Source organism: Kibdelosporangium persicum, assembly GCF_013280595.1.
Lineage (GTDB): Bacteria > Actinomycetota > Actinomycetes > Mycobacteriales > Pseudonocardiaceae > Kibdelosporangium > Kibdelosporangium persicum.
Genome location: NZ_JAAATY010000053.1, coordinates 1 through 41900, shown reverse-complemented (window position 1 = coordinate 41900; position 41900 = coordinate 1). Strand labels below are relative to the sequence as shown.

General features: G+C 68.4%; 43 protein-coding genes and 1 riboswitch. Of the genes, 23 read left to right on the top strand and 20 right to left on the bottom strand.

The window, feature by feature from the left end:
• Window positions 1-176 precede the first annotated feature (176 nt).
• The gene (locus GC106_RS45165) at window positions 177-1220 is read right to left on the bottom strand and encodes an SIS domain-containing protein (RefSeq protein WP_173142366.1); all 1044 of its coding nucleotides are present in this window, start codon (window positions 1218-1220) and stop codon (window positions 177-179) included.
• Between the two features lie 169 nt (window positions 1221-1389).
• Between GC106_RS45165 and GC106_RS45160 the strand changes: the two genes are divergently transcribed.
• The 4 genes from GC106_RS45160 (at window position 1390) to GC106_RS45145 (ending at window position 4807) form a co-directional block, all read left to right on the top strand.
• Entirely contained in the window at window positions 1390-2154 is a 765-nt protein-coding gene (locus GC106_RS45160; RefSeq protein ID WP_173142365.1) for a GntR family transcriptional regulator, read from the top strand.
• A gap of 142 nt (window positions 2155-2296) precedes the next feature.
• Window positions 2297-3178, top strand: coding sequence for a helix-turn-helix domain-containing protein (locus tag GC106_RS45155; protein ID WP_246368282.1), 882 nt, complete (start codon window positions 2297-2299; stop codon window positions 3176-3178).
• A complete protein-coding gene (locus GC106_RS45150; RefSeq protein ID WP_312873416.1) occupies window positions 3150-3311 on the top strand; it encodes a DUF397 domain-containing protein in 162 nt (53 codons plus the stop codon). Before GC106_RS45155 ends, GC106_RS45150 begins: the two co-directional genes overlap by 29 nt.
• Window positions 3308-4807 (top strand): MFS transporter, encoded by a 1500-nt coding sequence (locus GC106_RS45145; RefSeq protein ID WP_312873415.1) that lies wholly within the window; start codon window positions 3308-3310, stop codon window positions 4805-4807. The genes GC106_RS45150 and GC106_RS45145 overlap by 4 nt, the downstream gene beginning before the upstream one ends.
• Here the strand turns inward: GC106_RS45145 and GC106_RS45140 are convergent.
• Complete coding sequence (locus GC106_RS45140) at window positions 4770-5717, bottom strand: threonine ammonia-lyase (protein WP_173142363.1); 948 nt, start codon at window positions 5715-5717, stop codon at window positions 4770-4772. The genes GC106_RS45145 and GC106_RS45140 overlap by 38 nt on opposite strands.
• Window positions 5718-5828: 111 nt before the next feature.
• On the opposite strand from GC106_RS45140, the gene GC106_RS45135 reads away from it, so the two are divergent.
• Both GC106_RS45135 and GC106_RS45130 read left to right on the top strand, forming a co-directional pair.
• The gene (locus tag GC106_RS45135) at window positions 5829-6467 is read left to right on the top strand and encodes a hypothetical protein (protein WP_173142362.1); all 639 of its coding nucleotides are present in this window, start codon (window positions 5829-5831) and stop codon (window positions 6465-6467) included.
• Between the two features lie 417 nt (window positions 6468-6884).
• Entirely contained in the window at window positions 6885-7820 is a 936-nt protein-coding gene (locus GC106_RS45130; protein ID WP_312873414.1) for a S1 family peptidase, read from the top strand.
• 31 nt (window positions 7821-7851) lie between these two features.
• Here the strand turns inward: GC106_RS45130 and thiE are convergent, their stop codons facing one another.
• Window positions 7852-8505 (bottom strand): thiamine phosphate synthase, encoded by a 654-nt coding sequence (gene thiE, locus GC106_RS45125; protein ID WP_173142360.1) that lies wholly within the window; start codon window positions 8503-8505, stop codon window positions 7852-7854.
• Window positions 8506-8531: 26 nt separating this feature from the next.
• Window positions 8532-8642: riboswitch (TPP riboswitch) on the top strand.
• On the opposite strand from thiE, the gene thiO reads away from it, so the two are divergent.
• From thiO to GC106_RS45105, 4 genes are all read left to right on the top strand, one after another.
• Window positions 8633-9700 carry a glycine oxidase ThiO gene (thiO, locus tag GC106_RS45120; protein WP_173142359.1) on the top strand — a complete coding sequence of 356 codons (1068 nt, stop codon included), beginning with the start codon at window positions 8633-8635 and terminating at the stop codon, window positions 9698-9700. It overlaps the preceding riboswitch by 10 nt.
• Window positions 9697-9897 carry a sulfur carrier protein ThiS gene (gene thiS, locus GC106_RS45115; RefSeq protein ID WP_173142358.1) on the top strand — a complete coding sequence of 67 codons (201 nt, stop codon included), beginning with the start codon at window positions 9697-9699 and terminating at the stop codon, window positions 9895-9897. The genes thiO and thiS overlap by 4 nt, the downstream gene beginning before the upstream one ends.
• 1 nt (window position 9898) lies before the next feature.
• Window positions 9899-10654: a thiazole synthase gene (locus GC106_RS45110; RefSeq protein ID WP_173142357.1), complete on the top strand. Its 756-nt coding sequence runs from the start codon at window positions 9899-9901 to the stop codon at window positions 10652-10654.
• A 54-nt stretch (window positions 10655-10708) separates the two neighbouring features.
• Window positions 10709-11140 carry a MarR family winged helix-turn-helix transcriptional regulator gene (locus GC106_RS45105; RefSeq protein WP_173142356.1) on the top strand — a complete coding sequence of 144 codons (432 nt, stop codon included), beginning with the start codon at window positions 10709-10711 and terminating at the stop codon, window positions 11138-11140.
• A 54-nt stretch (window positions 11141-11194) separates the two neighbouring features.
• Here the strand turns inward: GC106_RS45105 and GC106_RS45100 are convergent, their stop codons facing one another.
• Window positions 11195-11998 (bottom strand): ion transporter, encoded by an 804-nt coding sequence (locus GC106_RS45100; RefSeq protein WP_173142355.1) that lies wholly within the window; start codon window positions 11996-11998, stop codon window positions 11195-11197.
• Window positions 11999-12155: 157 nt separating this feature from the next.
• On the opposite strand from GC106_RS45100, the gene GC106_RS45095 reads away from it, so the two are divergent.
• A complete protein-coding gene (locus tag GC106_RS45095) occupies window positions 12156-13694 on the top strand; it encodes a PstS family phosphate ABC transporter substrate-binding protein (RefSeq protein WP_173142354.1) in 1539 nt (512 codons plus the stop codon).
• A 185-nt stretch (window positions 13695-13879) separates the two neighbouring features.
• Here the strand turns inward: GC106_RS45095 and thiD are convergent, their stop codons facing one another.
• Window positions 13880-14701 carry a bifunctional hydroxymethylpyrimidine kinase/phosphomethylpyrimidine kinase gene (gene thiD, locus GC106_RS45090; RefSeq protein ID WP_173142353.1) on the bottom strand — a complete coding sequence of 274 codons (822 nt, stop codon included), beginning with the start codon at window positions 14699-14701 and terminating at the stop codon, window positions 13880-13882.
• Between the two features lie 3 nt (window positions 14702-14704).
• Window positions 14705-16381, bottom strand: a complete 1677-nt coding sequence (thiC, locus tag GC106_RS45085; RefSeq protein WP_173142352.1) for a phosphomethylpyrimidine synthase ThiC — start codon at window positions 16379-16381, stop codon at window positions 14705-14707.
• Between the two features lie 190 nt (window positions 16382-16571).
• Here thiC and GC106_RS45080 point away from each other — a divergent pair, with 190 nt between their 5' ends.
• On the top strand, window positions 16572-17180 hold the full coding sequence (locus tag GC106_RS45080; protein WP_173142351.1) for a hypothetical protein: 609 nt from the start codon (window positions 16572-16574) through the stop codon (window positions 17178-17180).
• A gap of 55 nt (window positions 17181-17235) precedes the next feature.
• On the opposite strand, the gene GC106_RS45075 is transcribed toward GC106_RS45080, so the two are convergent.
• Window positions 17236-17808: a peptide deformylase gene (locus GC106_RS45075; protein ID WP_173142350.1), complete on the bottom strand. Its 573-nt coding sequence runs from the start codon at window positions 17806-17808 to the stop codon at window positions 17236-17238.
• A 157-nt stretch (window positions 17809-17965) separates the two neighbouring features.
• On the opposite strand from GC106_RS45075, the gene GC106_RS45070 reads away from it, so the two are divergent.
• From GC106_RS45070 to GC106_RS45060, 3 genes are all read left to right on the top strand, one after another.
• Window positions 17966-18262, top strand: a complete 297-nt coding sequence (locus GC106_RS45070; RefSeq protein WP_173142349.1) for a DUF3263 domain-containing protein — start codon at window positions 17966-17968, stop codon at window positions 18260-18262.
• Window positions 18259-18882, top strand: a complete 624-nt coding sequence (locus GC106_RS45065; protein ID WP_173142348.1) for a LytR C-terminal domain-containing protein — start codon at window positions 18259-18261, stop codon at window positions 18880-18882. The genes GC106_RS45070 and GC106_RS45065 overlap by 4 nt, the downstream gene beginning before the upstream one ends.
• Window positions 18883-18967: 85 nt before the next feature.
• Complete coding sequence (locus tag GC106_RS45060) at window positions 18968-19876, top strand: S1C family serine protease (RefSeq protein WP_376777834.1); 909 nt, start codon at window positions 18968-18970, stop codon at window positions 19874-19876.
• Here GC106_RS45060 and GC106_RS45055 read toward each other — a convergent pair.
• The 5 genes from GC106_RS45055 to moeA all read right to left on the bottom strand — a co-directional run bounded on the left by GC106_RS45055 (window position 19873) and on the right by moeA (window position 26296).
• A complete protein-coding gene (locus tag GC106_RS45055) occupies window positions 19873-22116 on the bottom strand; it encodes an AAA family ATPase (RefSeq protein ID WP_173142346.1) in 2244 nt (747 codons plus the stop codon). The two genes, GC106_RS45060 and GC106_RS45055, sit on opposite strands and share 4 nt — an antisense overlap.
• 263 nt (window positions 22117-22379) lie before the next feature.
• Window positions 22380-23135, bottom strand: coding sequence for a class I SAM-dependent methyltransferase (locus tag GC106_RS45050; RefSeq protein WP_173142345.1), 756 nt, complete (start codon window positions 23133-23135; stop codon window positions 22380-22382).
• 31 nt (window positions 23136-23166) lie between these two features.
• Window positions 23167-24186: a CDP-diacylglycerol--serine O-phosphatidyltransferase gene (gene pssA, locus GC106_RS45045; protein WP_173142344.1), complete on the bottom strand. Its 1020-nt coding sequence runs from the start codon at window positions 24184-24186 to the stop codon at window positions 23167-23169.
• Between the two features lie 5 nt (window positions 24187-24191).
• Window positions 24192-24890, bottom strand: a complete 699-nt coding sequence (locus GC106_RS45040; protein WP_173142343.1) for a phosphatidylserine decarboxylase — start codon at window positions 24888-24890, stop codon at window positions 24192-24194.
• Window positions 24891-25075: 185 nt separating this feature from the next.
• Window positions 25076-26296 carry a molybdopterin molybdotransferase MoeA gene (gene moeA, locus GC106_RS45035; RefSeq protein ID WP_312873413.1) on the bottom strand — a complete coding sequence of 407 codons (1221 nt, stop codon included), beginning with the start codon at window positions 26294-26296 and terminating at the stop codon, window positions 25076-25078.
• A gap of 131 nt (window positions 26297-26427) precedes the next feature.
• Here moeA and GC106_RS45030 point away from each other — a divergent pair, with 131 nt between their 5' ends.
• The 3 genes from GC106_RS45030 (at window position 26428) to groL (ending at window position 30186) form a co-directional block, all read left to right on the top strand.
• Window positions 26428-27060: an AIM24 family protein gene (locus GC106_RS45030; RefSeq protein WP_173142341.1), complete on the top strand. Its 633-nt coding sequence runs from the start codon at window positions 26428-26430 to the stop codon at window positions 27058-27060.
• A 54-nt stretch (window positions 27061-27114) separates the two neighbouring features.
• Window positions 27115-28362, top strand: coding sequence for a serine/threonine-protein kinase (locus GC106_RS45025; protein WP_173142340.1), 1248 nt, complete (start codon window positions 27115-27117; stop codon window positions 28360-28362).
• A gap of 198 nt (window positions 28363-28560) precedes the next feature.
• Window positions 28561-30186, top strand: a complete 1626-nt coding sequence (gene groL, locus GC106_RS45020) for a chaperonin GroEL (protein ID WP_173142339.1) — start codon at window positions 28561-28563, stop codon at window positions 30184-30186.
• 159 nt (window positions 30187-30345) lie between these two features.
• On the opposite strand, the gene GC106_RS45015 is transcribed toward groL, so the two are convergent.
• A complete protein-coding gene (locus GC106_RS45015) occupies window positions 30346-30732 on the bottom strand; it encodes a hypothetical protein (protein ID WP_173142338.1) in 387 nt (128 codons plus the stop codon).
• Between the two features lie 4 nt (window positions 30733-30736).
• Complete coding sequence (locus GC106_RS45010; RefSeq protein WP_173142337.1) at window positions 30737-31591, bottom strand: SDR family oxidoreductase; 855 nt, start codon at window positions 31589-31591, stop codon at window positions 30737-30739.
• A 117-nt stretch (window positions 31592-31708) separates the two neighbouring features.
• Here GC106_RS45010 and GC106_RS45005 point away from each other — a divergent pair, with 117 nt between their 5' ends.
• Window positions 31709-32347, top strand: coding sequence for a TetR/AcrR family transcriptional regulator (locus GC106_RS45005; RefSeq protein WP_173142336.1), 639 nt, complete (start codon window positions 31709-31711; stop codon window positions 32345-32347).
• A gap of 132 nt (window positions 32348-32479) precedes the next feature.
• On the opposite strand, the gene GC106_RS45000 is transcribed toward GC106_RS45005, so the two are convergent.
• Window positions 32480-32797, bottom strand: a complete 318-nt coding sequence (locus tag GC106_RS45000) for a hypothetical protein (RefSeq protein WP_173142335.1) — start codon at window positions 32795-32797, stop codon at window positions 32480-32482.
• Between the two features lie 129 nt (window positions 32798-32926).
• Between GC106_RS45000 and GC106_RS44995 the strand changes: the two genes are divergently transcribed.
• Window positions 32927-35131 carry a HelD family protein gene (locus GC106_RS44995; RefSeq protein ID WP_512698691.1) on the top strand — a complete coding sequence of 735 codons (2205 nt, stop codon included), beginning with the start codon at window positions 32927-32929 and terminating at the stop codon, window positions 35129-35131.
• A 42-nt stretch (window positions 35132-35173) separates the two neighbouring features.
• Here GC106_RS44995 and GC106_RS44990 read toward each other — a convergent pair whose 3' ends face one another.
• The 5 genes from GC106_RS44990 to GC106_RS44970 all read right to left on the bottom strand — a co-directional run bounded on the left by GC106_RS44990 (window position 35174) and on the right by GC106_RS44970 (window position 38539).
• Complete coding sequence (locus GC106_RS44990; protein WP_173142334.1) at window positions 35174-35650, bottom strand: carboxypeptidase regulatory-like domain-containing protein; 477 nt, start codon at window positions 35648-35650, stop codon at window positions 35174-35176.
• Complete coding sequence (locus GC106_RS44985) at window positions 35647-36252, bottom strand: RNA polymerase sigma factor (protein WP_173142333.1); 606 nt, start codon at window positions 36250-36252, stop codon at window positions 35647-35649. The genes GC106_RS44990 and GC106_RS44985 overlap by 4 nt, the downstream gene beginning before the upstream one ends.
• A 411-nt stretch (window positions 36253-36663) precedes the next feature.
• The gene (locus GC106_RS44980; RefSeq protein WP_173142332.1) at window positions 36664-36996 is read right to left on the bottom strand and encodes a hypothetical protein; all 333 of its coding nucleotides are present in this window, start codon (window positions 36994-36996) and stop codon (window positions 36664-36666) included.
• Complete coding sequence (locus GC106_RS44975) at window positions 36993-38123, bottom strand: C1 family peptidase (protein ID WP_173142331.1); 1131 nt, start codon at window positions 38121-38123, stop codon at window positions 36993-36995. The genes GC106_RS44980 and GC106_RS44975 overlap by 4 nt, the downstream gene beginning before the upstream one ends.
• A 200-nt stretch (window positions 38124-38323) precedes the next feature.
• The gene (locus GC106_RS44970) at window positions 38324-38539 is read right to left on the bottom strand and encodes a PspC domain-containing protein (RefSeq protein ID WP_173142330.1); all 216 of its coding nucleotides are present in this window, start codon (window positions 38537-38539) and stop codon (window positions 38324-38326) included.
• Between the two features lie 90 nt (window positions 38540-38629).
• Between GC106_RS44970 and GC106_RS44965 the strand changes: the two genes are divergently transcribed.
• From GC106_RS44965 to GC106_RS44955, 3 genes are read left to right on the top strand one after another with little or no spacing between them, the layout of a single operon-like run.
• Window positions 38630-39514 carry an AAA family ATPase gene (locus GC106_RS44965; protein WP_376777833.1) on the top strand — a complete coding sequence of 295 codons (885 nt, stop codon included), beginning with the start codon at window positions 38630-38632 and terminating at the stop codon, window positions 39512-39514.
• Window positions 39515-39517: 3 nt separating this feature from the next.
• Window positions 39518-40609, top strand: coding sequence for a vWA domain-containing protein (locus GC106_RS44960; RefSeq protein ID WP_173142329.1), 1092 nt, complete (start codon window positions 39518-39520; stop codon window positions 40607-40609).
• Window positions 40602-41723: an XdhC family protein gene (locus GC106_RS44955; RefSeq protein ID WP_173142328.1), complete on the top strand. Its 1122-nt coding sequence runs from the start codon at window positions 40602-40604 to the stop codon at window positions 41721-41723. Before GC106_RS44960 ends, GC106_RS44955 begins: the two co-directional genes overlap by 8 nt.
• Window positions 41724-41900 lie beyond the last annotated feature (177 nt).

The following is a 41900-nucleotide window of genomic DNA, read 5'->3' as shown; positions in this document are numbered from 1 at the left end:
CTCGTGCTGTGGGACGACGAGTTGAAGCCGAGCAAGGTCTGGGTCGAGGGAAAGCTGGTCTTCGACGCGGCGACCACCGAGCCGGACACCCCACTCCCGCCCGCCCGGGAAGCCGCAGGTCAACCCTCGTGAGTGTTTATCAGGGTTAGAACCCCGATAAACACTCACGAGAGGGGTCAGCGGGTTCTGGTTACTTTGGAGAGGCCGCGGGGGTTGTCCGGGTCGCCGCCTCGCGCCAGCGCCAGGCCGAGCGCGAGTCGTTGCAGCGGCAGGACTTCCAGGACCGGTGCGACTTCCTCGGCCGTCTCCGGCAGGACGATCCGGGAACTGGCCGGGACGTCCGCGGCGGCGGAACCGACGGCGAGGACGTCGGCACCGCGCTGGCGCACCGTGTCGACGACGTCACGCATCGCTTCGCCGCCCTTGCCCGCACTGGTGACCGCGACGACGCCGGTGTCGGAGTCGATCGCGGCGACTGGGCCATGCAGGAGGTCCGCGCCGCTGTACGCACGCGCCGCGAGATAGCTGGTTTCCGCCAGTTTCAACGCGCCCTCGGCCGCGGTGGCCGAGGAGTAACCGCGCCCGGTCGTCACCATGCGTTCGACGAACCGGTACCGGGCGACCGCCTCCTCGACCGAAGAGTCGATCGTGGACAGCGCCTGGGCTGCCAGTTCGGGCAGTGCGGCGGCTTTCTCGCCCTGTCCACCCTGGACAGAGTCGATCAAGAGGTACAGCGCCAGCAGCGTCGCGGTGTACGTCTTGGTGGCCGCGACCGCCTTTTCTACGCCGGCGTTGACGTCCACGGACAGCTCGGCGGCCGCGGCGAGCTCGGACTCCGGGTTGTTGGTGACGGCAACGGTCAGTGCGCCACGGTCACGGGCGGCGGCGGTCGCCTCGATCAGGTCGGGCGAGCCGCCGCTCTGGCTCACCGTTATGTACAGGACGTCGTGCAGGTCGGGCTTGGCGTTGTACAACGTCGTCGTCGACGCGGAGACCAGGCCCGCGGGCAGTTCGAGCAGGACTTCTGTTAGGTACTTCGCATACAACGCGGCGTGGTCGCTCGAACCACGGGCCGCGAGCAGCGCGAAGCGCGGCCTGCGTTCGGCGATCACGCCACCCACGGAGGCGATCAACGGCCGGCTCCCGGTGACCGCTGCGAACACCTCCGGCTGCTCGGCGATCTCGGCACTCATGTGCCTGCCGGGCGTTTCGTCGGTCATCGTCCCTCCCGTAGTAGGTCTAGACCAATCGTAGTGGCCGGACAGCCCTGTCCGCCACGTGAGACGATGTGATGCCAGTTTGTCACTCCAACGGGCAACTCGGCGGGGTTTGATCGCATCTGAGCCGGTGGCAGGGCATGCTGTGGGGGTACGCCTTGAGGAGGAGGCCATGCTGGAGACATCGTCCGCCGCTACGCCGGACACCGCCGCCGCAGCACGCCTGCAGCGCGAGCCGAAGTACTGGGGTTTGAAGCGGCACCTGCTGGATCTGCTGAGCGCGTTGCCCCCCGGCTCGCCGATCCCGACCGAGCGCTCGTTGGCGGCGGAGTTCGACGTCTCGCGTACCACGGTGCGCCAGGCGTTGGCCGAGCTGACCGTGGAGGGCCGGCTGCTCCGCGTGCAGGGCAAGGGAACTTTCGCCGCGGAGCCCAAAGTGGCGCAGCGACTGCACCTTTCGTCCTACACGGAGGACATGCGCGCGCAAGGACGTGAACCATCTTCACGTCTGCTTGAGGTGTCCGAGCTTCCGGTGGAAGCGGAACTGGCCCGGCTGCTGGGAATCCGGGCGGGCGCGAAGATCCTGCGACTGCACCGGCTGCGGTTCGCCGACGGCGAGCCGATGGCGCTGGAGACGACACACCTGCCGCTCGGGCGGTTCCGCGGCCTGCGCCGTTACATCACCAGTGGCGGCTCCCTGTACCAGGTGTTGCGGGAGCGCTTCGGAGTGGAACTGGGGCACGCGGAGGAGACCATCGAGACCGGGCTGGCCGGTCCGCAGGAGGCCGAACTGCTGGGGGCGGACGTCGGCATGCCGATGTTGTTGCTGTCACGGCACTCCTTCGGCACCGACGGTCGTCCGGTGGAGTGGGTGCGTTCGGTCTACCGCGGCGACCGGTACAAGTTCGTCGCGACCCTGAACCGTCCAAACGGGTGACTCGCCGTTCCGGGCACACCCGGCGTCGGTGATCCACATGCGACGCCGGGCGTGGATTCGGGTTGCGGGGTATGAGAACAAGGCCACGATCGGGTAGTGGCGGCCGGTGATCACCTGGGCGCAAGGTGTGGTTGTGCCCAGGATGAACATCCGGATGAGACGGCTGACGGCGGAGCTGCGCCGGCTGCGCGAAGGTCTGAACCTGACCAGCCGGGAAGTCGCCAAGCAGGTGGGGATCTCGGTCAGCACGGTCTCGCGGATCGAGAACACCGGCCAAGGGCTCAGCCGCGACGCGCTGGTCGAGTTGCTCACGCTGTACAAGGTGCCGAGGGCGAAGCGGCAAGGGCTGCTCCGCCTGATGGAACAGCTGAACGAGCCAGGCCTGCTCGACCGAGGCGACCTGCGGACCAACGAGGACACGGCGAACTGGATCGGGTTGGAGCAGGACGCCGCCCGGATCTGCAACTACGAGAGCCTGTTGATCCCAGGACTGCTCCAGACCTTCCCCTACGCCAAAGCGCTCTTCGACGGTGGCGAATCGCGGCTCTCGGAGCAGGAGAGGACCGGCCGGACCAACGCCCGCATCGCACGCCAGTCCCTGCTTCGCCGCCGGACGCCGCTGGACTTCAGGGTGGTCCTGCATGAGGCCGCGTTGCGCGAAACGGTCGGCGGTCCAGAGGTCATGCACGGCCAGCTTGTGCATCTCCTGGAGGCGGCGTGCCTGCCCGGCGTGGATCTGCGGGTACTGCCGTTCGGGCGAGGCGCGCACGCGGGCCTGACCAGCCCGTTCGTGATCATGGACTATCGCGGGCTACCCAGCTTGGTGCTGCTGGAGAACAAGGTCGCCGATCTCTATTTGGAGGAGAAGGCCGACATCGCCGCATATAGGCTGTACTGGCAGGACATCTGGGGCCTTGCTCACACGCCGGACAAGTCATCGGCGTTGATCAGGGAGGTGGCCCGGACGCTGCACACGGCTGAGAAGGGACACGGCAGTGGCCAGCTGGCGCAAAAGCAGCTTTAGCGGTACCAACTCGAACTGCGTCGAGGTGGCTGTCGCGCCTGACCTTGTCGGTATTCGCGACTCCAAGAACGCCGACGGCCCGTGCGTGACCGTGCCCGCTGAGGCCTGGACGACCTTCCTGAGCTCACTGTGACCATTCGCTGGGGCACGCCGGTCGCCCGTGGCGTCCTGGCCACCACGATCATGGCGTCCGGCATGGCGATGCTCGACGGCACCATCGTCAACGTCGCGCTGCCGAGGATCGGCACCGAGCTCGACGCGTCCGTCGCGGGTCTGCAGTGGATCCTTGACGGGTACCTGCTGTCCCTGGCGTCGCTCATCCTGATCGCGGGGTCGCTGGGGGATCGCTACGGCCGCCGCAAGGTCTTTGTCATCGGCATCGTCTGGTTCGGGCTTGCCTCGCTGCTGTGCGGGATCGCGCCGAACACCGAGCTGCTCGTCGTCGCGCGGATTCTGCAAGGGATCGGTGGCGCGCTGCTCACGCCGGGTTCGCTCGCCATTCTGCAGTCCTCTTTCGACCGTGCGGACCGGGCGCGGGCGATCGGGGCCTGGTCAGGGCTGGGCGGCATCGCCGCCGCGGTCGGTCCGCTTGTCGGCGGCGTGCTCGTGCAGGCTTGGTCGTGGCGGTTGGCGTTCCTGGTCAACCTGCCGATCGCCGTGGTCTGCGTGTGGATGGCGCGCAAGTACGTTCCCGAGTCGCGGGACGAGCAGATGCGGGGGCATCCGGACATCGTGAGTTCGGCGCTGGGGGCGGTCGGGCTCGCGGGCGTCACCACGGCTCTGGTCGAGGCGCCGGTGCGCGGACCTGACCCGCTTGTCCTGATCGCCGGAATTCTGGGCTTCGTCGGGGTCGTGTCCTTCGTCGTGCTCCAGAAGAGGATGCGCGACCCGCTCGTGCCGCCGGAGATGTTCCGCGACAGCACGTTCACGCTCTCGAACGCTTTGACGTTCGTGGTCTACACCGCGCTCGGCGGCGTGATGATGTTGATGGTGCTGCAGCTTCAGGTGTCGCTCGGGTACGGGCCGACGGCCGCGGGCATCGCCGGACTGCCGATCACGATCATCATGCTGCTCACCTCTTCGCTGTCCGGGCGGATCGCGCAACGGATCGGGCCACGGCTCCAGCTCGTGGCCGGGCCGTTCATCATCGCCGCGGGCATGCTGCTGATGATGCGGATCGGGCCGGACGCGTCCTACGTCACCGAGGTCCTGCCTGCGGTGATCGTGTTCGGGATCGGGCTGGCGACCGTGGTGGCGCCGGTCACGGCGACTGTGCTGGCGGCCGCCGAAGACCGGCACGCGGGCGTCGCGTCGGGCGTGAACAACGCGATCGCGCGGACGGGTGGCCTGCTGGCGGTCGCGGTGTTGCCTGCCGTGGCGGGGCTGAACGGAGCGGCGTACACCGATCCGGCGGCTCTCACGAGCGCGTGGCAGACGTCCTTGATGATCTGTGCCGTGCTGGCCGCGGTGGGCGGTCTGCTGGCGCTGGGTGTCCGCAACGACGTCCTCGGCGGCCCGCCGGAGCCGAAGCACGAAGCCCCGGCGCCCGGCGAGTGCCTGCACTGCGGCGTCGAAGGGCCGCCGACCCACGTCAGGCCGTCAGGATCTCCGCAAGCATCCGCGGGTTGACGTTCCCGCCGGACACAAGCGCCACAGTCCGGCCCGGCGTCGCGGCACCCTTCAGATAAGCGGCCACGGCCACGGCACCACTGGGCTCGGCGACGAGGTGCGCCTTGTGCGCCAGCACCCGAACCGCCTCGCGGATCTCGTCCTCGGTCACCGTGATCATGCCGTCGATGACCTTCTGCAAGTGTGCGAACGTCAGGTCCGACGGCTGCGACCGAAGGCCGTCCGCGATCGTGCGGTTGCGGTCCTCGACCGACCAGTTCACGCGGTGTCCCGCGGCCAGGCTTTCGGCCGTGTCGGCCGCCAGTTCCGGCTCGACGCCGTAGATCCGCGCGCCGGGGCACATCGCACGGATCGCCGTGCCGACGCCGGATGCCAGTCCGCCACCGCTGACCGGGAGCAGCACGACCTCGACCTCGGGCAGGTCATGGGCGATCTCCAGCCCAGTCGTGCCCTGTCCGGCGATCACGTCGGGGTGGTCGAACGGCGGGACCAGCACCGCGCCGGTCTGCTCGACCAGGTTGTCGGCGTACTCCTCGCGCTTGCCGACCGGGCACAGCACGACCTCGGCGCCGTACGACCGCGTCTTCTCGACCTTCACCGAAGGGGTGTCCTCCGGCATGACGATGTGCGCGGGCACGCCGAACGCCCGCGCGGCGTACGCGACAGCTTGCGCATGGTTGCCGCTCGAGTACGCAACGACACCGCGTGCGCGGACGGGATCGTCCAAGCGGGCCAAGGTGTTGAAGGCGCCCCGGATCTTGAACGCGCCGACCGGCTGCAGGTTCTCCGGTTTGATCCATAGTGGACGGTCGGGGTCCGCCCAGCTCGCGGGCAGCAGCGGGGTCCGCACGACCGAGTCGCGCACCCGGTCGGCCGCCGCCTTGATGTCGTCGATAGTCACCAGTTCCACACCGGGAATCTTGCCTTGTCCGGGCAGGTGACGATAGTCGTCCACAGTGGACTGACGGGGTGGTGGTGCTCACGTTGGGTCAACCCCCGCCGCGCTGGGTACGTCCCTTCTGTGTCGAGCGACGAGAAGGAGAAGTGGTTTCCCGGGATGAGTGAGGAGCGCAAGGGCGGATTCCACCCGAGTCAGATCGTCGTCGCGGCGCTCGCGGCGGTGACCGCGGCCGTCCTCGGATCGACACTCGGTGTCGCCGGAACGGTACTCGGTGCCGCAATTGGTGCCATTGTGACGACCATCGCAGCCGAGGCGTACGCGAGATCGATCGACCGGGTTCGTAGCCGAGTTGTGAAGAAGGAAGCGGACCCTTCGGACGACAAAACCGACAAGTCGCCACGGCGCGTGCGCTGGCAATTACTCGCTGGTGGCACTCTCGCCGCATTCGTTCTCGGCATGGTTGTGATCACCGGTATCGAATGGGTTCGTGGTGAACCACTTTCCGGTGGCTCGGAGACCACGATTGGTGGCGTTCTGCAGCGGCCGGATCACGAAGAGCAAAAACGACCAATGCCACAAAAGGTGCCGCCGCCCACCACCGTCACGGTCACGGAAACGCCGTCACAGCCGTCGGTCGCCCCCACGACCACACCGCCGCCGGCTTCCGGATCGACTTCGTCGAGCCCTCCGTCGACCACCAGTTCGACTGCTGATCCGGTTCAGTCCGGTCCTTCTAGTGCGCCGCCGAGCAGTCGGTAAAGCGCTCTGTCCAGGACTGATTACAGCGCGTACAGCTTTGGTGTGATTTGGAACACAATTTCGCCCTGTTCGGGCCATTGTGTAACGCGAGCGCGATTCATACGCTCGCTTGCGGAGGGTGACCCGGAAGAGTGACGCCAAGAACACTCGAACAGGTGACGGGGTGAGTCGACCACCCCGTCACCCATTCCTTGAAAGCCCGTGAGCCGGCCCTGCATCCAGCTCACGGGTCCCTGCACCCAAGGAGACGACATGAACCCAAGGAAAACGGCCCGGTTAACCGGTGCCGTCCTCATTGCCGCCGCCATGGCTGTGATGCACAGTCTACCCGCGTCCGCGGCATCTTCGGGTGGCACTTCTGCAACAGATTCGGCGATCGATCGGATCGAGGCCGAAAATCCCGGGCTGCTGGCCGCCATGAAGCGCGATCTCGGACTCGACGCGACAGCGGCGCGTGATCTCATGGCTACTCAGGAAGCCGCGATCGGGACCGAGAATTCGCTGCGTACGGCGCTCGGCGAAAGTTTCGGCGGTGCCTACTTCGACGCCGCGACAAGGAAACTCGTCGTCAGCACGACCGACGCGAGCGAAGTCGCGGCTGTGACGGCCGCCGGTGCGACGGCCAGAGTGGTCGCCACCAGCGCGGCCCAGTTGGACTCCGAGGTGGCACGGCTGAACGCGCGCGAGCGCAGCGCGCCGTCGTCAGTTACCGGTTGGTACGCCGATATTGTGACCAACGAGATAGTCGTGACCGCTCTCCCGGGCACTGCCGAAGCCGCGAAATCCTTCGCAGGTTCCCACGTTCGGGTGATTGAAGCGGAAGCGCCGCAGCTGTTCGTCAAGGGCGGCGACGCCTACTACATCGGCAGCTCCCGCTGCTCCGTCGGACTGACTGTGCAAGGCGGCTACGTCACCGCCGGGCACTGTGAGACGGAGACCGGCAGCGCCCAGCCCAACAACGGCACGTGGGCGGGCTCGTCCTTCCCGGGCAATGACTACGCCTGGGTGCGCACCAACTCCGGTGTCACGCTCGAACCGCGGGTCGGTTCGGTGACCGTCCGGGGTTCGTCCTCGGCCGCGACCGGCGCGCAGGTCTGCAAGGCGGGTTCGACCACCGGTTGGACCTGCGGCACCGTCGGCGCCAAGAACCAGACCGTCCGGTACCAGCAGGGCGCGGTCGGCGGCATGACCGCCACGAACGTGCGGTGCCAGGCGGGTGACTCCGGCGGTGGCTTCATCACGCCCGCCGGTCAGGGCCAGGGCGTCGTGTCCGGTGGCAACACCTCGACCTGCTACTTCCAGCCCCTCGGCGAGATCCTGTCCGTCTACGGCCTGAGGCTGCTCACGGGCTGACGGCCCGCACCGGTGGTTCGTGCCAGCGTCGTCACGAACCACCGGTGAGTTGTTTCTTCAACAGACTGGCGGCGGCGCGAGGGTCTTCCGCCTCGGTGATCGCACGCACGACCACCGCGCGGGACGCGCCCGCCGCCAGCACCTCCGGCATCCTGCCCGCGTCGATACCGCCGATGGCGAACCACGGCCGCGCCGGGTTCTCCTCGGCGGTTCGCCGTACCAGGTCCAGGCCCGGCGCCGGGCGGCCCGGTTTGGTCGGCGTCGGCCAGCACGGACCGGTGCAGAAGTAGTCGACGCCCTGTTCGGTCGCGGCGGCGAGGGCCTGCCCGGCGTCGTGGGTGGAGCGGCCGATGATCATGTCCTCGCCGACGATCCGGCGCGCGTACTTCACCGGCAGGTCGTCCTGGCCGAGGTGCAGCACGTCCGCGCCGACGGCCGCCGCGATGTCCGCCCGGTCGTTGACCGACAACAGGGCGCCGTACTTGGCGCAGACACCGGCGATCTCCTCCAGCGCCTTGATCTCCTGGCGCGCTTCCAGCGTCTTCGCGCGAAGCTGGACGATGTCCACGCCGCCGTCGAGCGCCGCGTCCACGAATCGCGCCAGGTCGTCGCGCACGTCGGTGCACAGGTAGAGCCGTGCTTCGGCCAGCTTGCGCCTGAGGTCTGTCCCACTGAGTCCGGGCATACCTTGATTTCTACGCTATTCTGAGGACCGGTCCGCACGGGAGCCTGGCGAAACCGGGCTGAGAGGGAGCTTGACGAGCTCCGACCGTCGAACCTGATCCGGGTCATGCCGGCGCAGGGAGCGTGTTGTGGTCAAAGGAAAGATCGTAGTCGTCGGGGCGGGCGTGATCGGCCTGTCGGTCGCGTGGCGTGCGACGAATTCCGGATGGCGGACGGTTGTGGTCGACCCGCACCCGTGTTCTGGCGCGTCCTGGGTGGCCGGCGGCATGCTCGCGCCGACGACCGAGGCGTGGCCCGGCGAGGAACCGTTGCTGGAACTGGGTGAGGCGTCGCTGCGGGCGTGGCCGGAGTTCGCGGCCGAGCTCGGCGATGTCGGCCTGCGCACGGAAGGCACGGTGGTCGCGGCGTTCGACTCCGCGGACGCCGACCAGCTGACCATCCTGGCCGAGCACCTTGCTTCCATCGGGCGGAAAGTCGACCGGCTGACCGGTCCGCGACTGCGCGGAATGGAACCGGCGCTGTCCACGTCCGTACGAAGTGGACTGTCCGTGCCGGGCGATCTGGCCGTGGACAACCGGAAGCTGCTGGACGTGCTGCGGTCCAAGGCGGAATTCCTCCATGCGGAAGCCAAGGCGGTCGGTCCGGGCGTCGTCGAGCTTGAAGACTCCACTGTGGACTGTGACGCTGTCGTCATCACCGCGGGCGCGTGGAGCCGTACCCTGCACCCGGCGTTGACCTCGTTGATCCGTCCGGTGAAGGGCGAGATCCTCCGGCTCAAGCCAGGCCGCGGCGCGGTGCCGCTCAGCCGGACCATCCGTGCCCTGGTGGAGTCCCGGCCGGTGTACCTCGTTCCCCGGGACACGGGCGAGGTCGTGCTGGGGGCGACGCAGTACGAAGCCGGGTACGACACGGAAGTCACCGTGCGCGGCGTCCGGGATCTGTTGCTGGACGCGGAACGCGTGGTGCCGGGCATCTCCGAGTACATCCTGGTGGAGAGCGCGGCCGGCGTGCGCGCGTCAAGCCAGGACAACCTGCCGGTGATCGACTGGCTGGAGCCCGGAGTGATGGTGGCGAGCGGGCATCACCGCAACGGCCTGCTGCTCGCGCCGATCACCGCCGAGGCGGTGGTGGCGTTGCTGGACGGTGAACCGGTCCCCGAAGCGGCCAAGGCCGCCAGATTGGAGTCACGAACATGAAGGCGCGCGTCAATGGCGTCGAACGTGAGCTCGCCGAGGGCGCGACGATCGCGGATGTCCTGCGGCTGCTGGAAGTTCCCCCCAACGGCGTCGCCGTCGCGGTGAACGGTGAGGTCGTGCCGCGCGCCAAGCACCCGGAAACGGTGGTCGGCGAAGGCGCGGACGTCGAAGTGCTGACCGCTGTGCAAGGAGGCTGACATGGACGACCCCTTCGTCCTCGCCGGCCGGGAGTACTCGTCCCGGCTGATCATGGGAACCGGTGGCGCGGCCAATCTCGCCGTCCTCGAACGCGCTCTGGTCGCCTCCGGCACCGAGCTGACCACGGTCGCCATGCGCCGGGTCGACTCGGGCGGCGGCACCGGCGTGCTGGAAACGTTGCGGCGGCTCGGGATCGACCCGTTGCCGAACACCGCGGGCTGCCGGACCGCGGCGGAGGCCGTGCTCACGGCCCGGCTGGCGCGCGAAGCGTTGGACACCAACTGGGTCAAGGTCGAAGTGGTGGCCGATGACCGGACGTTACTGCCAGATCCCGTTGAGCTGCTTGACGCCGTGCGGCAACTGGTCGCCGACGGCTTCGTGGCGCTGGCGTACACCAACGACGACCCGGTGCTGGCGTTGCGGCTGGAAGAAGCCGGTGCGGCGGCGGTGATGCCGCTCGGCTCGCCGATCGGGACCGGGCTGGGCATCAGGAATCCGCACAACATCGAGTTGATCGTTGCCAGGGCGTCGGTTCCGGTGGTGCTGGACGCGGGCATCGGCACCGCGTCGGACGCCGCGCTGGCGATGGAACTGGGCTGTGACGCGGTGATGCTCGCCACGGCGGTCACCCGGGCGAGCGATCCGGAAAAGATGGCCGCGGCCATGCGCAGCGGTGTTGTCGCAGGTAGATTGGCGCGTTCCGCGGGCCGTATACCGCAACGCTTCTGGGCGCAGGCATCCAGCCCTCCTCGGTGAACCCGCCGGAAACCGTCATTATTGTCCGATGCACCTTTCACGAGGGAGGGCAGAGTGACGACTTCGGCTGCTGAGGACGTGCCCGCGCGGCTGTATCTCGCGATCGGGCGGTTGTCCCGTTCACTGCGCCGCAGTGGCGCTTCCGGCGGGCTCGGCCACGGTTCCATCTCCGCGCTGTCGACTCTGGTCGGCTGCGGCGAGATGCGGCTCGGCGATCTGGCGAACAAGGAAGGCGTTGCCGCGCCGACCATGTCGCGGATCGTCGCCGCGCTCGTCGAGGCCAAGTACGTGCAGCGCGAACCCGATCCGGTGGACCGCCGGGCGTGGCTGGTGAAGGCCACGCCGGACGGCGAACGGATGGTCTCCGGGCTGCGCTCGACCCGTGTGCAGGAACTGCGCAGGCGGATCGAGCGGCTGCCGGAGGACAAACAGGCCCAGTTGATCACCGCCATCCCGGTGCTGGAAGAACTCCTGGTCGAGGACTAGATCCCGCCCACCGGACAGCCGGCCCCGCCGGACGGGACTTCCAGTTGCAACGATTCACTCGCGCGCGGCACGCAACTCGGCGATCTCCGCGCGCAGTGCCCGGATCTCGGTGAGCAGCAGCTCGTCCGAAGCCTTCTGCTCGGCCGCGTGCTTCTCCTCGGCCTCGACGAGTTCCTCGGTCATCCCGCGGTCCATCCCGTTGACCACCACGGCGATGAACATGTTGAGCACCGCGAAGCTGGACACGATGATGTACGTGACGAAGAAGATCCACGCCAACGGCGCCTTCCGCATCAGTTCGCGCGCGATGTCCGGCCAGCCCTCGCCGGTCATGACCTGGAACAACGTGAACAGCGTCGTGCCCATGTCGGCGAAGTGCTCCGGCTGCAGGTGCTGGAACAGCTTCGTCGCCATCACGCCGGCCACGTAGAGGACCAGGGCAAGCAGTGCGGCGATCGACGCCATCCCCGGCACGGCCGCCAACAGGCCGCCGACCACCCGCCGCATCGACGGCACGACCGAGATCAGCCGCAGCACCCGCAGGATCCGCAGGGACCGCAACACGGAGAACTCGCCCGTGGCCGGCACGATCGCGATACCGATGATGACCAGGTCGAAGATGTTCCACGAATCCCTGAAGAACGCCCAGCCGAACGCGTAGATCCGCAGCAGGATCTCGGTCACGAAGATCGCCAGGGCGGCGCGGTCGGCGAAGTGCAGCACGCCGCCGAACTCGGCCACCATGCCGGGTGAGGTCTCGAAGCCGAGCGTGATCGCGTTGACCACGATCACGCCGATGATGAAGCGCTGGAAGCCCTTGCGCGTCACCAGCGAGCGCACTTGTTCCCGAGTGATCACGGGTCAGCAGGGTAGGGGACTCACGAAACGGACGCCGATCCGGAAAGCCGCGGCGACCAGCCGGTGAACTCCTCCTGAAGAGCGCGGCGCGCGGCCCGGTTCGGCCGTCCGGCGCAACTAGATTGATCTCTCTGGGTTTGCGCTGGGGAGGCGTGGGATGGATCTGGACTTATGGGCCCTGGTGTTGTCGGTGGTCGGTATCGCCGTCCCGCTGTTCGCCTTCCTGTGGGAGTTCTTCTTCGTCGGCCGTAAGCGGCTCGGCTACCGCGTGCAGCTGGACACCACGGCGCGGGACGAGATCGGGTCCGAACACGCCGGGGTGCTGGCCGAGATGAAGCCGGAGGCGGGCAGCAAGCTGGTGCACCCGTCGTTCGTGCTGGTGCGGATCGAGAACGCCGGTTCGACCACCATCGACGAGCAGGACTACCAGGTCATCTCGGACGTCAAGGTGGGTGTCCGGCTGCTGTTCCCCGGCCGTACGGTCGCCGGAATGGTCGTGACCGAGCTCGAGCCGCCCGACCTGCACAGCAACTTCGGTGAACTGAGCGTGCTGGGCAAGGGCACGCTGAACAACGGCCCCGAGCCGACCGGTGTGGTGACTCTGCCGCGAGTGCCGTTGAACCGCGGCGACCACTACAAGGTCCTGGTCGTCCTGGAACGCGCGGCGGGCGGCGAGGACGGCCCGCCGAAGGACCCCAGGATCGAGGCGGGGGTCAAGGGCGGGCGCGTGAAGAAGACCGAGTCCGGCACCGGGTTGTCCCGCCGGACCGCCGCGCTGATGGTCTTCATGGCCCTGATCATCGTGGGTCTCGGCCTGGTCACCGTGGTGAACGAGGACACGCCGTTGGACTGCGCGGGCGGGACGCTGAAGCTGACCGGGTCCACCGCGATCGAAGCGGTCATGCGGGAAGCCGGGGACATGTACGCGGACACGTGCCCCGGCGCGGCGTTCAGCTACGACTTCCAGGGCAGCTCGGCCGGGCTGAGCACCTTGCAGGAAGCCGGTGACCAGGCCAAGGCCTCGCCTGACGTCCTGGCCTTCTCCGACGGGGCCAAAGCCGACCTCCAGCCGCAGCTGTTGCCGCGGCCGGTCGCGTTCCTGCTGTTCACGCTGGTGGTGAACAAGGACGCGGGCGTCGGCGACCTGACGATCGACCAGGTCCGGCGGCTCTACGACGGCCAGATCGCCAACTGGAAGGACATCGGCGGCAACGACGTGCCGGTCACGCTGATCAGCCGCAAGCCCGGATCCGGCACCAGGACCACGTTCCAGCACCAGATCCTGCAGGGCAAACGGGAGGCCGCGACCAACTCCGACAACTGCCGGACCCGCGACAGCGGCGGAGCGCCGGGAATCATCCGCTGCGAACGGGACCGCACCGACGACCTGCTCAACGGCGTCGCCACGGTCAGCGGCGCCCTGGGCTACGCCGAACTCGGCGCCGCGACGGAGCGCACCGACCTGACCGTGGTGCGGATCGACGGCCAGCGGGCGACGCTGGAAGCGGCCACGCACGGCGCGTACCCGTTCTGGGAGACCGAGTTCGCGTACACCTACCAGGAGCCCAAGGCGGACTCACTGGCCGCGAGTTTCCTGCGTTACCTGACCAACCAGGTCGGCAAGGACATCATCCGGTCACACGGCAACCGGCCGTGTGACGAGCTGGACAACCCAGTGCTGTGCCGTCCGGCCTAGGTCGTGTTTCGAATGTCCCGGTCGATGAGAGTCTGCCCCGGCCGGAGGCCGGAATCGGCTCGGTGGGGCGGTTCCTGGCGTCGCCGCGGGATCGCCGCGAATACTGGTTGTCTTTGGGCGGTCCCGCGGTGGCGTCAGGGGCCGCATCCGGCCCGGCTATCGCGATCGGGCATTTGAAACACGGCCTAGACCTCCTCCTGCGACAGCCGCCAGAACGGTGACACGGGGCCGTGTCCCTTGCCGAGCGGGTACGAGTCCCGTACGGACTGGACGATGAACCGTTTGCCGAACGCGACCGCGTCCGTCACCGGCAGCCCTCGGGCCAGGGCGGACGAGATGGCCGAGGCCAGTGTGTCGCCGCTGCCGTGGGTGTTGCCGGTGTCGTAGCGCGGGCCGGGCAGTTCGTGGAAGTCCGAGCCGTTGTAGAGCAGGTCGACGCAGTCGTCGACGCCGCGCATGTGGCCCGCTTTGACCAGCACCCATTCGGGTCCGAAGGCGAACAGCGCCTTGGCCGCCTCGCGCTGGGTGGCCATGTCGGTCACGTCGATCCCGGTCAGCAACCGGACTTCGTCGAGGTTCGGCGTGATCACGGTGGCACGCGGGAACAACTCCGACCGCAGCGCGTCCAGGGCGTTGTCGTGCAGCAACTGGTCGCCGCCCATCGAGGCCGAGACCGGGTCGACGACAAACGGGATGCCGCCGCCCCGGCCGATGCCGACGCGGTCCGCCGTGGCCGCGATGGCCATGATGATGTCCGCGTTGGCGAGCATGCCGGTCTTGGCCGCGTCGATGCCGATGTCGACGGCCACCGCCTCGATCTGGGCGGCGACCACCTCCGGCGGGATCTCGACGATTCCCGTGACACCTATGGAGTTCTGCACGGTCACCGCGGTCACCGCGGTCATCCCGTGCACACCGCAGGCGAAGAGCGTGCGAAGGTCGGCTTGGATGCCCGCACCACCGCCGGAATCGCTTCCGGCGATGGTGAGGACAGCGGGTGGCGTCATGGGTCAGTCGACCGTCTTGGTCTTCGATCCGGCGAGCAGGTCCTCGACCGGCAGGTAGACCTTGTTGCCCTGCTGGGCGAACTCCTGGGACATCTCGGTCATCCCGGCCTCAATGGCGTCCACTGTGGACAGGTTGTGCTCCTCGGCGTACCGGCGGACGTCCTGGGTGATCTTCATCGAGCAGAACTTCGGCCCGCACATCGAGCAGAAGTGCGCGGTCTTCGCGGGTTCCGCGGGCAGGGTCTCGTCGTGGTAGGACCGTGCGGTGTCCGGGTCGAGCGAGAGGTTGAACTGGTCGACCCAGCGGAACTCGAACCGGGCCTTGGACAACGCGTCGTCCCATTCCTGCGCGCCGGGGTGGCCCTTGGCGAGGTCGGCCGAGTGCGCCGCGATCTTGTACGTGATCACGCCGGTCTTCACGTCGTCCCGGTTGGGCAGTCCGAGGTGCTCCTTCGGGGTGACGTAGCAGAGCATCGCGGTCCCGGCCCAGCCGATCTGCGCCGCGCCGATGGCCGACGTGATGTGGTCGTACGCGGGCGCGATGTCGGTCGCGAGCGGCCCGAGGGTGTAGAACGGCGCCTCGCCGCACCACTCCTCCTCGAGCTTGACGTTCTCGATGATCTTGTGCATCGGGACGTGCCCCGGGCCTTCGATCATCACCTGGACGTCCTTGGCGCGCGCGATGTGCGTCAGCTCGCCCAGGGTGCGCAGTTCGGCGAACTGCGCCTCGTCGTTGGCGTCCGCGATCGAGCCGGGCCGCAACCCGTCGCCCAGTGAGAAAGTCACGTCATAGGCGCGCAGGATGTCGCACAGCTCTTCGAAGTTGGTGTACAGGAAGCTTTCCTTGTGGTGCGCCAGGCACCAGGCCGCCATGATCGAGCCGCCGCGCGAGACGATGCCGGTGACGCGCTTGGCGGTCAGCGGGACGTACCGGAGCAACACGCCCGCGTGGACGGTCATGTAGTCCACGCCTTGCTCGCACTGTTCGATCACGGTGTCCCGGTAGACGCTCCAGTCCAGCTTGGCCGGATCGCCGTTGACCTTCTCGAGCGCCTGGTAGATCGGCACGGTGCCGACCGGCACCGGCGAGTTGCGCATGATCCACTCGCGGGTCTCGTGGATCCGCTTGCCGGTGGACAGGTCCATGATGGTGTCCGCGCCCCAGCGGGTGGCCCAGACCATCTTGTCCACCTCGTCCTCGATCGAGGAGGACACCGCCGAGTTGCCGATGTTGGCGTTCACCTTGACGAGGAACCGCTTGCCGATGATCGCGGGCTCGGACTCCGGGTGGTTGCGGTTCACCGGGATGACCGCGCGGCCGATGGCAACCTCCGAACGGACGAATTCCGGGTCCATGTTCTCCCGGGCCGCGACGAACCGCATCTCGTTGGTGACGATCCCGGCCTTGGCGTAGGCCAGCTGGGTCACCGCGCCGTTGATCGGCTCCAGTGCCCAGCTCTCCCGGATCCTGGGAAGTCCATTGTGGACGTCGATGGTCGCTGACGTGTCGGTGTACGGGCCAGAAGTGTCGTAGAGGTCGACATGCTCGCCGTTGCTGAGTTCCACCCTGCGGAACGGCACCTTGATACCGTCGCCGATATCGCGGTATTCCTTGTGCGAGCCGGAGATCGGCCCGGTGGTGATGGTCGGCTGGACAGTGCGGTCTTCGAGCGCCGTCATGAACGCCTTCCTTCCCTACGCCGGCATTACCCGGTCAGGTTCATGCGGTCGGCGGCACCTGGTCCTCAATGGACACCAAGCCGCCCTCTCAGCCCGCCTTAGGCGCGAGCTCCCGCGACGTTTGGTAAATCTTCTCGACCATAGCCAGCATAACCGCGCGTTGCCAAGACAACTGGCGTACCGTTTCGCTGTGACGTCCGCACCGGGCTTGCGTCAGCTGGCCAGACCCGATGGGGTCCAGCCATGCGCTGACTGCGGTGACTTCGCTGGCCGCGGCTATCCGCGGTGTCCCGCGTGCGAGGACTTCGTCGACCGGTTCTGGGCCGCCGACTGGCTCAACGCGCTGGCAGGCACCCCGTCGGACCTGATCTCGGCGGTGCTGACCGACGACGGCGACACCTATCCGTGGACCTGCCTGGACTGGGCGCTGCGGCTGTCGAACTGCGCGGGCTGCGGCCGGGAGGCCACCACCGGGGAGATCGAGTGCGCGTACTGCGCCATCGCCGAGGAGAAGCGGTGGCTGGCGGGCGGCGACATGACCCCGAACGAGCACTTGTTACGTCAGGCCCGGGTGGCTCTGCGGGCGCCGCACCGGCACCGGGCCTCGCAGGTCGCGTACTGGCGCCTGGTGATGCCGTTCCTGCTGACCGGCCACTACTTCACCCCGCGGCAGGCCCAACGGCTGAGGTCGTTCCTGATCGCGGGCCGCTACGACGAGCTGGCCGTCAGCACGTCCTACGAGGAACTGGCCTCGCTGCCCGACCTGCCCTGGCGCCAGAACACCGCCCCAGTCCCCTAGACCCCTCGTGAGTGTTTATCCGTGTTCTAACCCTGATAAACACTCACGAGGGGGTTCAGTCCTGGAAGGGGTCGGGTTCGGTGGCCGGGTCCCACGAAAGGCCGGGCACACCCCAGCCGTTGCGCTTGAGCATCTTCTTCGACTGCCTGGCATAGCGGCCGACGAGCCGGTCGAGGTACAGCAGGCCGTCCAGGTGGTCGGTCTCGTGCTGCAGGCAGCGGGCGAAGAAGCCCGTGCCTTCCACGGAGATCTCCGAACCGTCCACGTCCTGGCCGGTCACGCGGGCCCACGACGCCCGGCCGGTCGGGAACGTCTCGCCGGGCACGGACAGGCAGCCCTCGAAGTCGTGGTCGGGGTCCGGCATGGTCTCCGGGCGCTCGGACGTCTCCAGCACCGGGTTGATCATCAGGCCGCGGTGGCGCACGCCCTCGTCGTCCGGGCAGTCGTACACGAACAGCCGTAGCGGGATGCCGATCTGGTTGGCCGCGAGACCGACGCCGTTGGCCGCCGCCATGGTCTCGAACATGTCTTCGACGAGCTGCTGAAGTTCGGCGTCGAATGTGGCAACTTTGTCGGTGGGGTTGTGTAGAACAGGGTCACCGACGACGCGGATCGGGTGTACGGCCATGGCAGGCACTCTATCCAGCGCCGACGTGTCACCCGGACGCGCCGGGTGACATGGCCGACACTCTGGAGCGAGGGCGTGATGTAATGACACCGCGGAAATCACATGCGTGTGATTCCCAGACGGGCACGGGATTCCTGACCGCGAACCGAGGAGCCGGATGGACGCCGCAGAGGCACTGGTACCCCCGGGCGAGCCGCACGACGGCTTGACCGAACGGGAACGGGTGATCCTCGCCTTCGAGCGCCAGTGGTGGAAGTACGCGGGCGCGAAGGACCAGGCGATCAGGGAGATCTTCGGGATCTCACCCACCCGTTACTACCAGTTGGTCAATGACCTGATCGAGAAGCACGAGGCCCTGATGGCCGATCCGCTGCTGGTGAAGCGCCTTCGCAGGCTTCGCAGCGGTCGCGTCCGGGTTCGTGGAGCACGAAGGCTGGGTGTCGAGAGGACATGAGTACGCCCGAGCAGGCAGGACCGACCCGGCCGGCTCGTCTGGCCGGCATCGGCCTGCTCGCGCTCGCACTGATCGCACTGGTGATCGGACTCATCCAGCTGTTCGGGGGTGATAATTCGGATCCAGGCGCGCAGCCGGCGCCTCCGTCTTCCGAATCGCAACCCCCGCCACCGCCTTTGACGGACACGGCCACAAGCGCGCCACCGGCACCACCGACGACGGAGCCGACGACCGCGACCAGCACTGTGCCGCCCGCTCCGCCGACGAGCGCGCCGACCAGTGCCGCTCCGCCGACGGCCCCGCCTCCGCAGACGCAGCCGCCGAACCGCTCCGAGCCGGTCCGGGTCTACAACAACAGCTTCATCGAAAACCTGGCCGACCGTGCTGCCGCGGACTTCCGCAGTGGCGGTTGGAACGTCGTCGCCACGGGCAACCACCAGGGCCGTGTCTACGTCACCACGGTCTACTACCGGCCGGGCACAGCCGAGGAAGCCCAGGCCAAGGAGCTCGGGCAGCAGTTCAACCTCCGGGTCGAGCCGCGGTTCGAGGGCATCCAGGCCGCCACTCCCGGCATCATCGTGATCGTCACCAAGGAATACGTCGAGAAGAAGTCCAAGTAAGAACGCCCTGCTCAGCAGGTCCGTGGAACACGCGCGCCCTCGTAGCGTTGTTAGAGGTGCAACGGTGTAATCACGGCAATGGGTGGTGGTGGCGGTGGACGAGTACTCCAGGACGGTTATCTCCGTTGCCAAATCGGTGACCCCGCACGTCGCGAGCGTGCGGCTGGACAACGGCAGCGGCTCGGCCGTCGTGTTCGAAAACGGCAGGCTGCTGACGAACGCGCACGTCGTGGGCTCCGCGAAACGCGGCACGGCGACCTTCGCGGACGGCAGCGACACGTCCTTCGAGGTCGTCGGCGCGGACCCGTTGTCGGATCTGGCGGTGCTGAGCGCCCGAGGCGACATTCCGCCACCGGCGCTGCTGGGCAACGCCGACGACCTCGAAGTCGGCCAGCTTGTCGTCGCGGTCGGCAACCCGCTCGGCCTGAACGGCTCGGTCACGGCCGGGGTCGTCAGCGCGCTCGGCCGGGCGTTGCCCGTCCGCCAAGGCAAGGCGGCTCGGGTGATCGAGGACGTCATCCAGACCGACGCGGCGTTGAACCCCGGCAACTCGGGCGGTGCCCTGGCCGACTCCGAGGGCCGCGTGGTCGGGATCAGCACGGCGGTCGCCGGGTTCGGTCTCGGCCTGGCTGTGCCGGTCAACGTCACGACCATGCGGATCGTGCAGACGTTGATCTCCGACGGACGCGTCCGCCGGGCGTTCCTCGGCCTGGTCAGCATGCCCGCGCCGCTGCCTGACGACGTCGCCGAACGCACCGGCCAGAAAGCCGGTCTGCGGGTCGTCGAGGTTGTGGCAGGCAGTCCCGCGCACCGTGCGGGCCTGCACGCCGGCGATCTCGTTCTGACCGTGGGACGCAGGCAGGTCAGCGACGCACAGGGCATCCAGAAGCAGCTCTTCGCCGAGGCGATCGGCGCCGAGTTACCTGTGACCGTGCTGCGCGGCGGAGCCATGGTCGACGTCTTCGCGACGCCGACCGAGCTCAGCGTCCGTTAGCGCGATTTCGCGTAGGCCTCCAGTGAGGCCAGCTGGGCAGGGTCGAGGGACGGGCGGACGCTCTCCCTGGCCTTGTCCAGGTGGGCCGCGGTGACCACGGTGGCTTCGAGGGATTCGCGCATCGCGGTCAGCGCGGCCTCCCGGATCAGCGCCGCGCAGTCCGCCGCCGAGTAGCGGTCCAGCCGTTCCCCCAAGGCGTCGAGGTCCACGTCGTCGGCGAGCGGTGTGTTGCGGGCCGATGAGCGCAGAATCGCCGCGCGGGCCTCGCCGTCGGGCGGCGGGACGTAGATGATCCGCTCCAACCGGCCTGGTCGCAGCAAAGCCGGATCGATCAGTTCGGGCCGGTTCGTCGCGCCGACGACGATCACGTCGCGCAGCGGCTCAACGCCGTCGAGCTCGGTGAGCAGCGCGGCGACAACACGGTCGGCGACGCCCGAATCACTCGACTGGCCGCGCCGAGGCGCCAACGCGTCGACCTCGTCCAGGAAGATCATGGCGGGCGACGCTTCCGCGGCCCGGCGGAACAACTCCCGGACGGCACGCTCGGACTCGCCGACCCACTTGTCCATGAGCTCCGCGCCCTTGACGGACATCACGTTCAACCGGCCGGTCCCGGCCAGAGCGCGGATCAGGAACGTCTTGCCGCAGCCGGGCGGACCGTACAGCAGCACACCGCGCGGAGGCTGAACGCCAAGCCGGGCAAAGGAATCCGGATACTGCAACGGCCACAGCACGGCCTCGGTGAGCGACTGCTTGACCTCCGCCATGTCACCGACGGCCTCCAGGGTCAGTCCGCCGGTCTGCAGATTGTCCGAAGAGGACATCGACGTGGGCCGGACGGTCTCCAACGCTCCCACGAGGTCCTCGGACGAGATCTTCGGTTCCGGCGAGTCCTTCTGCCGCAACGCGGCCCGGACCGACGCCTCACGCCGCAGCGCCACCAGGTCCGCGACCACGAAGCCCGGCGTCCGGTCCGCCACCACCCCGAAGTCCACATCGGACTCCATCGGCACGTCACGCATCAGCACGCGCAGCAGGTCGGTCCGGATCTTGCTGGTGGGCAGGGGGAGCGCGAGTTCCCGGTCGAGCAGTTCCACGGTCCGCAGACGCGGATCGACGGCCTCGGGATGCGCGGTCGTGGCGACGATCGCGAGGCGCGGCGTGTTCACCGCGGCACGCAACGAGTCCAGCACGATGGTGGCGACCGGCGGCGGATTGGTGGCGGGCAGCAGAGCGTCCACATCGGTCAGCAGCAGCACGGCCGGAGTGTTCTTCTCGGCTTCGGCGATCGCCGCCCGGACCTGCCCGGCGGCGGCGTTCGCCGCCAGCACGGCGGTCGAGGGCGCGGCCACCTCGATGATCCTGGCGTCCACCGCGTTGGCCACCGACCGGACCAGCGCGGCCTTGCCGACGCCCTCCGGTCCGCTGACCAAGGCACCGAGCCGGGGTGCCGCGCCGAGTTTCCGCAGCAGCTCCGGCCGCTGGAAGGCCAGCTCCAGCCACTCGGTGAGCTTGCGGGCCGCTTCGGTGGCGCCGACCAGGTCGGCGACCGGCAGCGGCGCCTCCGCCGGTGACGTGTCGATCTCCTCGGACACGATCACCGCGTCCTCGATGACCTGGCTCTGCGCGGTGACCTGGGTGCCACCGGAGGTGATCTGGGCGGGGCCGGCCGTCCGCGGGCCGTCCCGCCAGTTGACCACAGTGGACGGCGCGACCGCGACGGCGCCGTCGGGATCGGACGCGGTGATGGTGATCAGCTCGTTGGTCCAGGTCATCCCGATGGCCTGGGACAGCCGCTGACGCGCCGCGGTCACGTCCGCCTCAGGCGGCGGCGCGAGGTCCTGCGGCAGCAACGAGACCGCGTCGCCGACCGTGAACACCTTGCCCATCAGCGCGAGCCGCAGGGTCTGCGGTGTGACGGCGGTCGTGGCGAGCCGCGATCCCGCGACCGTGATGGACCTGGCGGCCGAGACGGTCACGGGGGAGACCACGACCTCGGAGCCTTCGACGATGCCCAGGTTCGTCAGCGTGATGTCGTCGAGCAGGGCCACGCCCGGCAGGCTGTCGCTCTCCGCGGCCAACGCGACGCTGACCCGCGCGCCGATCAGCCTGACCGCTTCCCAGGGCCGCAGGCCAAGGGCGTCAAGGACTTCCGGATGCAGCCGGACGACACCACGCCGGGTGTCGATGGCTGACGGAGAGAGGCGAGCGGTCAGTGTGATTTGTGGAGACGACGTCACGTGAGCAGCTTACGGGTCGACATCCGCGCTCGGCTTGGTCGCGCCGGTCATTTACGCCACGCAACACGCCCGGCGCCGCCCCGGCTAGAGCGGTGAGCGAGCGCTGTGCGGTGTCGGTTGCGTGGGGTGGGGTGGAAATGACCGGCTTTAGGCGACCAAGCCCGTCCGAGCGGAGCGAGGACGATCAGACACTGTGATTTGCGGAGACGACGTCACGTGAGCAGCTTACGGGGGTTCCCGTTCAACCGTGGTGAGTGCAGTGGTCACGCTTTTCGGGCTTCGAACAGCGTGCGCGAGCTGTGGGCGACGAACGGGCCGTCAGTGGTGATCCGCTCGTGCAGTTCCCGCAGCTGCGGCAGGTACCGCTCCGACGTGAAGCCCGGCACCATCCAGATCACCTTGCGCAGGAAGTACACCACCGCACCGATGTCGAAGAACTCCATCCGTAGCCGCTCGGTCCGGACGTCGACGATCTCCAGCCCGGCCGCCTCGGCCTCGGCACGCTCCCGATCAGGGTGGCGGGAGTTCCGGCTCTCCTCGGACTGCGGGCCGAGGAAGAACTCGATCAGCTCGAACACACTCGCCGGTCCCACGTGCTGCGCGAAGTACGTGCCGCCGGGCCGGAGAACCCGTGCGATCTCGTCGAAGTACGCCCGCACGGGGTGCCTGCTGACCACGAGGTCGAAGGCGCCGTCGGCGAACGGCAGCGGCGGCTCCTGCGGATCGGCGACCACGACCGTGCCCAACGGGTGCAGTAACGCCGTCGCCTTGGCCACGTTGGGCGGCCACGCTTCCGTTGCCACACACAACGGCGGGCGTTTCGCGATCCCGGCGAGGACTTCTCCGCCGCCGGTCTGGATGTCCAGGGCCGCACTGGCCACGGCCATCCGCTCGGCCATCGACCGCTGGTAACCCCACGAGGGCCGGGCTTCGGTGGCCCGGCCCTCGAACCAGGAGAAGTCCCAGCCCTCGGTGGGCTCGGCGTCGGCCTCGGCTACGAGTTCCCCAAACGAACGCATGCCTTTGATGGTGCTCTACGCGCCAACCGAATTACCCGCGGTCACGCGGCGGGCGCGGCGTGCGCCGCAGTCCGATCCGGCGCCAGCTACGCCGCTTGGGCAGCGGGCCGATGACGTGCGGGTGCTGCTCTTGAGGCAGGTACGACTGCCAGTCGGTGTGCAGCTGCTCGCCGTCTTCCACGCGGCGGCCGCCCATCCGGACCCGGCGGGCCATGCCGGCGACACGGCGGCGCAGCGGCGGGCGCAGCCCCAACCGGCGGGCCTGGCTGCGGATCGCCCGGCGCTCGCGCGGCGGGACGTCCCACGCCTCAGGATGGTTGGCGAGCCAGTGTTTCCGGCGCACCGCGTACGGGATGTGGCACAAGTAGACGATCAGGGACACGCCGAGTGCGGCGATCGGATATGTGACGACGGCGGCCGCGAGCATCGTCACGCCGACGAGAACAGGCACCACCATGTTCGGCGGGACGCGGACGGTCTTCACCGAGAGCGTCGGGATCCGGCTGATCAGCAGGGCCGCCACGGCGACCGTCCAGACCATCACGACGATCTGGTTGGTCCACCAGCCCTCGGCCCGGTCGAACTCCAGCCACACGATCATCGGCAGCAGCGCGAGCATCCCGCCCGCGGGCGCGGGCACGCCGACGAAGAACTCCTTGGCGTACGGCGGCTGTTCGGTGTCGTCCAGCAGGGTGTTAAAGCGCGCCAGGCGAAGGATCATGCAGACCGCGAACACCAGTGCGAAGATCCACCCGATCCGGTTGGCGTCCTCGCCGAGTTTCCAGTGGTACAGCACGAGAGCGGGCGCGACACCGAACGCGATGGCGTCCGACAGGGAGTCCAGTTCCGCGCCCATCTTGCTGGTGGCGTCCAGCAACCGGGCGATCCGGCCGTCCAGACTGTCCAGAATGGCCGCGGCGAAGATCGACGCCAGCACGGCGCCGTAGTTGCCGTGCAACGCGAACTGCACGGCTGACAGACCCGCACACATCGCGAGCACGGTGATCGCGTTGGGCAGTAGTCGTACTCCGGGGGCGGTACGCGCCGCCATTCGGCTCAGCCTCCCAGTTCGGCGAGGACGGTCTCGCCACCGATCGTCCGCTGGCCCGGCTCGACCAGCACACGGCTGCCGAGCGGCACGTAGGTGTCCACCCGGGAACCGAACCGGATCAGGCCGTACGTGGCGCCGGCCGTCACCTTGTCGCCCTCGTCGATGTGGCAGACGATCCGTCGCGCCACGAGACCGGCGATCTGCACGACGACCAGGTCGTGGCCGTCCTCGGTGCGCAGCTGCACCGTGTTGCGCTCGTTCTCCTCGCTGGCCTTGTCCAGGTCGGCGGAGAGGAACTTGCCCGGGTGGTAGATCTTGCGCACGACCTCGCCGGACGCGGGCACGCGCTGGACGTGCACGTCGAACACGGAGAGGAACACGCTCACCCGGAGCATCGGGGTGTCGCCGAGGCCGAGCTCACCGGGCGGCAGGACCTCGGAGACCTGCGAGACCGTGCCGTCGGCCGGGGCGACGGCGATGCCGGACCGGACCGGCGTGACGCGCTTGGGCTCGCGGAAGAACCACGCCGTCCAGCCGGTCAGCAGGGCGCCGACGACTCCGAGCGGTCGCCAGACCTTGCGCAGTACGAGCGTGAGCGCGGCGGCGGCCAGCACGAACGGACGGCCTGCCGGGTTCATGGGTGGCACGATGCCGCGCGCCAGCTCGACGAAGTGGGCGACGGGACGTTGCGGGGAAGAAGTCACTGCGGCCTTTTCCTGGATCACGACGGGTGATTTGTGGCCTCAAGTCTGCCCGACCTGGCGGGCCAGGTGCCGATGCATCCCCCGACGATGCACCGGCACCTGTCGGTTCATCCACGTGAATTACCCGGTTTTCCCAGTTTAGGCCGGGTTAAAGGTGGGATCAATGGCTGTTTGTATGCGTCTGGTCACGGTGCGATCACCAACAGTCGCACATCGCCGCCTTCCGGCACCTCGGTCACGTCCTCGGGGATCTCGATCAGGCAGTTGGACTTGGCGAACGCGGCCAGCAGGTGCGATCCCGGTCCGCCGACCGGCACGGCCCGCCCCGAGCCGGCGTCGTAGAAACCCCGCCGGTACTGCCTCTTCCCGGCAGGCGAGGTCATCGCGCTGCTGGCCTTGGCCCGCACGACGGGCCGGTCGACGTCCGGACGCCCCATCGCACGCAACAACGCGGGCCGCACGAACAGCTCGAACGACAGCGCCGCGCTCACCGGGTTGCCCGGCAGCGTGACCACGGGCAAACCCATGTACGTGCCGTATCCCTGCGGCCCGCCGGGCTGCACGGCGACCTTCAGGAACTCCACGCCCTCACCCGCGAGGGCGTCCTTGACCACCTCGTACGCGCCAGCGCTCACACCGCCGGTGGTGATCAGCAGGTCGTGGTCCTTCAGATGCGGCTGGAGCGTCCTGTACAGCGCGTCCACGTCGTCCGGGACCGAACGCAGGACACGCGCGACGCCGCCGATCTCCCGTACGGCCGCGGCGATGTGGACGCTGTTGGACTCGTAGATCTGTCCGGGCGCCAACGGCTGGCCCGGCTCGACCAACTCGGTGCCGGTGGACAGGATCAGCACCCGTGGACGACGCCGTACCGGCAGGTCGGACAACCCGAGCGCGGCCAGGAACCCGAGTTGGGGTGGCCCGAGGACCGTCCCTTTGTCCAGGACCGTCGTGCCCTCACGGACGTCTTCGCCCGTGCGCCGCAGGTGCGCGCCGAGGCTGACGGGCGCGAAGATCCGGACCTTGTCCACACCCGAGTCGGTGAGCTCGACCTGGACGACCGTGTCCGCACCGGGCGGCACCGGCGCGCCGGTCATGATCCGGTGGGCCGTGCCGGGCAGCAGCGGCACCACATCCGTCCGGCCTGCCGGGATGTCTTCGGAGACCGGCAGCTCGACGGGAGCCTCCTCGCTCGCGCCGACCACGTCGACGGACCGCACGGCGTAACCGTCCATGGCGGAGTTGTCGAACGGCGGCAGCGCTATGGGAGCCGTCACATCCTCGGCGAGCACCAGCCCGAGGCAGTCGCCCACCGGAAGTCGCTCGATCGGCAGGTCGGTGACCAGCGCGTCGACGGTCGCACGGTAGGAGTCGACGCTGCGGGCTCTGGTAGCTGTGTTCGGCACGCAAGCATCCTGCCTCGTGTCGTACGCGAACGACATCGTGACATGGAAGACTTGCGGCGCGACGCACGCGATCAACGGTGTGAATCGGTTCGGTGTGATCGACTCGGTGTGAATCGGCTCGGAGGGGAACGGTGCAGGTCCGGATTCGACACACCCCCGCGTACGGCGTGGCCCGGCTTCTGCTGGCGCCAGGCGAGGCGATCCAGGCGGACTACGACGCGATGCTCTCGGCCAGCTACGGCGTGCTGGTCGACGTCCGGCCAAGAGGCGGCGTGCGTGGCAAGAAAGTGCACCCCACGCTGTTCACCGCGCCGCCGGAGGGCGGCTGGGTGGACGTGGCACCCGCGCTGCCCGGCGAGGTCTACACGCTCGAACTGGAGGGCATCACGGGCTGGTGCGTGACCCGCGGCAGCTCACTGGCCGCGTCCAGCACGATCCGGTACGACCAGGCGTGGCCGGGCTTCCGGGCGATGTTCGGCGCCGAGCCGGGCTTCCTGGAACACGTCTCCGGCCAGGGTTCGGTGGTGCTCGCCTCATGCGGCGCGCTGGACGTGGTCAACCTCGAACCGGGCGCGGCGATCACGGTCACCCCGGCGTGTGTGGTCGCTTACACCGAGGGCACCCAGACCCGGCTGCGGGCGGTCAGCCAGTCCCTGCCGCAGTCGATGCGCACCGGCGAGGGGTTGCTGCTGGACTTCGCCGGTCCCGGCCAGGTGCTGACCCAGACGCGCAAGCGCGAGTCCATGATCGCGGCGCTGTCGTAGCCAATTGGCGGATACGTCCCCGTGGTGTCGTAGGCGGACGTTAGGCTGCGCTGCGTGTCGGAGGACCTCACCGGGCGTCGCCTAGGGCATTACCGGATCGACGGTGTGCTCGGCCGTGGCGGGATGAGCGTGATGTACAAGGCCACCGACGTCCGGCTGGGCCGCAAGGTGGCACTCAAGGTCATCGGCGAGCACCTGGGCGAGGACGCCGAGTTCCGGGAGCGCTTCGTCGACGAGGCCAGAAACACCTCCGCGATCGACCACGCGAACGTCGTGCCGCTGTACGACTTCGGTGAGGTCGACGGCCTGCTCTACATCGCCATGCGCCTGGTCGACGGCTCCGACCTGGCCAGCATCATCAAGAACGGCCCGATCTCGCCGGAGCGCACGCTCTCGCTGCTCGGCCAGGTCGCCGAGGCGCTCGACACGCTGCACGACCGCGGCCTGGTGCACCTCGACGTCAAGCCGGCGAACGTCCTGGTGACCAGCCGGGAGACCTCGACCGAGCACGTCTACCTGGCCGACTTCGGGCTGACCCGCCGTGGTGCCACCGGTCACCGCACGCGCAGCGGCGACTTCCTCGGCTCGCCGACGTACGCCGCTCCCGAGCACCTGCGCGGTGAGCCTGTCGACGCGCGGACCGACGCGTACTCGCTGGCCTGCGTGCTGTTCGCTTGCCTGACCGGCCGTCCGCCGTTCCAGGGCAAGGTGCCGGAGGTCATCCAGGGGCACCTCAACCTGGACCCGCCCGCGATCACCGGCCTGGTGGCGTTGCCCAACGCGATCGACGAGGTGATCCGGCGCGGCATGGCCAAGGACCCCAAGGTCCGTTACCTCGACTGCAAGGCGTTGATCGGCGCGGCCCGCCAGGCGCTCCAGCAGGCGCCACGACGCGAGGCGCCCAGGCCGGTCACGACACCGCCGCCACCACCGCCTCAGCCCCAGCCGTTCCGGCCGGCTCAGCCGCAGCAACCGGTGCAACCGCAGCCGCAGGGGCCGGGCGACTTCGTCCGGCTGCGCCCGCCGACCCCGGTCGGGTCCTCCGCGTTCACCCCGGACAAGAGCAGCAGGCGCTGGCTGGTGCCTGTGCTGGCCGGGCTGATCGCGATCGCGGCCATCGTGCTGGTGATCGTGCTCGTGACCAGCAGCGGCGACACCAGCACCCCGCAGCAGAACACCACCGCGCCGTCGATCCCGGTCGGCCAGGCCTCCGGCAGCCAGTCCAAGCCGGCCAGGGGGACCACGCCGACCACCCGGCGGACGCTGCCGTCCAACCTCACCGTGATTCCATCCGGCGGTTGACCTGCGTTTCTTGCACTCTCCCCGGTCGAGTGCTAAACACGTGTTAGCACTCGCTAGAGTTGAGTGCTAGTCGGGATGGTGAGACCGGGTCACCCTCGGTCGTCCGTCGCGGGCGCCACACCTGGCTGAGCACAGTGTTCGTCGTGGGGCATGCCTCACGACCCCCAACGTAAGCAAGCAGGCGGAGGACACACCGCAATGGCCAAACTGATCGCGTTTGACGAGGACGCGCGTCGCGGACTCGAGCGCGGCCTGAACACCCTCGCCGACGCCGTCAAGGTGACGCTCGGTCCGAGGGGCCGTAACGTCGTGCTCGAGAAGAAGTGGGGCGCGCCGACGATCACCAATGATGGCGTCTCCATCGCCAAGGAGATCGAGCTCGAGGACCCGTGGGAGAAGATCGGGGCCGAGCTGGTCAAGGAAGTTGCCAAGAAGACGGACGACGTCGCTGGCGACGGCACCACCACCGCCACCGTGCTGGCCCAGGCGCTCGTTCGCGAGGGCCTGCGCAACGTCGCGGCCGGCGCTGACCCGCTGTCGCTCAAGCGCGGCATCGAGCAGGCCGTCGAGGCCGTGACCGAGCAGCTGCACAAGGTCGCCAAGGAGATCGAGACCAAGGAGCAGATCGCTGCCACCGCGTCCATCTCCGCCGCCGACACCACGATCGGCGAGCTGATCGCCGAGGCGCTGGACAAGGTCGGCAAGGAAGGCGTCATCACCGTCGAGGAGAGCAACACCCTGGGCCTGGAGCTCGAGCTCACCGAGGGTATGCGCTTCGACAAGGGCTTCATCTCCGGTTACTTCGTGACCGACCCCGAGCGTCAGGAAGCGGTCCTGGAGGACCCGTACATCCTGCTGTTCGGCTCCAAGATCTCGTCGGTCAAGGACCTGCTCCCGCTGCTGGAGAAGGTCATGCAGGCCGGCAAGCCGCTGCTGATCATCGCCGAGGACGTCGAGGGCGAGGCCCTGGCCACCCTGGTCGTGAACAAGATCCGCGGCACCTTCAAGTCCGTCGCCGTGAAGGCGCCGGGCTTCGGTGACCGCCGCAAGGCGATGCTGCAGGACATGGCCACCCTGACCGGCGGCCAGGTCATCAGCGAGGACGTGGGCCTCAAGCTGGACAACGCCGACATCTCGCTGCTGGGCAAGGCCCGCAAGGTCGTCGTGACCAAGGACGAGACCACGATCGTCGAGGGTGCCGGCGACGCCGAGCAGATCCAGGGCCGGGTCAACCAGATCCGGGCCGAGATCGAGAAGAGCGACTCGGACTACGACCGCGAGAAGCTGCAGGAGCGCCTGGCCAAGCTGGCCGGCGGTGTCGCGGTGATCAAGGCGGGCGCGGCCACCGAGGTCGAGCTCAAGGAGCGCAAGCACCGCATCGAGGACGCCGTGCGCAACGCCAAGGCCGCCGTCGAGGAGGGCATCGTCGCCGGTGGTGGCGTGGCCCTGCTCCAGGCTGCCGAGGAGGCCTTCGCGGGCCTGAAGCTGTCGGGCGACGAGGCCACCGGTGCCAACATCGTCAAGGTCGCCGTCGAGGCGCCGCTGAAGCAGATCGCCGTCAACGCCGGCCTTGAGGGCGGCGTCGTGGTGGAGAAGGTCAAGGGCCTCAAGCAGGGCGAGGGCCTGGACGCCGCCACCGGCGAGTACCGCAACCTGGTCGACGCGGGCATCATCGACCCGGCCAAGGTCACCCGCTCGGCGCTGCAGAACGCGGCCTCGATCGCGGCTCTGTTCCTGACCACCGAGGCCGTCGTGGCCGACAAGCCGGAGAAGGCCCCCGCGGCCCCGGCCGGTGGCGACCCGACCGGCGGCATGGACTTCTGATCAAGTCCACCACCGCCAGGTAGCTAACAGAACACCGCCTGCGCCCCAGGGAAAAAAACCCTGGGGCGCAGGCGCGTGTCCACCATTGCGGTGCGTGAGTTGATCCATCCGCGGCGCAACGCGAAAAGAAGAACGCTGAAAGCGAGTCGGATGGATAACTCACGCCGATCCGCAATGGTGGACACGCGAACCCACGCTGGAAGCCAGCGGGAACCGTGCGCAACCACGCTGGAAGCCAGCACAGGCCATGCGTGACCACGCTGGAAGCCAGCGGGAACCGTGCGTGACCAGGCTGGAAGTCAGCGGGCCGTGCGTGACCAGGCTGGAAGTCAGCGGGCCGTGCGTGACCAGGCTGGAAGTCAGCGGCCCGTGCGTGACCAGGCTGGAAGTCAGCGGCCCGTGCGTGACCAGGCTGGAAGTCAGCGGCCCGTGCGTGACCAGGCTGGAAGTCAGCGGCCCGTGCGTGACCAGGCTGGAAGTCAGCGGCCCGTGCGTGACCAGGCTGGAAGTCAGCGGCCCGTGCGTGACCCAAGCCGCAGCCGACACCCCATCAGCTCGGGGCGGGAACCGCCTTCTCGGCGGCGCGACTCACCTCTTCCCAGCCTGCCCACGTCTCCATGCGCTGCCTGGAGATGGCGAACGCGACGTCGTAGACCATGCTGCCGAGCAGCAGCCTCAGCGGCGGATCAGCGCTGTCGACCAGCTTCATCACGGCCTCAGCCGCCAGTCGCGGTTCGCTGTCGACCGAGCCGTCCGCCCACTGCTTCGCCAACTCCTCGCGCAACGGGTCGTAGACCGGATTCGGGCTGGTAGCCCGGCTGCTGGTGTAGAGGTCCGTCCAGTACCCGCCCGGCTGGACGATGGTGACCTTGACGCCGAACTGGGCGGCCTCGGCGGCCAGCGCTTCGCTCATGCCCTCCAGGGCGAACTTGCTCGCGCTGTAGAGCCCGGTGCTGGGGAAGCCGCCGAGCGCGCCGATGCTGGAGATCTGCAGGACGTGCCCGCTGCCCTGGGCGCGCAACCGCGGCAGGACGGCCTGGCTGACCCACAGCGCGCCGAAGAAGTTGATGTCGAGCTGGGCCCGGGCCTCGGCTTCGGTGAATTCCTCCACCATCCCGGCGAACAGCGCCCCGGCGTTGTTCACGACGATGTCCAGCCTGCCGAAGTGCTGGACCGCGTGTTCGACCACGTCGAACACCGCCGCGCGATCTGTCACGTCGAGGCTTGACGCCAGCATCCGGTCCGGGTGTCGCGCGACGAGGTCGTCAAGCGGTGCGACGTCGCGTGCCGCGCCGACGACCCGGTCACCGGCCGAGAGCGCGGCCTCGGTGAAGGCGCGGCCGAGACCGCGGCTGGCGCCGGTGATGAACCAGACACGGGACGCGGCGGATTCAGGGGCGGTCATGGCGTTCCTTCCGTTTGCGAGACGAACCGTCTCGTCTCGTCACGACGGAACAGTACACGGCCGATCGTGAAAGTCAAGACGGACCGTCTCGTCTCGCGATTTGCTAGGGTCGGGGACGTGTCCCAGAAGGCCGCTCCTGATGCCAGCCGTCGCAGCGAGACGGCACGGCGAGCCATCCTCACCGCCGCGCTCGATCTGGTCGGCAAGGTCGGGTACGCGAAGCTCACGATCGAGGGCATCGCGACGGCCGCCGGCGTCGGCAAACAGACGATCTACCGTTGGTGGCCGTCGAAGGGTGCGCTGCTGTTCGACGCCTTCCTCACACTCACGACAGGCGGGCAGGAAGAGCAGGCCGCGGCCCTGCCTGACACTGGCGACCTCGCCGCCGACATGAAGCTGATTCTGCGTGCCACGGTCAACGAATTGAACGACCCGCGCTACGACCTGCCGATGCGCGCCTTGCACACCGAGATCGTGCTCGATCCCGCGCTGGCGGCGGACTACGCGAAACGGCTGGACGAACCGTTGCGGGAGTTGAAGAAGAACCGCCTGCGCTCCGCGCAACGCGCCGGCCAGGTGGCCGAGGACGTCGATCTCGACGTGGCCGTCGACATGCTTTTCGGACCGATCCTCAACAGGTGGCTGCAGCGCAGCGGTCCGCTCACACCCGACTATGCCGACCAGGTCGTGGACACGGCGCTGCGCGGCCTGCGACCGCGTGAGGCTAGGTCGTGTTTCGAATGTCCCGGTCGATGAGAGTCGGGATCGGGGCGGTTCCTGGCGTCGCCGCGGGATCGCCGCGAATACTGGTTGTCTTTGGGCGGTCCCGCGGTGGCGTCAGGGGCCGCATCCGGCCCGGCTATCGCGATCGGGCATTTGAAACACGGCCTAGACCGCGACGACCACCATCAGGATTCCGGTGGCGATCGCGCCGAGGATGAGCGTGCCGCAGCCGAGTGCCAGGATCTTGCCCATTCCCTTGACCCGCACCGAGATCACGGCCGCCCCGACGGCCGTCGCGATCGGCACCAAAGCGCACAGAATGAGCGCCCAGGTGCTCGGCCGCGCGGTGGCACCCAGCACCGCGGCCAGGATCTCGGTGGCGAAGAAGGCGCTGAAGGCACCCACCGTGGCCAGTCCGAAGGCGCACAGCAGGACGATGAGTCTCGCGGCGCCGGTGTTCGGGGACGGGCCCTGGTCGTGCATGCCGCGAGCGTAGCGGAAAGCGCGTGTTCGCAATTCGTCGGAATTGTTGCTACATTGGCCGTTCGCGACACGAAAAAATCGACCAGGATGAATTGGTCGATAGCGTTATTTTACCGAAAGGAAAGCCGGTTGTCAAGCGGGGAAATCGAGCTGGAACAACAGGTCGTTTCGATGCTCTATGGCCGTCTCGACGATCTCCGGAAGCAGACCGCTGACCAGTTGGCCAAGGTGCTCAAGCAAAGCGGCGGCACGCCGCAGGCGCGCACCGAGCGGGAAGCGGCCACCATGATGTACTCGCAGCAGCTGGCCCAGTACAACTCTGTGGAAAACGGACTGTGCTTCGGCAGGCTTGATTTCGACGACGCCGCCGTCCAGCACATCGGCCGGATCGGTATCTTCGACGAGGACAACGACTACGAGCCGCTCCTGATGGACTGGCGTGCCCCGGCGGCCCGTCCGTTCTACCTGGCGACGGCCGCCGCGCCGGACGGTGTGAAGCGGCGCAGGCACATTCGCACCAGCATGCGCAAGGTCACCGCGGTCGACGACGAGGTGCTCGACCTCGATGCCGCCGACCCGACCAGGCACGAGGGCCTGACCGGTGAGGCCGCGCTGCTCGCCGCGGTGAACGCCAGCCGGACCGGCCGGATGAACGACATCGTGCAGACCATCCAGGCCGAGCAGGACAAGATCATCCGTTCTGGGCTGAACGGAATCCTTGTGGTGCAAGGTGGTCCCGGCACTGGCAAGACCGCCGTCGCGCTGCACCGCGCGGCCTACCTGATGTACACGTACCGCGAGCAGTTGTCCCGGCGCGGTGTGCTGGTCGTCGGGCCGAACGCGACGTTCCTGCGCTACATCAGCCAGGTGCTGCCTTCGCTCGGCGAGACCGGCGTTCTTCTGTCCACTGTGGGCGAACTGTTCCCCGGGGTCGTGCCCGACCGGGCCGAACCCGTCGAGGTCGCCGAGATCAAGGGCCGGATCGAGATGGTCGACGTGCTCAAGGCGGCCGTCCGCGACCGCCAGCGCGTGCCGGACGACTACCTGGAGATCGAGTTCGAGCGCGAAACCCTCAAGCTGGACAGGAAGACCTGTGTTCAGGCCCGTGCGGTCGCCCGGCGTTCCCGTCGCGTGCACAACAAGGCCAAGCCGTTGATCGTGCCGACGATCCTGGACGCGCTGGCCCGCCAGTACGCCGACAGGATCGGCGCGGACCCCCTGGGCGGCGCCAACCTGCTCGACGAGGCCGACATCGAGGAGATCAAACGCGAGCTGCGTGAATCACCCGAGGTGCAGGAGGCGATCGACTGGCTCTGGCCGATCCTGACGCCCCAGGAACTGCTCGAAGACCTCTTCGAGTCGCCGGAGCTGCTCGCCTCCGCCGCGCCTGGTTTCCCGCAGCTGCACAGGGAGCCGGGCGGGTGGACGGTCGCGGACGCGGCCCTGCTGGACGAGGCCGCCGAACTGCTCGGTGTGGACGACTCCAAGACCAAGGCGGCCGACGCGCGCAGGCGCCAGGAGGAGATCGACTACGCCAGCGGCGTGCTCGACATCCTCGACCTGGACGACGCGGCCGATCCCGAGATCCTGATGGCCACGGACCTGATCGACGCCGGCCGCCTGGCCGGGCGGTACGAGGAAGTCGACCACCGCACGGCCGCGGAACGCGCCGCGGACGACCGGGAATGGACCTTCGGTCACGTGATCGTGGACGAGGCCCAGGAACTGTCGGCGATGGCGTGGCGCGTGCTGATGCGCCGGTGCCCCAGCCGTTCCATGACGCTCGTCGGTGACGTCGCGCAGACCGGTGACCCGGCCGGGACAACGTCGTGGAATGCCGTGCTCCACCCGTACGTCGAGGATCGCTGGCGCATCGAGCACTTGACCGTCAACTACCGCACGCCGTCGGAGATCATGGCTGTGGCCGCGGACGTTCTCGGCCCGGACGCCGACGTGCCGAAGTCCGTTCGTGACTCCGGCGTGGAACCGTGGCACCGCCGGGTCGCCGACATCGAGGCGAGTCTGCCGGAGATCATCGCCAAGGAGACGGCCGAGATCGCGGACGGCAGGCTCGGCGTGATCGTGCCCGCCGGGTTCACCGGCGCGTCCGCGGACGCCGATCTGGACAGCCAGGTCTCGGTGCTGACCGTGTGGCAGGCCAAAGGCCTGGAATTCGACTCGGTCCTGGTTGTCGACCCGGCCCGGATCCTGGCGGATTCCCCACGCGGCGCCAATGACCTTTATGTCGCCCTCACTCGCGCGACACAACGGCTCGGCGTCATCCACTCCGGCGAATTGCCGGAAACCCTCTCCCGCCTGAAAGAAACCTCGTGAGTGTTTATCCGGGTTCTAACCCTGATAAACACTCACGAGGGATTACAGCAGGACTGTGGGGGTGACGACGGTGCGGGCCGGTGGGCCGTACAGCTGAATGATGATCTGGGTCGTCCCGCGCGGAACACCGTCCAGGACGAACCGGCCGCCTTCGTCGGCGGTCGTTTCGCGTGAGCCGTGTTCCGCGACCCGGATTTCCACCGCGTGCTCACCCGCGGGCACGAGCCAGCCGTCGATCCGGTTGTTCTCACCGATCCGGGTCAGGTTGATCATCACGGTCAGGTCGCTGACCGTGAACGTGATCGTGCCCTGGTCGCTGCCCCGGACCCCGGCGAGCGAGTCCGCGCGCTCCCAGCGCGCGACCTCCACGTCGAGATCCTCGAGGGCGATCGCGAACTGGATCCGTTCGACCAGCCCCGCCGGGGGCGGGTCGAACTCGTCGATCATCCTGTCCAGCTCGGCGAGCAGGGCCTCGTCGCCGGGATGCGCCTGGCCTCCCGTCGGCTCGATCTTCGTCATCCGCCGCCCCCTTCGGTGTCCAAGAGCTCCCTCAGCGTGTTCAGGCACCGGCCCCTGGTCGGGCCGATGCTGCCACGCTTCATCTGCATGGCCTCGGCGACCAGGCGGTATTCGCTGCGACCGGCGAGCACGGTCAGCCGGAGCAGCTCCTGGCACTTCTCCGGCAGCTCACCGAACGCACGCCACAACCTGGTGTCGCGGTCCGTGCGCAGTGCCTCGTCCTCCGGTTGCGGCTGGGTGCTGGGCAGCTGCTCGGCCATCTCGTCGGTGAGAGGCAGGTCGTTCGTGACCTTGACGCGGACGCGGTGCGCCTCGCGACGGGTAGTGGTGATCAGCCAGCTGGCCAGCGCCTTCGGCTCGGCCAGGGAGTTGATGTGACTGAACAGGGCGAGCCAGACGGTCTGCACGACGTCCTCGGCGGTGGTCCGGTCGAGGCCGTTGCCGCGGGCGACGTGCCAGACCAGCGGGGTGAGGTCCTTGACAAGAGTCGCCCGCGCGATCCGGCTGCCGGCTCTCGCGGCGTGCATGCACGCCGCGTAGCGCTCAGCGCCCCGCAGACCCTCCCATGGCGGGTCAGCTTCCGCGGTTCGAACATCAGTCACCACGCCCACCCCATCCCGGGTGTCGTCCTTCAGCTGGCGACGGAAGTATCGCGACCTTCGTGAAGTACATGAACGGCGAGATCCCGTCTGGATACATAACTCACCCGAAAGGACTAATGGCTGGTCCACCGACGGTGTTCGGCAACGGACCGTGACTAAACCACTCATCGTCGATCGCTCGCTTGGCGGATCTCCACGTGGACGTGGCGCAGGCCGGCCATGGCTGGTCGCCAGGCCGGCCCACGCCGCCCCCCATCCCCCGGTGCCCCCGTTTTCCCCTCGGCAAATCCGGTGCGTCCGGTCACCACCATCTGGCTCTCCTCGGTAGGGAGACGGTGGCCGGCAACCCCCCTCGTGCTGCCGGCCACCACCTCCGTTGTGCGGCCCCCTCGGCCCGTCTCGGTGGCATACCTAGACGATCAGTTGGTCGATCCGCCCGTCGGCGTCCTCGTGGAAATCGACGGGTAAGTTGTCGTGCGTGGCCGTGCCGGCCAGCAAGGTCATGTGCGTGTGCCCGGACCGGCTGGCCGGGGACAGCCGTTTCCAGCCGATCCCGTCCACCAGCACCCACACGCCGGAAGCGTCCTCGTAGGACCAGAGGTCCGAGATCATCCGGCCGACGTGCCAGCCGGACTGCGTCGGGCTCACCGCCTGCGGGCTCTTCGCCGCGTCGCCGTACGGCAGCCAGTCCTCGGGCCGGTCGAGCACGGCGTACGGGCTCGGTACGGGTGGATGTCCCATCATCGGTCAGCCACCTGCACAGTGGAAAGTTCGTTGCCGTTGATGAACGGCGTGACCGGGTGGCCACTGGCCCGCGCGTGCGTCAACATCGCGAGCTTGTTGGTCGTGCTGTGCGGACCGCCCGCGAGGTGCGTCCAGCCCACGTTCTCCAGGTACGCCCAGCCGTTGGCGTCATTCGCCGTGGCGAACAACCTCAACGCCCGCTGCGCAGGCAGCCAGGCCCGCAGATGCACTGCCGTGCAACCGAAAACGGTCGGCCGCGGACCGGGGTAGCCCTCGATGAAGCACTCGCCGTAGGCGATACGGAAGAAACCGTCCTCGCCCCAGCCCGTGCCCCAGGAGTTCTTGGCGATCCAGCACTGCGCATCGTCGTCCCAGCCGATCAAGGCGACACAGTGCCCGCCGACCGGTTCGTCGGTGGTGTGCTTGTACACACCGGCGCGGTAGTGGAAGAAGTCGCTGTGGACCGCGAAACACGCTGCCACCGCGCCGTATCCGAAGATGTGCTGCTTGATGGCGGCGGGATTGCCCGTCAGGTCCGTGACGCCCGCGGCCTTGGCCAACCGGTTCGGCCAGTCAGGGTTCGGCGCGCCGGAACCGTTGTCCTGGTACGGGAAATAGTCCTCGAACGTGACGCCTTTGCTTGCGGCGGCGTCGAACAGGTCTTCAGGCCACGCGTACGAGGTGTAGCCCCGCTCGCGGGCGTGCCCGTGGAAAAGGTGCGCCTCGGACAGATCGAGATTCAGCCCAGGCGCGCCGCGGGTGTACGCAGCCGTGGTCTCCAGGGCGGCGAGCGTGCCGAACGCGGCACTGGAACCGCACGCGCCCTGGTCCTTGACGGCCGTGACGAAATCGCGGCCGCTGACTTCCCGGAGATCGAACGCCTTGGGCAAGGTGGACGCCGGCGCGGTGGCCGCGACCACCTGCTGCCCCATGGCATCGAGCGCCTCAGTCGCCATCCGCTCAGCCTGACCGCTGTCCGGCCGCTCAGGAGCAGGCACACCGAGACGCACCCGCCGCGACCGCTCAGGAAGGCGGCTCAGCGGGGTCTCGCCCGCCTGCCAGGGATCACCGAGCGCCGCCAGGGAATCGCGGATCGCCGCGATCTCCGGCTCATGCGGTCGGCTCATCTCGCCTCCAGGTCGAACGGGTCTTCGCTCTCACAAGAGCGCGAGATCCGTGCCTGGATACATGGGAAGCGAAAAATTACCGTGTTGTGGCGCGCGTCACGTCAGCTCCGGCCGGTTGATCCGCACGGCCGAGCCGACCCGGTGGCGACGGCCGATGACAAGGACACCGGCCGCGGTCCACGACGTCAAGCCCGCGCGGGTCACCAGTCGGCGGCGGGTTCCCGGGGCATCACGATCCAGCAGATCAGGTAGAGGATCGCGCCGGTGCCGAAGCCGAGGATGGTGGCGGCCACGAGCAGGATGCGCAGCAGGGCGGCGTCCACGCCGAGAACGTGTGCCCAGCCGCCGCACACTCCGGCGACCATGCGGTCGGTGCGGCTGCGGCGAAGCTTACGGGTGTAGATCTCGTTCGACATGCCTCCAGGATCGGGTTCCGGCAGCTCGCCGGCATCGGGGAGCGGCCCTGGCTGTCCCCGGATCCGCCGACCCTGACCTACCCTCAGGAAATGACGTGGATGTCGGTGCCGGCCCCGCGGGACCTGGCGAAAGCGCTGGACGGCGTCGGTTATCTGGCCGACGACGGGCTGGCCACGGCCGCGTTCCTCGCCCTGAGGATGCACCGTCCGTTGTTCTGCGAGGGCGAGCCGGGCACGGGCAAGACGTCCCTGGCCACGTCCCTGGCGCAGGCCCTCGGGGTGCCTCTGATCCGGTTGCAGTGCCACGAGGGCATCGACGCCACCCAGGCGCTGTACGACTGGGACTTCCCTAGGCAACTGCTGCACCTGCGGGCGTTGGAGGCGGCGTCGCACGGCGAGTTGGACGCCGACGCGGCCGAGCAGTCGCTCTACACCGAGCGGTTTCTGCTCGCCCGGCCGTTGCTCAGGGCGCTGAGGGAGGCGCCCTGTGTGCTCCTGGTCGACGAGGTCGACCGCGCGGACGACGAGTTCGAGGCGTTCCTGCTCGAAGTGCTCAGTGAGAACGCCGTGACCCTGCCGGAGATCGGCGAGGTACGCGCCGAGGTCCCGCCGCTTGTGGTGCTCACGTCGAACCGGACCCGCGAGGTGCACGACGCGTTGAAGCGGCGCTGCCTGTACCACTGGCTTGAGCATCCGGATCTGGCGCGTGAGGTGCAGATCCTCAGGCGGCGCCTGCCGGCGGTCTCCGACCGGCTGGCCGCGCAGATCGCGAACGCGGTCCGTCGCCTGCGGGCCGCGGAGTTGCTCAAGCCGCCGGGTGTCGCGGAGTCGATCGACTGGGCCGAGGCCTTGCTGGCGTTGGGCAGGACGGAACTCGACGCCGAGGCCGCGGCGGTCACGTTGGGTGCCGTGCTGAAGTACCGCGAGGACGCGGATCGCGTACGGGTCGATCTCAGCGCATTACTGGCAGGCTGAAGTATGGATCCTGTTCCGGGGCTTGTGGGTTTCGCGGCGACGTTGCGTGCCGCCGGCCTGGCGTGTGAGCCGGAGCGGGTCCAGGCGTATCTCGCGGCGGTCGAGCACATCGACCTGGCCGTGCCGGACCAGCTGTACTGGGCGGGCAGGTTGACGCTGTGCGGCGAGCCCGGCGACCTGCCGATTTACGACGAGGCGTTCCAGGCCTGGTTCACCGGCACGCCGCCGAAGCCGTCGACCCGGCAGGCCGCGGCGAGACCGCAGACGACCGTGATCGCCGCGATGGTCCCGTCCACCATGCAAGGCGAGGGTTCGACTGAGCCGGACGAGCTGGGTGTGGCCGCGAGTGACACGGAAGTACTGCGGCACAGGGATATCAGCGACCTGAGCGCCGCCGAGCGAGCGCACCTGCGTGAGTTGATGGTCCTGGTGAAGCCCGAACCGCCGATGCGGTCCACGTTCCGCAAGGAGCCGCATCGACGGGGCGAACTCGATCCGCGCCGCACCTTGCGGGCGATGCGGGCGACCGGGGAACCGATCCGGTTGAGCTATCGCCGGAAGGGAAAACGGCCCCGGCGAGTTGTACTGCTCGTGGACGTCTCCGGCTCGATGAGCCCGTACGCCGACGCGTTGCTGCGGTTCGCGCACGCGGTCGCGCGGCGAACTCATGCCGAAGTGTTCACGCTGGGCACGCGGCTCACCCGAGTTTCACGTCAGCTGCGTCAGCGTGATCCCGAGGTAGCCCTCGCGGCCGCGTCTCGTGCTGTGCCCGACTTCGCGGGCGGCACGCGGCTCGGCGAAGGGCTACGGGCCTTCCTTGACCGGTGGGGCCAACGCGGAGTGGCGAGGCAAGCGGTCGTGGTTTTGTTCTCGGACGGGTGGGAGCGCGGTGACCCAGGACTGCTCGGCGAGCAGATGGCCAGGCTGCGCCGGCTGGCGCACGCGGTGTTCTGGGTGAACCCGCACGCGGGTCGCGCCGGCTACCGCCCGGTCCAGTCCGGGATCGTCGCCGCCCAGAAGCACGTTGAGAAGTTACTGGCCGGGCACAGCCTGGCGACCCTGGAAGAACTGTTGCTGGAGGTACGCCGTGCGTGACGTGCTCGACGAGCTGGTCAAGCGCTACGAAGCCGGCGAGACGGTCGGGCTGGCGACAGTTGTCGCGACGTTCAGCTCAGCACCGCGCTCGCCTGGCGCGGCCATGATGGTCACCGAACGCGACGAGGCCTTCGGCAGCGTCTCCGGTGGTTGCGTCGAGGGAGCGGTGTACGACCTCGGGCAGACCGTGATCGCGGACGGCCAACCGGTGTTGCAACGCTACGGCGTGAGCGACGACGACGCGTTCGCCGTCGGCCTGACGTGCGGCGGCATCATCGACATCTACGTCGAGAAGCTCAGCCAGGCCACTTTTCCCGAGTTCACGGAGCTCGCCGAGTCGATCCGCGCCGAGCGGAGCGTCGCGCTGGCGACGATCATCGAGCACCCGGACCCGGAAATCCTGGGCAAGCGCTTGATCATCTGGCCGGACCGGATCGTCGGCGACCTCGGCACGTCCCGGATGAACGACGCCGTCGCCGACGACGCCCGCGGCATGCTCGCCACCGGGCGTACCGGCACGATGCACTACGGCCCGCAGGGGCAGCGCCGCGGTGAGGGCATGGCCGTCTTCGTGGCTTCGTTCGAGCCGCCGCCCCGGATGCTGGTGTTCGGCGCCATCGACTTCGCTTCCGCGATGGCGCGGCTCGGGTCCTTCCTGGGCTACCGCGTCACCGTGTGCGACGCGCGCCCGGTTTTCGCCACCAAGAGCCGTTTTCCCGAGGCTGACGAGGTTGTCGTCGACTGGCCGCACCGTTACCTGGCCGCCGAGGCGGAGGCGGGCCGGGTCGACGGCCGGACCGTGGTCGCGGTGCTGACGCACGACCCGAAGTTCGACGTACCTGTGCTGCAGGTGGCGTTGCGCCTCGACCTCGGTTACGTCGGCGCGATGGGCTCTCGCCGAACCCACGAGGACCGGTTGGAACGGTTGCGCGAAGCCGGGATGACCGAGGCCGAACTGTCCACATTGTCCTCACCGATCGGCCTGGACCTCGGCGCCCGAACCCCGGAGGAGACCGCGGTGTCGATCGCCGCGGAGATCATCTCGCTGCGCTGGGGCGGCCGCGGCGAACGCCTGATGACCACCGCAGGCCCGATCCACAAAGAACCCTCGTGAGTGTTTGTCAGGGTTAGAACCCAGATCCACCGATGGGTTTTGTTGGTGATCTTGGTCGTGGGTGGTTGTGTTGGTGGGCCGGTGGTTTCTGTCGTGGGCGTGCGGGAGCCGCTGGTCTGCCCAGCTTTTCCACTGTGAGTTGTTGGGGCGGGGGTGCCTTGGTGGGTGGTCAATGCT

Bases quoted from the DNA above. Each gene is read 5' to 3' on its own strand.
- GC106_RS45165 (WP_173142366.1), bottom strand. From the start codon at position 1,220: ATGACCGACGAAACGCCCGGCAGGCACATGAGTGCCGAGATCGCCGAG.
- GC106_RS45160 (WP_173142365.1), top strand. From the start codon at position 1,390: ATGCTGGAGACATCGTCCGCCGCTACGCCGGACACCGCCGCCGCAGCA.
- GC106_RS45155 (WP_246368282.1), top strand. From the start codon at position 2,297: ATGAACATCCGGATGAGACGGCTGACGGCGGAGCTGCGCCGGCTGCGC.
- GC106_RS45130 (WP_312873414.1), top strand. From the start codon at position 6,885: ATGAAGCGCGATCTCGGACTCGACGCGACAGCGGCGCGTGATCTCATG.
- thiE (WP_173142360.1), bottom strand. From the start codon at position 8,505: ATGCCCGGACTCAGTGGGACAGACCTCAGGCGCAAGCTGGCCGAAGCA.
- thiS (WP_173142358.1), top strand. From the start codon at position 9,697: ATGAAGGCGCGCGTCAATGGCGTCGAACGTGAGCTCGCCGAGGGCGCG.
- GC106_RS45110 (WP_173142357.1), top strand. From the start codon at position 9,899: ATGGACGACCCCTTCGTCCTCGCCGGCCGGGAGTACTCGTCCCGGCTG.
- GC106_RS45095 (WP_173142354.1), top strand. From the start codon at position 12,156: ATGGATCTGGACTTATGGGCCCTGGTGTTGTCGGTGGTCGGTATCGCC.
- thiD (WP_173142353.1), bottom strand. From the start codon at position 14,701: ATGACGCCACCCGCTGTCCTCACCATCGCCGGAAGCGATTCCGGCGGT.
- thiC (WP_173142352.1), bottom strand. From the start codon at position 16,381: ATGACGGCGCTCGAAGACCGCACTGTCCAGCCGACCATCACCACCGGG.
- GC106_RS45075 (WP_173142350.1), bottom strand. From the start codon at position 17,808: ATGGCCGTACACCCGATCCGCGTCGTCGGTGACCCTGTTCTACACAAC.
- GC106_RS45070 (WP_173142349.1), top strand. From the start codon at position 17,966: ATGGACGCCGCAGAGGCACTGGTACCCCCGGGCGAGCCGCACGACGGC.
- GC106_RS45065 (WP_173142348.1), top strand. From the start codon at position 18,259: ATGAGTACGCCCGAGCAGGCAGGACCGACCCGGCCGGCTCGTCTGGCC.
- GC106_RS45050 (WP_173142345.1), bottom strand. From the start codon at position 23,135: ATGCGTTCGTTTGGGGAACTCGTAGCCGAGGCCGACGCCGAGCCCACC.
- pssA (WP_173142344.1), bottom strand. From the start codon at position 24,186: ATGGCGGCGCGTACCGCCCCCGGAGTACGACTACTGCCCAACGCGATC.
- groL (WP_173142339.1), top strand. From the start codon at position 28,561: ATGGCCAAACTGATCGCGTTTGACGAGGACGCGCGTCGCGGACTCGAG.
- GC106_RS45010 (WP_173142337.1), bottom strand. From the start codon at position 31,591: ATGACCGCCCCTGAATCCGCCGCGTCCCGTGTCTGGTTCATCACCGGC.
- GC106_RS45000 (WP_173142335.1), bottom strand. From the start codon at position 32,797: ATGCACGACCAGGGCCCGTCCCCGAACACCGGCGCCGCGAGACTCATC.
- GC106_RS44990 (WP_173142334.1), bottom strand. From the start codon at position 35,650: ATGACGAAGATCGAGCCGACGGGAGGCCAGGCGCATCCCGGCGACGAG.
- GC106_RS44980 (WP_173142332.1), bottom strand. From the start codon at position 36,996: ATGATGGGACATCCACCCGTACCGAGCCCGTACGCCGTGCTCGACCGG.
- GC106_RS44975 (WP_173142331.1), bottom strand. From the start codon at position 38,123: ATGAGCCGACCGCATGAGCCGGAGATCGCGGCGATCCGCGATTCCCTG.
- GC106_RS44970 (WP_173142330.1), bottom strand. From the start codon at position 38,539: ATGTCGAACGAGATCTACACCCGTAAGCTTCGCCGCAGCCGCACCGAC.
- GC106_RS44965 (WP_376777833.1), top strand. From the start codon at position 38,630: ATGACGTGGATGTCGGTGCCGGCCCCGCGGGACCTGGCGAAAGCGCTG.
- GC106_RS44960 (WP_173142329.1), top strand. From the start codon at position 39,518: ATGGATCCTGTTCCGGGGCTTGTGGGTTTCGCGGCGACGTTGCGTGCC.